Raw genomic sequence first — 55,761 nt, 5'->3', positions numbered from 1 at the left:
GCATATTTACCGTCCCAAACACAACCTCCGGGCCTTGTACAACCCGTTCCCGGCCAAATCGTCCGGGAAGGAACACAGCCCAAGCGATCGATGCCATCCTCAGACGAATCGCATCAGGGAGTACGATTTTTTGATGTTATCCGACACGATCCCGCTGCGATCCACAGTCGACCCTGATCCCTGCTCAGTGCCGAAGCAGGCGACCGGGGCCGCGGCACAGCTCGGGCTCCCCCGCCAGCTGCGCCATATGCCAGGCAAGCACCTGATTGCTGCTCAGCACCGGCCTGCCCAGCCGCGCCTCAAGATCGTCGATGATATCCAGCGTGCGCAGGTTGGTGCAGGACAGGAACACCGCATCGGCGTCCCCGGCCACGGAAAGGGCCGCCGCGTGGATCGAGGCCGGATCGATCCGCGCCACCCGCGCCTCCACTTCTTCCCCGAACGACACGGTGCCGCTGACATCATATCCCCGCGCCGCAAAAGCCTGTCGGACCGGGGCGCTGACGCTTTCCACATAAGGCGACACCAAGGCTAGCGACCGGACGTCCAACGCCGCAAGCGCTGCCAGAGCTGCAGTCAGAGGATCGGTGACATGGGTCGAGGCAGCGCCCTGCCGTACCAGATCCGCGACCCGGTCCGCGCCGATCAAGGTCGTCCCGGAGGTACAGCCATAGCCGATCACGTCGAATTCCGCCGCCGGGGGCAACAGCGCGGCAGCCGCTGGCAGCGTCTCTTTCATGGTCGCAATGGTGTCCGGGGTCAGCTCATCGCCGCTGGGAATACGGCTGACATGATGGGCGACCTCGCCTCCCGGCAGCAGGCGGCGCATGTCCTGCTCCAGCGTCTCATCCACCTGCAGTACGATATGGCCAAAGGTTGCGCGGCTGCCGATCGGGCCAGTCAGCTCATAGGGGAAAGTCTGCATGATCTACTCCAGAACCGGCAGCTCTGCCGGGGCACGGGTGGACAAAAGCTCCGGACCGCTGTCGCGCAGGACGATGTTTTCCTCGTGCACCAGAATGCGGCCCGGGGCGATCTCGGCGCCCGGTTCCAGAGTCAGCACCATCCCGGCGCGCAGCACCGTCTGATCCTTGGGCGTAAACGAGGGCCATTCGGTCAGCGTCACCCCCAGTCCATGGCCAAGCCGCCCGCCGCCGGGCGTGGCGCCATGGCCACGCAGCCCCTCGCAGAGAATCCGGTGCGCATCCGCGGCGGTCATGCCGGGGCGCAGCTTCTCCAGCGCCAGATCCGTGGCCGCATAAAGCGACGCATGCGCCTGCGCGGTCTCAGGCGCGACCGGACCGATAGCGTAATTGCGGTCGAAGTCGCAGAAATAGCCATCGCGCACCGCGCCGGTGTCCAGCATCAGCACATCGCCTACCGCCAACGGCTGCGGAGTCGCCGGAGAGATCACATCGCCGTAGCCGCCCGGCCCGGCGCCGCCCGCCGTGTAGCTGACCCAATCGGCGCCCTCTTCCAGGAGAACCCGCTGGAAATCGCGAAACACAGCATCAAGCGGCCTGCCGGAGCCTGCGAACTCCGGCACCCGGGCAAATGTACGATCCGCCACCGCGCAGGCGGCGCGGATCTTGGCCACCTCGGGATCTGACTTTATCTCGCGCACCCGCTGCACCACATCCGTGGCATCCACCATGCGGCGCGGCGCCAGGCGTGCGGTCAGCGCCATGTAATCGCCAAGCGCCATGCGCAATTGCGTCTCCAGTCCCATCGGTGTGCCGATTGCCCCTGTTTCCGGCACCAGATCGCCAAGGGTCGCCGCCAGCAGGCTGACGCCATCATCCTTCGGATCCGGCGCATCCCAGCAGCGAATGTCGGAAATCCAGCTTTGCCGCATCAGATCCGCGCCAATCGCGGGGATCACCGCAACCGGGTCACCTTTGGCCGGGACCACCACGAACCAGGGGCGCGCCGGGCTTTCCCAGAACCGCGTCAGGAACCCAGTGACATAGAAGATATCCGCCGCCGTAGTCAGCAGAAGCGCCTCCATGCCCGCTGCCGCAATGCCCGCCTGCAGGGCATCACGCCGCCGCAGGAACTCACCCCGGTCAAAGCCGCGGGCGGGATCAGCCATCTTCCGGCCCTTCGCTAAGGATCGCCAGCACCCGCGCATCGGGTCCCAGATCCTTCACACGCCCCGCCAGAAGCGCTGCCAGACCGGCGCCGCCCGATGGCGTCGTTGCATAGCCATATTCGGCAAGGGTCCGGACCCCTGCGGCAGCTTCTTCCTCGGATATGGTGGCAAAGACATCGGCATCGCGCGCCAGCCCGTTCAGCGCCACCATCGACGGGGTCTTGCAATCGAGCCGCCCCATGGAGGACACCGGCCCCTGCGTGTCCTGCAATTCGCCGCTGCGAATACTCTCGATCAGCGCGGGCGCCGCGTCCGGTTCGACCACGATGATCTGTGGCGCATTCCCCCAGACCTGCCGCGCATAGGCGGCCACCGCAGCCGCCAGCCCGCCGACACCTGCCTGCAGGAAGATATGCGTCGGCACCCCGTCGATCTGGGCGACAGACTCGGCGGCCAGTTGCAAATAGCCTTCCATCACCGCGATGGCCGGGGCGCTGTAGCCGGGCCATGAACTGTCGGAGAGCAGCGTCCAGCCGTTCTCGTCGGCATCCGCCGCAGCAGCGGCCATGCTGGCCTCGTAATCACCGCCCGCGCGTACCACCCGGGCGCCCTTGTCGCGCAGCCGCTGGGCGAAGGCCTCGGGCACCGCCCGCGACAGGTAGATGACCGCCTCGGCCCCGAAAAGCCGCGCCCCAGCCGCAACGGACAGCCCGTGATTGCCGGCGCTTGCCGTGGCATAGGTTTTTCCGTGCAGGGCCGTTTCCCAGACCTGAGAGGCGCCGATCTTGTCCTTCAATGCATCGGCCGCTGCGCTGGCAATGCAGTAGGCCGCGCCCAGCGCCTTGAAACTGCCCAGCCCCATGCGGGCGCGCTCGTCCTTGATCCAGATCCTGGCCATCCCGGCCTTTTTCGCCAGTTCATCCGCCTCGATCAGCGGTGTGATCGCATGACGCGGACATAGTGTCAGCAGCTTGGCCACCGCATCGGCGGCAACGCTGGGATAAAGCTGAGGCTCAGTTCCCGCGACCGGCAACGCGCCGCCCCGCCACATGTTATCGAGTGTCTTGCTCAACGCCCCATCCATGGATCGACCTCCTCTTCTTTTTGTTGTTCGATTTTTGCCCAACCTAATCTGCACCGCCATCGGTTTCTCGGAAATTTCGCCGCCCTGCAGGCCGATTTTCTGATGACTTTTCACATTTGATGCAGAATACCGGACAATGGCAGCACTCCAGCTGTGCAAGTCACGGAAAAACGGACAAACTTGCAGCCCCAAGGAGGCGTGACATGGACAGATTCGACCAGCTCATCCTTGCCGCGATCCAGGACAACAACCGGCTGACAGCCGAGGCCCTGTCGCATATCGCCGGGCTTTCCCCCGATGCCTGCCGCAAGCGGCTGACCCGGCTGCGCGCGCAGGGCTATGTCGATGCCGATATCGCGATGCTCAATCCTGAAAAACTGGGCCGTGGGCTGATGCTGATCGTCGAGGTCACCCTGCACAGCGAGCGCGCCGAGGATATCGATCGCTTCCGTCGCCGCATGGTCGAGGCGCCCGAGGTCATGCAGTGCTATTATGTGACCGGCAATGCCGATTTCATCGTCATCCTGACCGCCCGCGACATGCCCGATTTCGAAGCCTTCACCCGGCGGCATTTCTTTGACGAAGAAAATATCACCCGGTTCCGCACCTCCGTCGTGATGAACCGGGTGAAAACAGGCTTCTCGCTGCCGATCCTGCCGGACGCGGACACAGAGGGCGACGGCGCCTAGCCCTCTTGGCCGCCGATCTGCCGCTCCATCAGCCGCTGGTAAAGGCGCGGCGCCAGGCTGTTCACCCACCAGGCCAGCCGCGCCACCCGTCCCACCGGGATCATCGGCTGCCGTCGGCCAAGCCCGCGCAGGATCTCCTCGGCAGCAGCCTCGGGCGTCATGTAATCCATCCCGTCTGTGGCTGAGCCGGGCCGCGCGATGCCGTCGATCTGACGCTGGTCGTTGCCGATATTGGTGGCCACGAAAGACGGCGCCGCGATCAGCACATCGACACCATAGGGCCGCTCTTCCGAGCGCAGGGATTTGAAGAACCCCTCCAGCGCGTGTTTGGACGCCGCATAAGAGGTACGATGATAAAGCGGCGCAAACCCCGCCACAGAAGACACCGCGATATGCGTCCCCGATGCCCGCCGGACCGCCGCCAGAAAATGGCCCGCCATGGCGACGGCGGCAAAATAGTTGATGTCGAACACCCGCCGGTGACTGGCCTCGTCGATGGTATCAAAGCCCCCGATCTGGGTGATACCGGCGTTGTAGATGACCAAATCAATCACCGGATACTGCTGCTCGATTTGCTCGGCCTTGCTGCGCAACTGGGTCGCATCGGTCAGATCGCAGCGGATCGGGATCTGGGTCTCGCTACTGTCCAGCCCCGAGATATCCAGATCCAGCAGGATCACCCGCCAGCCCCGCGCCTGCAGCGCCGTGGACAAGGCCCGGCCAAGCCCACCGGCGCCGCCGGAAATGACTGCTGTTTTCTTCTTCGTCATAGGCCTGCCTGCTGCCTCCACAGATCGAACACCTCGGCGCTGGTCAGCTCGGGCGTATAGCCGAAGTCCCGTTTCAGGGCGCTGTTGTCCAGTACCGGCCGGTATTGCAGGAACCGCACCTGTTCCGGCCCGTATTGGCTGAGACCAAGGGGTTTCGCGAGCGCCAGCGCCGCCTTCAGCGCCCAGGCCGGCAGGCGCAGCACCGGTTTACCCAGCGCCTGCGCCAGATCGGTGACGCCCATGGCCCCATCCCCGGCGACGTTGAAGACTCCCTCTGGCCCATCGGTTGCCGCGCGGGCCAGAATGCGGGCCAGATCGCGGGTCCAGATAAAGACAAAGGGGCTTTCGCTGCCCGTCACCGCCAGCAGACGCGGACGGCGGAACAGGGCGGTGATCTGGTTTTCCGTGCCCGCCCCCAGCACCGTGCCGACGCGCAGGATCACCTGCTGCAGCTGCGGCGCCGAACGGCGGTATTCGGCCAGCATTTCCTCGACCTGACGCTTGTGGTCGGAATAGGCGAACTCCGGATTGCCGCGCAGGCTGTCGTTCTCGCGCAGCGGCTGCGGGTTGTCCGCGTGATAGCCATAGGCCGCACCAGAGGAGGTCACGACGATACGTTCCACCCCATGCGCCACGGCGGCCTCCAGCACCTTGCGCGTGCCCGCGACATCAACGGCATAAGCGAAATCGCGGCTGCTGCCCTTGGGCGGGGTCACGATAGAGGCCAGATGCACAATCACGTCGGGCTTATATTCGCCGATGACCCGGGCGGGATCATCGGTTGTGACATCCATGCGGCAGAACTCTCCGCCCTTGGGCAGATCCGCAGGCGGCGCCAGATCCGAGGCGATCACCCGGCAGGCGGGCAGCTCCCACAGCAGGGCACGGCCCACCATGCCAGCAGCGCCGGTGATCAGAACGGTTTTGGTCTTTGCATCCTCGGTCATCGCGCTGCCTCCGTCCGGGACATCAGAGCGGCCAGTGCCAACCCCGATATGGCATGCCAGATCCCCCAGAAGGCTGCCGCGACGGCCATGCCGCCCAAGCCCCCGAAGAAGGCAAAGATCAGCACCAGACCCAGGCCCGAGTTCTGGATGCCGGTCTCTATCGTCACCGCGCGCCGGTCATAAGGCGACAGCCGCGCCAGCGTCGCGGTGATCCAGCCCCCGCCAAGCGCCACAGTATTGTGCAGGATCACCAGCCCGGCGACGGCGCCTGCGAATTGCAGGAAGAAGCCCCAGTTGGCCGCCAGCGCCAGCACGATAAAAGCAACGAAGATCCCCATCGACAGCCATTGCAGGGGCCGCCGGATGCGTGCCGTCAGATCGGGCGCCCGCATATTGAGCTGCACCCCCAACACAAGGGGCAGGATCAGCATCAGACCGACGGTGATGGCGATCTGCACCGGGTCGATCTCTGTCTGCTGCAGGATCGCCCGCGTTGGAGGGTAAAGCCCACCCCAGAGTCCGATATTGACCGGTGTCAGCAGGATCGCCCCCACGGTGGCAAACCCCGTCATCGACACAGACAGGGCGGAATTGCCGCCCGCGCGATGGGTGATGAAGTTGGAGATATTACCGCCCGGGCAGGCCGCCACCAGAATGAGCCCGAGCGCAATCGAGGGACGCGGCGCGGTCAGCCAGACCAGCGCAAAGGTCAGCACCGGCAGCACGATGAACTGCGACAGCAGCCCAACGATCAGCGGTTTGGGGGCCCGTCGCAACTGGTGAAAATCAGAAGGTTTCAGATCGATGGCGATGGAGAACATCACAACCGCGAGGATCCCGTTCAGAAGCGTCAGTGAGGCGGGGCTGAAATTCAGCGTGATCTCGTCAATCCCGCTCATGCGCCCGCCCCGGAGAGCCGCTTGATCCAGCCCGTGACCGCCTTGCGATAGGTCGCCTTGTCCACGTAGTAGGCCATCCGCGCCAGTTTCAGATAGGCCATGCCGCCGGTTGCGCGTTCAAACCCCGCGGCCTTTTCCGCCTTCAGGGCTTTGGCCCCGGCATTGCCGGTCTCAAGCCCCTTGATATAGCGCGCGACCATCTCGGCCTGCTCGTGCCGTCCCTGCCAGCCAAGGCCGCTGGCCTCAACCATGCCGAGGACGAACAGATCGTCGCGACCAGGGTGCATCGCGTTGAGATACAGGTGCGGCGCATCGCCCTGCCAGTTCAGCAACTCCTTATCGATAAAGGGATAGTGCAGCTTGTAGCCCGTCGCAGCGAGGATCATGTCATAGTCGCTGCTGCTGCCATCGGTGAAATGCACCACCTTGCCGTCTATCCGGTCAATATCGGGGCGGATCTTCAGATCGCCATGGCCCGCATGGTAGAGTACCAGCGAATTCACCACAGGATGGCTTTCGTAAAGCTGGTAATCGGGTTTCGGAAACCCGTACTTCTGCGGATCACCCACAAACCATTTCAGGATCAGACCATCGATGCGCCGCTTCAGCCACATCGGCAGCTGGATCAGCCCGCCCATGGTGTCCGCCGGTTTGCCAAAGACGTATTTGGGTACGAAGTAGTAGCCGCGCCGCATCGACAGATCGCAGCTGTTGCCATGGTGGATCGCATCCACCGCGATGTCGCAGCCCGAATTGCCCGCGCCCACCACCAGCACGCGCTTGCCGCCGAACTGCTCGGCCTTGCGGTATTGGCTGGAATGGATCAGCTCGCCCGTGAAGTCGCCTGGGAATGTCGGCATGTTCGGCTCGGACAGGATGCCATTGGCGATTAGCACACCGGCAAATTCGGCGCTGTACTCGCCCTCCGGATCGCGCCAGGTGACGCGCCAACCCTCGCCCGGACCGCCCAATGGTTCGGTCTTCAGGACCTCGGCGTTGAAGTGATACCGCTCCCGCAGGCCGAAATGCTCTGCAAAGTCGTGAAAATAGTTTTTCAGCTCCCGATGCGAGGGGTATTCGGCCACCGCGTCCTTCATCGGAAAATCCGCAAATTCCGTCATCCGCTTGGATGAAATCAAATGGGCGCTTTCGTACATCGTGGAGTTCGGCCCCTCGATGTCCCACAAACCGCCCACGTCCGAATGCATTTCAAACCCCTGAAAGGGAATGCCTTGTTCGACCAATACCTTGGCCATGGCCAGCCCCATCGGCCCGGCGCCGATGAGGGCATAGCGCCCGCGCGTTTCCGTCATAATTCCTCCCTGTCCTCCGAGATTAGATTGAACAATCGTTCAAAATAAGGCAAGATATTTTCATCAACGGGAGTTTTTCGTGGAAAAACAACGCAAACGCGCCCCTTCGGCGCGGTCACTGCAGACCAAGGCGCGGATCCTGGACGCCGCCGAAGCGCTTTTTGCCGAGCGCGGATTCGAAGGCGCCTCGCTGCGCGATATCGCAGCGCTGGCCGGGGTACAGGTCGGGCTGGTGCACCATCACGGTGGCGGCAAGGAAGAGCTGTTTCATCAGACCGTCACCCGCCGTGCCGATGAACTGGCCGACGTGCGTATGGCGGGGCTGGAGCGCCTCAGGGCCGAGGATGCCCTGTCGCTGCGCGGCCTGTTGGATGTCTTCATGCGGGCCTATGTGACGCTGGCACGCACCGGCGGCCCCCATTGGCAGCACTATGGCCGCCTGGTCGCGCATGTGTCCGCTGATCCCCGTTGGCGGCCACTTGCTGCGCAATGTTTCGACCCCACGGCCAACCGGTTTATCGAGGAGATTCTGGCGCTTTATCCGCAGGCTGAACGTCAGGCCGCCGCCACCGGTCAGGTTTATTCCGTGGCTGCGATGCTCGCCTTTCTCAACACCGGCTGGCGGATCGAGGCGCTGAGCCCTGGCGCCGCCGAAGCGCAGGTCGACCAGCTGATCGCCTTTTGCACCGCAGGAATGGAGGCGATCCTGACAGCGGACCCCATCCAACCGTAAGACGGATAGGCAGAGCTAGAGCGACCGCCCCAGGCTGATGGTCGGGCTCAGTTGCACGCAAACGGGCGGCGTTGGCTGATCCGCCTCCCGCGTCTCAAGCACGATGCGCGCAGCGCGTTCGCCGATCTCGCGGCGGCAGGCATCAGTGGTGGCCAGTTCCTGCGGAAGTCCTTGCAGGATTTGCAGGTTGTTGAACCCCGCCAGCGCCACGTCGCCGGGCACCGAAAGCCCCTCGGCCTGGCAATGCATCAGACCGCCGACGCTCATCACGTCGCTGGAGTAATAGATACACTCCAGTTCCGGCGTGCGCTCCAGCATCTGCGCGGTCAGCTGACGCCCGGTCTGGATCGAGCTTTCTCCGGCATAATGTTCCCGGTCCATCAGCGTGACACCCTGCTCTGCCAATCCTTCGACAAAGCCGTCAAAACGTTTACGGGCGCGGAAATCCTGCGGCATCTTGGTGCCGATAAAGCCGATCTGCCGATAACCCTGCGACAGGATCTGCGCCGCCATGTCGCGTCCCGCCTGCAGATGGGAAATGCCGACGCAGTGGCGCACCGGGGTGCCATCCACATCCATCACCTCCACCACCGGGCAATCCGCCTGCTCGAGCATGCGTCGGGTGGCCTCAGTGTGCTCCAGCCCCGCCACGATCAGCCCCGAGGGACGCCAGCTCAGCATTTCGCGAATCACGGCCTCTTCTTCATCGAGTTCATAGCCCGATACGCCAACCACCGGTTTCAGCTGCGTTTCCTTCAGCACGTGGGAAATCCCCGACAGCACCTCGGGAAAGACAAAACTGTTCAGAGACGGCACCACCACCGCAACCAGATTGACCGATTGCGAGGACAGCGATCCGGCGATGCGATTGGGCACATAGCCATGGGCACGGGCGATTTCCTCGACCCGCGCGCGGGTTGCCTTGGACACATCCGTGGTCCCGCGCAACGCGCGAGAGGCGGTCATTTCACTGACCCCGGCCAGACGGGCGACGTCCTTGAGCAGCAGCTTCTTTGTCATGCGCGCATGGTCCAGCACTTCGCGCCCAGCCGCAAGAGGCAGCGGGCCGGGATTGGCCGATGATTTCAGGCAGGGTTGATTTACTTGATCGTTATCGATAACGAATACACAAATGTTAGCGCCACCGCTATCGTTACCGCAACCAAGGGGCGATTCTGAACACGCCCACTGCACGGAGACAGATGCCATGACCCTCAAGATCGCAATCAACGGATTTGGCCGCATCGGCCGTGGCGTTCTGCGCGCCCTGCTGGAACGCGGCGACACCGACATCGACGTGGTGGCGATCAACGATCTGGCCCCCGCCGAAACCCTGCTGCATCTGCTGAAATACGATTCCGTGCATGGTCGCCTGCGCGCACCTGTCTCTCTCGCGGACGGGACCCTGCGGGTGGGTCGCCACACCATCCGGCTCAGCGCCGAGCGCAACCCGGCAGATCTGCCTTGGGAAGGCGTCGACATCGCCTATGAATGCACCGGCCTGTTCACCAGCCGCGATGCGGCGGCGGCGCATTTGGGCAATGGTTCGAAACGCGTCCTGATCTCCGCCCCCGGCAAGGAGGTCGACCGCACCGTGGTCTATGGCGTCAACCACATGGATCTGACCGCGGACGATCTGGTGGTCTCCAACGCCTCCTGCACCACCAACTGCCTGGCGCCGGTGGCGCAGGTGCTGGATCAGGCTTTTGGCATCAAGACCGGCTACATGACCACCATTCACGCCTATACCGGCGACCAGCCGACCCACGACAGCCCGCACAAGGACCCCTACCGCGCCCGCGCCGCGGCCCTGTCGATGATCCCGACCTCCACCGGCGCCGCCCGCGCCATCGCCGAGGTGCTGCCGCATCTGAAAGGACGGCTGGAAGGCTCCGCCATCCGGGTGCCGACGCCGAACGTCTCGGTTGTCGATCTCAGCTTTGTGCCCGAGCGCGCTGCCACGGTCGAAGAGGTCAATGACGCCCTGCGCGCAGCCTCGGAGAACGGGCTGGCGGGCATTCTGGCCTATGAAGAAGATCCGATGGTCTCGGTCGATTTCAACCACGACCCGCATTCGTCCTGCTTTGCCGCCGCGCAGACCGCTGTCACCAGCGAAGGGCTGGTGCGGGTGGTCAGCTGGTATGACAACGAATGGGGCTTTTCCAACCGCATGCTGGACACCGGCCGCCACATGGGCCGCCTGATGAAGCCAGAAGAGATGGCGCTCGCCAGCTGAGCGAATGAGAGCAAGCAATCACTGGCCCACCCGGCAGATCATGGCGGGTGGGATTGCACGGGGGCCGCGCGCAGCGGCCCCTTTTTCGTGCCGTATAGACCGCAGATCACCCGGCCTTGCGGACCTCATCGTCCCTGCCAGTGATCCTGGCCAGCGCCGCCTCTACCGTTGCAGCATCATGGACCAGCGGGTGGCGCAGCCCATGGGTGGCAAAGACGCGCCGGATATCCAGCCCCGCCCCGGTCAGCCACAGGGCAACGCCCTGCTTTTGGGCCTTATGCGCCAGACCTTCGATCATATTGGCGCCGGTTGAATCCAGAAACGGCACCGCCGAGAAATCAACGATCAGCGCCTTGTGGCTATCCTGAATGCGGTCCAGCACCGACCCGATCGAGGCGGTGGCACCAAAGAACAGTGCCCCGGTGATGCGGTAGACCACGACATCCGGGTTCGCCGCCTGCTCTTCGTGGTATTCGCCGCGCCCATCCGCGCTATCGGCCTCGTCCCGCCCGACCAATGGCGTATGCCGCGACACCGCCGTTGCCCGGCTCATCCGCTGGATGAACAGCACCGACCCCAGGGCAAGACCGACAACGATGGCCTCGGTCAGATCGCGGAAAATGGTCAGGAAGAAGGTCGCGCCCAGAACCGTCGCCTCACCCCAGCCCGAGCGCAGCAGGATGGCGATCGCAGGCCGCTCGATCATGTTCCACGCCACCACGGCCAACACCCCGGCCAGCCCCGCCAGCGGAATGTAGGAGGCCAGCGGCGCCGCGATCAGCATGAACAGCAGCAGGAAGACCGCGTGCAACATCCCCGCGATGGGACCATGTGCCCCGGCGCGCACGTTGGTCGCAGTGCGGGCAATGGTGCCCGTCACGCAGAAGCCGCCGAACAGGGAGGAAGCTATATTTGCCGCCCCTTGCGCCACCAACTCGCAATTAGAGCGGTGACGGCGCCCGGTCATGCCATCGGCCACCACTGCCGACAGCAGCGATTCAATGGCCCCCAGCAGGGTAAAGGACACCGCAGAGGGCAGCACCGCCAGAATGTGATCCAGCGACAGATCCGGCAGGCGCGGCGCAGGCAACGAGGCGGGAATGCCGCCGAATTTGGTGCCGATGGTCTGCACCGGCAGTGCCAGAAATGCCGTGGCCGTCGCCGCCAGCGCCACTGCGATCAGCATGCCGGGCCAATGCGGGCGCCAGCGTTTGAGGCCAAGGATCACCGCAACGGTTACAATCGACAGGCCCAGCGCCGCCGGGGTGATGCTTTCCCTCACCTCCCAAAGCGCCGGGAATTTTTCCAGCAGCTCTCCCGGTTCATGAGGCAAGGTCAGCCCGAACAGCTCTTTGATCTGGCTGGCAAAGATGATCACCGCGATCCCCGCCGTGAAGCCCACGGTGACCGGAAAGGGAATGAACTTGATAAAGGTGCCCAGCCGCAGGAACCCCACCGCCAGCAGCATCAGCCCCGACAGGAAGGTCGCCAGCACCAACCCTTCGATCCCGTGCTGCGCCACCGTTGCGGCGACCAGAACGATAAAGGCACCCGCCGGGCCGCCGATCTGGAACCGCGATCCGCCCAGCAGCGAGACCAGAAATCCGCCGACAATCGCCGTATAAAGCCCCTGCGCCGGGGTCGCCCCCGAGGCGATGGCGATGGCCATCGACAGGGGCAGCGCCACGATGGCGACCGTCAGCCCGGCAATGGCATCTCCGCGCAGCCGCGCCAGACCGTAGCCTTCGCGCAGCACGGTAATCAGTTTCGGTGTATACAGCTCTGCAAAGCTTGGCGCTTCATGCGCACTGCTGGTCTGGTCTTTCATCTGGGCCGCACCTTTGGTTGGTGTGCGGCGGGATCGTCGGCATAACGTCGGCGGTCGCCGTCGCGGATTTGGATCTTAAGGGGTCTGGGGTGGAGATTTCAGGCGCACACCGCGCCCGCCAGCCGTGCTGGGCACGCCTTCGGCGATCAGCTCGATACCCGCCTGTTCCAGCGCAGTGACCACCTTGGTCAGGCTGTCGACCACGCCCCGGACGTTGCCCGCGCTGGCCTCCATGCGCTGGATCGTCGGCACCGAAAGCCCGGCGCGTTCCGCGAGGGTTTTCTGATCAATACCAAGAAGGGCACGCGCCGCGCGCATCTGGGGGCCGGTAATCATGAAGCATACCTGAAATTGCACTATGGGAATTCTTAATAAGTATACTGATATATGAAATATCAATGTCAAAGTCCAGAGGCGTACCTTCACAACCATATGCGTCGCCCGGATTGGTACACGCAAAAAGGGCCACGCGATGCGCGGCCCTTGCCTCAATCCGCCCAACCGGGCGGAGATATCTGATCTGCCCGTCTAGATCCGGAACACCGGTTGCAGCAGGCGCGGGATGAAGGAACGGAACCGCAGCGCCGCGTCAGTAGCGGCCAGGCAGATACAGGCCGCGCCCTCTTCGGCCACCGGAGTATGCTCCAGATCGCTGTCGGCAATCTCTACATCGCCGACGCCAAAACGTCCGGTTTCATCGTGGAACGCGCCCTGCAGCACCAGCGTCAGCTCCAGCCCGTTGTGACCATGGTCCGGCACCGCCTGCCCCGAGGGGATATATAGCAATCGCACGCTGCCGCCCTTGCCATGAGACAAGATCGACTGGCGCACGCCCATGCCGAGCGGTTTCCACTTCGGGGGCAGCCCGCCCAGCGCCTCCATCACCGGTCCGGGAAACACACCAGAGCGGTGATAGGCCGGGGGCGCGGGCTCAACAGGGTCATCGAGCGCATCCAGAAGCCGCGCCTTCAGATCCGCCGACACGGCCATTCCGGCCTCGGTGCCGCAGGCATTTTCAAGCATGGCGCCGCCAACCGCCTCATGCGCACCCAGACGGGCGCGGCACTCGTCGCACATAGAGATATGCGCCGCCAGCACCAGCGAGAAAGCCTGTTCCAGGCTCCCCGAGGCATAGGCGATCAGCAGCTCATCAGGGATATGATGGGTGATGCTGCTCATGAGGTTTCAGTTCCCTTCAATTCGTGCCGCAACCGTTCCAGTCCAAGCCGGATGCGGGATTTTATCGTGCCAAGCGGCAGACCCGTTTCAGCGCGGATGTCCGAATGGCTCAGCTCCCCGAGGTAAGCCTTTTCCACCATCTCGCGTTGTGCGGGCTTCAGCCGCTTCAAGGCCTCCCTCAGGCGCGACGTCTCTTGCTCCAGGGCAACGATCTGCGCCGCGTCTTCCTGCACCTCTTCGGGTTGCTTCAGCTCTTCGGGTACGGGGCGACGTTCCTTTCGGATCACATCGATCTGACGATTTCGCGCGATTTGGTAAATCCAGGACGACACCTGCGCCCGCTGCGGGTCGAACAGGTGTGCCTTGCGCCAGACCGTCAGCATCACGTCCTGCACGATATCCTCGGCCTGACTCTGTGAAATGCCCGAGCGGCAGATCACCCCTTTGAGCCGCGGCGCAAAGTGGTCGAACAGCAAGCCAAAGGCGGCCCGGTCCCGCTGGTCCCGCACCGCAAGCATCCAGAGGGTCTGCTCAGAAAAGCTGTTGGTATCCACTTGTTTCCTTTCCCGCGCATCGGCGGTCACCTCACCTACCGTAACCGGTAGCTCGGGCGCATCAAGAGCGGGATCTGCATCAAGTTCCAACATGCCAGTGTTACGTGGCGCCGCTGCGACTGGATCAAAAGCCACCAGAATTTTTTCTGCGCGAACGCATCGCTTCGATTTCATCCCAAGAAGGCGAAAACTTTTGATCCGGCCCGGGAATGGCGGCGTACTCCCTGAAAAGAAACGGAGAACACATGTCATTTGATGTCCCACCCCTACGTCGCCAGCGCATTGCTATTGTTGGCGGTGGCATTTCTGGTCTCGCCGCCGCCTATCGTCTGGCACCCGGCCATGACGTGACCCTGTTCGAAGCCGCGCCGCGCCTTGGCGGACACGCGCGCACCGTCCAGGCGGGGATGCATGGGACCCAGCCGGTCGATACCGGCTTTATCGTGTTCAACTTTGTCAATTATCCGCATCTGACCGCGATGTTCCGCGATCTGGATGTGCCCATCATCAAAAGCGATATGACATTTGGCGCCAGCATTGACGACGGCGCCGTCGAATACGGGCTGAAAAGCCTTACATCCCTGTTCGGCCAGCGCCGTAACGTGGCCCGCCCGGCCTTTCACGGCATGGTGCGCGACATCCTGCGCTTTAACGCCCGCGCGGTCGAAACCGCCCGCAGTGACGATGTCACCATCGGTCAGCTGATGGACGAGCTTCGCCTTGGCGACTGGTTCCAGCGCTATTACCTGATGCCGATCTGCGGCGCGATCTGGTCCACCCCGATGGAGGAGATCCGTGGCTTTCCGGCCCGGTCGCTGGTGCAGTTCTTCCGCAATCACGCCTTGCTCAGCGCCACGGGGCAGCACCAGTGGTGGACGGTAAAGGGTGGCAGCATCGAATACGTCCGCAGGCTGGAGGCGCATCTGAAGGCCAATGGCTGCACCCTGCGCCCCGGCACGCCGGTGCAGGCGGTGGATCGCACCGAGGCAGGCGTCACCATCCGCTTGCCTTATGGCGAAACGCAGGAGTTCGATCAGGTCATCATGGCCTGCCATTCCGACGATGCGCTGCGGCTGCTGTCCTCTCCCACCGCGCAGGAAGAGATGATCCTCGGCAATATGCGGTATCAGGATAACGAGGTGATCCTGCACCGCGACGCCGGGCAAATGCCGAAACGGCGCGCCTGCTGGTCCTCCTGGGTCTACAAGGCGGCGGCGCAGGACAGCCGCCCGGCGATCGGCGTGACCTACTGGATGAACCGGCTACAGAACATTCCAGAGAGTGATCCGCTGTTCATCTCGCTGAACCCAGTCAGGCCGGTGCGTGACGAGACGATCTATGACACCAACACCTTCCGCCATCCGGTGTTCGATCAGGCCGCCATCCGCGCCCAGAAACAGATCCACGACATCCAGGGCGACAACAACACCTGGTTCGCGGGCGCATATCTGCGCCACGGGTTCCACGAGGACGGATTTGCCAGCGCGGTGCGAGTCGCCCGCGGCATCGACGCCCGCAGCCTGGCGCAGGTGCTGGCATGAGCGACAGCCCCGCTCCCCTCTGGCCCGACCATATCGCGGGCCACACCAGCCACGCGCGCCGCGGCGGCATCCGCAATGCCTTCCGCTATGGTGTCGATTACGTGCTGATCGACCCGCTGTCAGAGGCGCGGCCAGGGCTGTTCTCGCGCAATGGTTTCAACCTGTCTTCGGTCAATGACCGCAACCATGGCGGCGCGCCGGGCGCCGGGCGCGGCCTGCCTTGGGCGCAAGAGGTCTTTGCCGGGGCCGGTCTGGAGCTGGACGGCCTTCAGATTCTGCTGCTGACGCAACCGGGATTCCTGTGGTACACTTTCAACCCAGTCAGCTTCTGGCTGGCGATGGAGGGTGACACGCTGCGGGCGGTGATTGCCGAGGTCTCCAACACCTTTGGCGACCGTCACAGCTACCTGTGCCATCTTGACGGGTTTGCGCCGATTACGGCCGGTGACGAAATCACCGCCAGCAAGATCTTTCACGTCTCGCCCTTCCAGCAGATCGCGGGGGACTACCGGTTCCACTACGATATCCGCCCGGACCGGATCGCCATCCGCATTGCGCTGGAACATGGCGCTGAAGGCGTGATTGCCACCCTGACCGGGCGGCGGCGACAGCTCAGCAACGGCTCGATCCTTCGGGCGGCCCTACGGCGGCCCTTTGGCGCGTTCCGCACCATCGCCCTGATCCATTGGCAGGCCCTGAAACTGAAACTCAAAGGGGCGCCATACAGATCCCGCCCCCTCCCCCCAAAGCAGGAGGTCAGCTGATGCTTTTCATTACCAACCGTGTAAAACGCGATTTTCTCGACAGCTGCGCCCAGATCCGCAAGGGCAGCCTGCGCCTGACCACCCCGGAAGGCGAAGTGCATGATTTCGGCAGCGGCGCCCCGGCGGCAGACATGGTGCTGTTCGACTGGGCCGCCGTCACCGCCATGGCCGCGCGCGGTGATATCGGGCTGGGCGAAACCTACATCGAAGGCATGTGGGAGACCTCCAGCATCGAAACCCTGATCCAGGTGGCGATCCTGAACCTCGATTATTTTGGCGATTTTGCCTACCCGAGCTTCTGGAGCGGGCTGAAGTTCCGCGCCGTCGACAAGATCCTGCGCGCCAATTCGATCCGTGGTTCGGCCCGCAACATCAAGGCGCATTACGACGTCGGGAACGAGTTCTACCAACTTTGGCTCGATAGCGGCATGACCTATTCCTCGGCGCTGTTTGCCCCCGGCGACAATGATCTGGAGCGCGCCCAGAACCGCAAATACGACCGGGTGCTGAACCGGCTGACACGGGGCGAGCGGGTGCTGGAAATCGGCTGCGGCTGGGGCGGTTTCGCCGAACGCGCCGCCGATGCCGGGCGCGATGTCACTGGGCTGACCATCTCGCCCAGTCAGCACGGCTATGCCGACGCGCGGCTGGACGGGCGCGCCTCGATCGAGCTGTGCGATTACCGCAAATCCACCGGCACCTACGACAATATCGTCTCGATCGAGATGATCGAGGCCGTGGGCGAGCGCTACTGGCCCAGCTATTTCCAGACCGTCAAGGCACGTCTGGCAGAGGGCGGCAAGGCAGTCATTCAGGCGATCACCGTGCAGGACAGCTATTTCGACATCTACCGCAACTCCTCGGATTATATCCGCCAGTACACTTTCCCCGGTGGCATGCTGCTGTCGGATGCGGTGATTGCCCATCAGGCGCGGCAGGCGGGTCTGCAGGTGACGAACTCCTTCGCCTTTGGGCAGGATTATGCCCGCACCTGCCGGACATGGGCCGAGCAGCTGGCGAAACGGGCGCCCCGGATCATGGAGCTGGGCTATGACGCGGCCTTCCTGCGCAACTGGCGCTATTATCTGGAGATCTGCGCCGGCTCCTTTGCCGTGGGCCAGACCGATGTAGTGCAGGTTGAGCTGACCCATGCCTGAGCACCGGTTCCCGCCTCTGGCCGCCGCGCTGTTGATCGCGGCGCTGCTGCTGCCCGGCGCGGCAGCGGCAAACCTGCGCGGCTTTGGCCTGTCGCAGCCGGTTGAGCTGGGCACCGTCATGGTCCGCTGGCTGGGTCTGCCGATCTACCGCGCCAGCCTGCACACAGAGGGGGAGTCCCGGTTTGGCTGGCGCCAGCCGCTGGCCTTGCAGATCGAATATTTCCGCAGCATCTCGCAGGACGATCTGACCAAATCCACCCGCGTCGAGATCCAGCGGATCGAAGGGCCGCGCGCGGATCAGGCCGCGATGATGCAAAAACTTGCCAGCTGTTTCCGCGATGTGGCGCGCGGTGATGTATTCACGGCTGTATCGACCCAGCCAGACAGTCTGGTTCTGCATCTCAACGGGCAGCAGACCTGCGCCATCCGTCACCCAGACCTGCGCAAACGCTTCCTTGGCATCTGGCTTTCGGACAACAGCCGCTCGGCGCGTCTGTCGGCGCGGCTGCGAGGCGATTGATGCACGCAGCCCGGATCAGTCTTTTTGCGCTCATGCTGGCGGCAGCGGGGTTGCCGCTCTATATCCACCTGCCGCGCTATGCCTCGGCAGAGCTGGGGATGAGCCTTGCCACCCTTGGCGCCATTCTGGCGGTGATCCGGGTGGTGGATTTCGTGCAGGACCCGGCGCTTGGTTGGCTGATTGACCGGTATGAGCATGCGCGCGGCGCCTTTGCCGCCCTCGCCTGCCTTGGCATGGCAGCGGGGTTCCTGATGCTCTACACCCTGATACCCGCCGCGGGAGGGCTGGTCTGGCTCATCGCCGCACTGGTGCTGCTGTTCAGCGCCTACAGCTTGGGGACCATCCTGTTTTATGGCCACAGCACCAGCCTGGCGGGATCGCCTGAGGCACTGATCCGGCTGGCAGGCTGGCGCGAAGGCGGCACGCTCGCCGGGATCATCCTCGCCGCGCTGGCGCCATCGCTGTTGCAGCAGGCCGGGGCCAATGGTGGCGGCTATGCCGCCTTTGGTATCCTGCTGGCCCTGATCTGCGTTGGCGTCTGGGCATTGACCCGCCCGCTGTGGCAGATTCCCAGCAGCCCCGAGGCGCCGGTCACTTGGGCCGCCCTGCGCCGCGCCGGGGGCTTGCGCCTTCTGGTGCTTGCCCTGGTCAACAGCCTGCCTGTGGCGATGACTTCGACCCTGTTTCTGTTCTTTGTCGATGAGAAACTTGCGCTGCCGGACCTCGCCGGACCGTTCCTGATCCTGTTCTTTCTGGCGGCGGGCCTATCGGTGCCAATCTGGACCCGGGCCAGCGCTGCCTATGGCGCCCGACAGGTACTGGTTCCGGCCATGGCCCTAGCCATCCTGTCGTTCAGCGGGGCAGCACTCCTGCCCGCAGGCGCGGCTTGGGCTTTTGCTGCGATCTGCATCGGATCGGGGGCCGCCCTTGGCGCGGATATGGTGATCCTGCCGGTGTTGTTCTCGGCGGCGCTGGCGCGGGCGGGGCTACGCGGCGGGCAGGCCTTTGGCCTTTGGACATTCGCCGCCAAACTGTCCCTAGCCGCCGCGGCAGTGATCCTGCTACCCGCGCTGCAACTGAGCGGATTTGAACCCGGCGGCCCCAATGATGCCAGCGCCCTGATGGCGCTGACGCTGGCCTATGCCGTTTTGCCCTGTCTTATCAAACTGCTGGCGATCGCCCTGGTGATGCGCCTGCCGCGAGAGGTCTCCTTGTCATGAAACTGGTTCTCCTGCTTCTTGTTGCCGTGCTTGTGCTCGCCCTCTGGCGGCCCGGATTTGGCTTTCGCGCCCAGCGGCTGGCGCATTACGCAGACACCGGCCCCGCCTTTGACATTCAGGAGCGCCTTTCCGGCACACTGATCTCCGAAGGCATGATCTACGGGCCGCGCGGACGCGTTGTGTCGCGCTTTGTTGCGCGGATGAACGGGGAATGGGACGGCGTCACCGGCACGCTGAGCGAGGATTTCGCCTATGCCAATGGCAGCACCCAGGCGCGCAAATGGTATCTGACCATGGGCGAGGACGGGCATTTCACCGCCACCGCCGACGATATCATCGGCGAGGGCAAGGGCCAGCAGATGGGCGCCACCGTGCGGCTCACCTATCGCATCCGTCTGCCCGAAGATGCCGGAGGCCACGTGCTGGACGTCACCGACTGGATGTACCTGATGGACAACGGCACCATTCTGAACCGCTCGGAAATGCGCAAGTTCGGCATCAAGGTCGCCGAGCTGATCGCCACCATGCGCCCGGCGGAAGGCTGAGATGTTCGAAGGGCAGACCTGGTGGATCGTCGGCGCCAGCGAAGGGCTGGGCCGGGCCTTGGCCAAGGAGATGGACGGCGCGGGCGCCCGGCTGATCCTGTCCGCCCGCAATGCCGGGCGGCTGCAGCACCTTTGCGACGGCCTGTCCAATGCCGGGGCGCTACCGATGGATGTGACGGACCCGGATGATGTGATCCGCGCCATGGCAGATCTGGGGCCTGTCGACGGTGTGGTCTACTGCGCCGGGGCCTATGATCCGCTCAGCGCGCAGGACTGGCAGCCGGAGGCAGTCGAGACCATGTGCGCGGTCAATTTCACCGGCGCGCTGCGGGTACTGGGGCAGATAGTGCCGCAGTTTTGCCGCCGGGACAGTGGCCATATCGTGCTGATCGGCTCGCTCGCCGGGTTTACCGGCCTGCCGGGTGCCATCGGATATGGCGCCTCCAAGGCGGCGCTGATGCATCTGGGGGAAAACCTGCAGGCTGATCTGCGCGGCAGCAATGTGCGGGTGCAGGTGATCAACCCCGGCTTTATCCGCACCCGGCTGACGCAGAAGAACCAATTCAAGATGCCGCAGATCCTTGAGCCGGAAGACGCCGCCCGGCGCTGCCTGCGCGCCATGCAGGGGCGGCGCTTCAGCACCAGCTTTCCAGCGCCGTTTTCCTGGGTCTTCACCCTTGGCCGCCTGCTGCCGCGCCGCCTGTTCCTGAAACTGATGTAGCGAGGGATTGATGCCTACACACACGCCCCCGAAACAGGTTGTGATCCTTGGCGCCAGTGGCGGCATCGGCGCGGCGCTGGTGCAGCATTACGCCGCCCAGCCCCATGTCGAAACCGTGCATGCTGTGTCCCGTCAGGGCGACACTCCCGAGGGTGGACCCGTGGTGGTGCCCCATGCCGCCGATATCACAGACGAGGCCAGCCTGATCGCGCTGGCCGACGCGCTGGAAGCACCCGATCTGATCATCCTGGCCACTGGAATCCTGTCGGACGGAACCGCGCTAAAGCCTGAGAAATCCCTGAAACAGCAAAGCCTGCCTGCCTTCGAACAGGTCTTCGCTGTCAATACCTTTGGCCCGGCCATGGCAGCGCGTCACCTGATCCCACGGATGCCAAGGGACCGGCGCACCATCTTTGCGGCGCTGTCGGCGCGGGTCGGCTCGATCTCGGACAACGGGCTGGGCGGTTGGCACGCCTATCGCGCCTCCAAGGCGGCGCTGAACATGCTGCTGCGCAACTACGCCATCGAAATGGCGCGGCTCAATCCCGATTTCGTCTGCGCAGGCCTGCATCCCGGCACCGTAGACACTGATCTGTCCCGCCCCTTCAGCCGCGCCGTGCCCGAAGGCAAGCTGTTCACCCCCGCCTACGCTGCGGATTGTCTGGCCGGGGTGATCGCGGGGCTGTCACCTGTGAACAGCGGCATGGTTTTTGACTGGGCCGGAAAACCTGTCCCGGCCTGAAGGCACGGCCCGATGCCTGAACGGATCACCGGGTTGTGAGGAACCTCCGCAACCTGCCAAGGCCCCCTTGCCCCGCTGACCCGTGAGGTGCCACAGTGATGCGAGCATGATCCGGGCAGCAATGGCACGGCATGGGAGGGGCATACTTTGAAATCCGTTCGGCTACGCCTGTTGCTGCTGGCGCTGTTACCGCTCAGCGTGCTGATGCCGCTGATGCTTATTCTGGCAATGACCCGCTGGAATGCCGATTATGACGCCGTGCTGATCGCCAAGGTCGACAGCGACCTGCGCATCGCCGAGCAATATCTGGGCCACCTGCAGACCGGCACCGCCAACAGCATGCTGAACCTGGCGCAATCCACCGCCTTTCAAGCCGCGCTGAACGATGGCTCCGAGGCGGTGAACCGTCTTCTTGAAAGTCGCAGACAACAACTGCAGCTCGATTTCCTCGAATATCTGCCGCTTGCCGAACTGGAAGGGCCACAGCAGAAATGGCCAGTGATCCGCACGGCCGCCACCGGACAACTGGCCTCGGAGATCGACATTTTCTCCTCTGATGATCTGTCCCTTCTCTCCCCTGCCCTGCAGGAACGCGCCAATATCACCCTGATCGAAACAGAAGCCGCCGCGCCGACCACCCGCAAGGTCGAGGATCGCGGCATGGTGGTGCACACCGCCGCCCCGGTGATCATGCCCGGCCATAACGGGGTGCTGCGCGGCGGGCTTCTGCTGAACCGCAACCTCGATTTCATCGATACGCTGAACGCGCTGGTCTATCTCAGCGACGAGGACGGCGGCAACCGGCAGGGCACCGCCACCCTGTTTCTTGAGGACACGCGGGTGTCGACCAATGTGCGCCTGTTCGAAGACGTGCGCGCCCTTGGCACAAGGGTCTCGGCGGTGGTGCGCCGCGTGGTTCTGGAGGAGGGCCGCACCTGGCTGAACCGCGCCTTTGTGGTCAACGACTGGTATATCTCGGGCTATCTGCCGTTGACCGACAGTTTCGGAGAACGGGTCGGGATGCTGTATGTCGGCTTCCTTGAAGCGCCCTATATGGCGGCCAAATCCGAGGCGTACTGGACCATTGTCGGCGCCTTCCTGATGGTTCTGGCCCTGTCGGCGCCGCTGTTCCTGTGGCTGGCCAAGGGCATCTTTTCACCGCTGGAGCGGATGACCGTGACCATGAAACGGGTGGAGCGTGGCGATCTGACCGCGCGCAACGGCGATGTGGGCAGCGGTGACGAGATCGGACAGGTGGCATCGCACCTTGATACCCTGCTGGACCAGTTGCAGGACCGCGATCAGAAGCTGCGCGAATGGGCCGGAGAGCTGAACGCCCGCGTCGATCAGCGCACCGCGGAACTGCGGGCCGCGAACCAGAAACTGGAAGACACCTACAAACAGCTGGTGATGAGCGAAAAGCTGGCCTCGATCGGGGAAATCACCGCCGGGGTCGCGCATGAAATCAACAACCCGGTTGCGGTGATCCAGGGCAATGTCGACGTGATGCGGATGACGCTGGGACCGGGCGCGGCAGAGGTGAAGACCGAGCTGGATCTCATCGACAATCAGGTCATGCGGATCGGCGCCATCGTCAGCAAGCTCTTGCAATTCGCCCGGCCTTCAGAATTCGGCACCTTCAAGGAAAGCGTCGATATCGCCAATGTGGTCACCGATTGCCTGGTGCTGGTGGATCACGTGCTCAGCAAGCATAACATCGTGGTCGATGGTCATTTCGATGTCGCCCCGGCGGTGCGTATTGATCCCGGTGAGTTGCAGCAGGTGATCATCAATCTGGTGATCAATGCGGCGCAGGCGATGAAGGAAACCGGCACGCTGACCCTGACACTCAAGGCAGAAGAGCGCGATGGCACGCCGGGGGCTTGCCTGACAGTGGCCGATAGCGGCCCGGGCATCAGCGAGGATCACATTTCAGAGGTGTTCAACCCGTTTTACACCACAAAACCGGGCGAAGGCACCGGGCTGGGCCTGTCGATCAGCCAGACCCTGATCCAGCATGCAGGCGGGATCATCACGGTGCGAAACCGCGCGGAAGGCGGCGCCGCCTTTGCGATCTGGCTGCCGGAGCGCCGCGACTGAAACGGCGCTTCCGGCCAGTCCTTAAACCTCTTTACACCCCCCAGGAGGCGCATTTTCGGTCGATGGTCTTGCGCGATACGCCCAGGCGGCGGGCGGCTTCGGCGCGGTTGCCATCGCAGGCGTCCAGCATGTGCATGATGTGGCGCTGGGTCACCAGATCCAGCGTTTCAATCGCTGCCGGGCCGGTGACCGATCCCTTGCCGGAAAACTCTTCCGGGAACTCACCCAGAATGACCGAGCGTTCGATCAGGTTGCGCAGCTCACGCACGTTGCCGGGCCAGTCATAGCGGGAAAACTTCAGCAAGGTTTCCTCGTTCAACTCGAGCGCGGGCATGCCAAGCGTCGCCGAGAATTGCTCCATGAACAGCGCTGCCAGTTCGATGATATCCTCGATCCGTTCGCGCAGCGGGGGCATCTCGATCTTCACCACATTGATACGATGATACAGATCGGCGCGGAACCGGCCCTCGGCCACGGCCTCTTCGAGATCCGCATTGGTGGCAAAAAGGAACCGCAGGTTCAGCGGGATGTCCCGTTCGGCACCGACGGGGCGCACCCGCTGGTCCTCAAGCACCCGCAACAGCGCCGCCTGCACCTGATCGGGCATCTGCGCCACCTCATCCAGGAACAGCGTGCCGCCATCCGCGTGCAGGAACAACCCGTCTCGGCGTCGGTCCTGTTCGTCCAGAACGCCGAACAGCTCATGCGCGATCCGGTCCGGGGCGATGGCGGCGCAATTGACAGCTACAAACGGCTTCTGCGCCCGGTCCGACAGCGAATGCATCGTGCGCGCGGCGATTTCCTTGCCGGTGCCACTGGCGCCAGTGAACAGCACCGGCGTTGGCAGTGGCGCCAGCCGGGTCAGCATCTCGCGCGCCTGGGTGATGGCTGCGGATTTGCCCAGCAGCCGCCCCCGCGCCGCGGACCCTTCGGCCGACAACTCGTGTTTCAGCAGGTAGTTTTCCCGGCGCAGATATTTGCGGTCCAGCGCCCGCGCCACCGAATTGAGGATCTGATTGGCCCGGAACGGTTTCAGCACGAAATCGGCCACCCCGACCCGGAGCGCCATGATCGCGGTTTCCAGATCCGCATAGGCGGTGACCAGAATGGTATCGGCAAACAGTCCCACCCGGCGCTGTTCCTGCACCCATTCCAGCCCGGTCTTGCCCGGCATGATATTGTCGAGGATCACCAGATCGAAATGCGACTGATCGAGGATTGCGGAGGCTTCCGCCGCCGATGCCGCCTGCTCGACCCGCTTGCAACGCGGGCTGAGGATCTTGGTCATGAAATTGCGCATACCCGGTTCGTCATCGATCACCAGGATCGAAGCACCGGCAAGGTTTTCGCCGTATTCATCGCGCGGGACGGCAGAGATGACGGGCTGGTTCAATCCAGGCGCACCGCTTGGCCTGCGAATTTCTCATCCGCGGCAAATCCTGCGCGATCCAGAGCCAGATCCGCTCCTACGGCGATCACGGCAATCGCCGCAAAGCCTGCAAACATCGCTTTCATCCTGTCACTTCTCCGGTTGCGTTGCGTGTTTCAGAAAACCCACCAGGTCCTTGCGGTCCTCGGCGGCGGTGATGCGCTGCATCGGCATTTTCGACCCCGGAATGTAGTGGTCCGGTCCCAGATCGAACAGCGCATCGATCGTGTCGTCGTTCCAGATGATATCAGATCCCTGCAGCACCAGCGAATACCGGTATCCCGCCAGCGTCCCGGCGCGGCGTCCGAACAGCCCGTGCAGGCTGGGTCCGGCCTTGCGGCTCTCCCCGCCGGTCAGCGCGTGGCAGATCGAGCATTTGCGCATGAATTGCCGCTCGCCGTTGGGCATGCTGTCGGCCGGACGCAGGAATGTACGCTCCTGCCCCATCGCGGGGTCAAATTCATTCATCAGCGCCACCGGCCAGCCATAGACCACATCATCAAGTCCTCCCGCCCAAATGGTGTTGCCATCCGGCGAAAAGGCAAGGGCCCAGACCGGCCCCTGCCGCGTGGCACGGAAATCGCGGGCGATGCGCCAGCCGTTCCCATCACTGCCAGTGTCGATCATCATGATGTAGCCATGACCATCCCCCACCGCCAATTGGCCGGTGGATGCGTGATAGGCCATCGCCAGGATCGGGCGACGGTCGAGGGTGAAATCGGCAATCGGGGCGCCGCTCTCCATGTCGATGATGCGGGTTGCCCCGTCCACCGCGCCATAAGCCAGCCAGCCCGCCCGAGTGTCGACAATCAGCCGGTTGACGCCAAATCCCTGCTGCACCAGCGGGCGCGGCGCAGAGCCCTGCTCTGCATCAAACCGCAAGACCCCACCATCCATGGTGGCGGCAAAGAGGCTGCCAGCGGGACCGAAGGCCACGTCATTCACGCCGCTGCCGACCTTGAGGTTGCGGCCTGCGCCACCCGAAAGCGACCAGAGACCGACGCTGCCGTCCCAGCTGGCCGAGGCAACCGATTGCCCGTCGGGCGAGATCGCCAGACCGCGTACCTTGCCCCTGTGCGTGCCCAACAGGCGCGCGCCGCCATCCGGCTCCCACAGGCGGACGGTGAAATCATCGCTGCCCGTCACCAGACGCCCTGCCCCGTCAAAGGCCACCGCCGTCACCGCCGCATCATGACCTTCGAGCCACAGCGGCTCCCGGTCCTGCCACAGGGCCGCGGAATTGTCGAAACTGACACTGGCCACCTGCCCCGAGGGCGCGGTCGCCAGCCCCATCACGGGGCCGCCGTGGCCTTTGAGCGTGGTGAAGCCCTGCGCCGAAACCGCTCCGGCGCAAAGACTTGCAACAAGGCTCAGGCTGGCAAGGAAACGCATGGTGCCGCAGCTCCCCAGAGGCTATTCCGCCGGTGTGGCGCCCTTGGCGCGTCCGGCATCCTTGGCCTTTTCTTCCTCCAGCACCTCGTCCAGCCAGATCGAATGGTGCTGATGGGCCCAGGCCTCATCCACCTCACCCGATCCCATGGCATCATAGGCGCCTTCCATCCCGACCGAGCCGATGTAGATATGCGCGATGATGATCGCCATCAGCACAAAGGCCATGATCGCGTGCCAGGCTTGAGCGAACTGCATTTCCTCTTGCGGAGACAACTGCTCCGGCAGGGTGCCAAGCCCGACCCACTGCGGCAGACCGATGTCGTTCAGCACCGCAAATGTCTTGGCAAAAAGCGGCAGCTCATAGGGGAACAGCAGCGACAGGCCCGAAACCGAAATCGAGGCGCCGAACAGGATCACCGACCAGAAGATCACCTTTTGGCCTGCGTTGAATTTCTTCGCGGGCGGGTGCTTGTTGCCGATGATGCCGCCGAACTGACGGATCCAGACCAGATCGGTGCGGTTTGGAATATTGTGCATCACCCACATCATGAAGACCAATACCAGCGCCACCATGAAGGCCCAGGCGACCGAGTTGTGCAGCCATTTACCATAGATCAGCAGGAAGGAGTTCAGATCCTTGCCCAGATAAGGCGCGATGAAGGCGCGGCCAAACAGGGTCAGAAGGCCGGTGATCCCCAGCAGGATGAAGGATCCGGCCAATGTCCAATGCGCCATCCGTTCGATGAATTTGAATCGCGTGACGGTGCGGCCGGTCAGCTCTCCGTCGACGGGGATACGTCCGCGCAGCAGGTAGAACACCACCAGCGCCCCAAGCGTGCCCAGCAGCAGCCAGCCGCCGTATTGGCGCAGCGGCCCCTCGCGGAAGGAGAGCCATGTCATGCCGCCATCCTGCATCAGGACGCTGGCGACCTCGCCCCCGGCAGAGACGGTAACCTCGGCCGAACCATAGCGCACCTGGCGCCAAACCTCGGGGTCGGAGACACCGCCAAGGGTGCCAAGTTGTTGGGAAATCCCTGCCGCCGCATCCGGGTCTCCGGTTGCGTCGCGGCGGAAGGAGTCATCCAGTTTCTCGCCGCGTTGCCGGGCGAGGATATCTTCAAGCGTCTGCGCACCACCTGTGGCGCTGCGGTCCGCAGGCGCTGGTACAGCCGCCTCCTGGGCCTGCACCGCGCCAACCAGCAGCGTAAGTTGCAGAACAAATGCGAAAGCCATGCGCAGCATGTGCCACACTCCTTCGGGTTTGTCGTATGTATAACAGATAGGTCAGGATGGCCCGCGCACGGCAGGCCATCCCCAGCTTTACGCTGAAAAGACGGGTTTAGCCGCCCTTTTGCTCGTAAGCCGTGCCCCAGCCCCAAGCACCCGAGCCGAACCCACGCGCCACGACGCGTTCGCGGTAGACGGCAGACACCACATCGCCATCACCGGCGAGCAGCGCCTTGGTCGAGCACATTTCGGCGCAGATGGGCAGCTTGCCCTCGGCGATCCGGTTGCGACCGTATTTGGAGAACTCCGCGTTGGAGTGGTTCTCCTCCGGGCCACCGGCGCAGAAGGTGCATTTGTCCATCTTGCCACGGCTGCCAAAGTTGCCTGCCTGCGGATACTGCGGTGCGCCAAAGGGGCACGCGTAGAAGCAGTAGCCACAGCCGATGCAGAGGTCCTTGGAGTGCAGAACCACCCCTTCCTCGTTCTGGTAGAAGCAGTCCACCGGGCAAACGGCCATACAGGGCGCGTCCGAACAATGCATACAGGCGACCGAGATCGACCGTTCGCCGGGCTTGCCATCATTGATGGTCACAACGCGGCGGCGGTTGATCCCCCAGGGCACCTCATGCTCGTTCTTACAGGCGGTGACACAGGCGTTACATTCGATGCAGCGTTCGGCATCGCAGAGAAACTTCGCTCTTGCCATTACTCTATCTCCTTACGCTGGCATGATTTTGCAGAGAGTACACTTGGTCTCCTGCATCTGGGTCACACTGTCATACCCGTAGGTCTGAGCCGTGTTGGTGCTTTCGCCCAGCACATATGGATCAGCGCCGTCGGGATATTTGTGCCGCTGGTCCTCGCCCTGGAAATGACCGCCAAAGTGGTACGGCATGAAGGCAACGCCCTCGCCGACCCGTTCGGTGACCATGGCCATGACCTTGACCTTGCCGCCCTCGGGACCTTCGACCCAGCACTGTTCGCCATCCCGCACGCCAAGGTTATTGGCGTCGCGCGGGTTGATTTCCACGAACATGTCCTGCTGAAGCTCGGCCAGCCAGGGGTTGGAGCGGGTCTCGTCGCCGCCACCCTCGTATTCGACCAGACGGCCGGATGTGAGAATGATCGGGAAGTCCTGCGAGACATCCTTCTTCTGGATCGAGGCATACATCGTCGGCAGACGATAGAATTTGCGATCCTCGTAGGTCGGATAATCCGCAACCAGATCCCGGCGGTTGGTATAGAGCGGTTCGCGATGAACCGGCACCGGATCCGGGAAGGTCCACACGACGGCACGGGCCTTGGCGTTGCCGAAGGGCGCGCATTCGTGCTTGATCGCGACCCGCTGGATGCCGCCGGAAAGGTCGGTTTTCCAGTTGGTCTTGGGACCCGCCACAGCATCAATCGCGGCGCGTTCCTCGTCGGTCAGGTCGCTGTCCCAGCCGAGATCCATCAGCATCTGCATGGTGAATTCAGGATAGCCGTCCTGGATTTCAGAGCCCACGGAATAGACGCCTTCGGCCAGCAGGTTGTCACCGTCCCGCTCCACGCCGAAACGGGCGCGGAAGGTGAGACCACCTTCGGAGACCGGTTTGGACATGTCATAAAGGTTCGGCGTGCCCGGGTGGTTCATCTCGGGCGTTCCCCAGCAGGGCCAGGGCAGACCGTAGTAGTCGCCATCGGCCGGGCCACCCACCGCGCGCAGCGTGGTGCGGTCAAAGGTGTGCTGGTTGGCCATGTGCTTCTTCAGCCGTTCCGGGCTTTGACCGGTATAGCCGATGGTCCACAGACCCTTGTTGAACTCGCGGGTGATGCTCTCGATGTTCGGCGTTTCCGCGTCTTCCATCTCGATATTGCGGAACAGCCGATCCGCCCAGCCGAACTTGTTGGCGAATTTCGCCATGATCACGTGATCGGGCAGGCTTTCGAACAGCGGATCCACCACCTTGTCGCGCCACTGGAACGACCGGTTCGACGCGGTCACGGAACCGCGGGTTTCGAACTGGGTACAGGCCGGCAGCAGGTAGACACCGTCTTCGCGGTCATGCAGCACGGCGGAAACGGTGGGATACGGGTCGACAACGACCAGCATGTCCAGCTTTTCCATCGCCGTCTTCATTTCCGTCATCCGGGTCTGCGAGTTGGGCGCGTGGCCCCACAGAACCATGGCCCGAACGTTGTTCGGCTGATCCATGTTTTCCTTGTCTTCAAGGATACCATCGATCCAGCGGCTGACCGGAATACCCGTCAGGTTCTGCAGGCTCTTGTCCTTGCCGTCCGCGCCTTTCAGCGTGTCGAACTGGCCTGCCAGCCATTCGGGATCTTCTTCCCAGACCCGCGCCCAATGCGCCCAAGCGCCTTTGGACAGGCCATAGTAGCCCGGCAGCGTGTGCGACAGAACGCCAAGGTCGGTTGCACCCTGCACGTTGTCATGGCCGCGGAAGATATTGGTGCCGCCACCCGATGCACCCATGTTGCCCAGCGCCAGCTGAAGCACGCAGTATGCGCGGGTGTTGTTGTTACCGGTGGTGTGCTGGGTGCCGCCCATACACCAGATCACGGTGCCGGGACGGTTGTTGGCCATAGTGCGCGCAACCCGGCGCAGCTGACTGCCGGGCGTGCCGGTGACGCGCTCGACCTCTTCGGGGGTCCACTTGGCCACTTCTTCGCGGATCTGGTCCATGCCCCAGACACGGGTACGGATGAACTCTTTGTCTTCCCAGCCGTTTTCGAAGATGTGCCAAAGGATGCCCCAGACCAGCGCCACATCGGTGCCAGGACGGAAGCGCACATATTCATCGGCATGGGCCGCGGTGCGGGTGAAACGCGGATCGCAGACGATCAGCGGCGCGTTGTTCTGCTCCTTGGCCTTCAGCACGTGCAACAGCGAGACGGGGTGCGCCTCGGCCGGGTTGCCGCCGATGATGAAGATCGCCTTTGAGTTATGGATATCGTTGTAGCTGTTGGTCATGGCGCCGTAGCCCCATGTGTTCGCAACACCCGCAACGGTGGTGGAGTGACAGATCCGTGCCTGGTGATCCACGTTGTTCGTGCCCCAATAGGCGGCGAACTTGCGGAACAGGTAGGCCTGTTCATTGTTATGCTTGGCCGAGCCGAGCCAGTAGACGCTGTCAGGTCCGCTTTCTTCGCGGATCTGCATCATGCCGTCGCCGATCTCGTTGATGGCCTGATCCCAGCTGATGCGCTTCCACTCGCCGTTCTCTTTCTTCATCGGGTACTTGAGACGGCGTTCGCCATGGGCGTGCTCGCGCACCGATGCACCCTTGGCGCAATGGGCGCCGAGGTTGAACGGGCTGTCCCAGCCGGGTTCCTGCCCGACCCAGACACCGTTCTGAACTTCTGCCACGACGGTACAGCCGACCGAGCAGTGGGTGCAGACGGATTTTACGGTTTCAACAGCGCCCGCCGCAGCGGTGGCCGCATTGGCCTGGGTCACCGACCCGCCGGTGGCGCTGATGGCAGCCAGGCCGCCGATGGCCAAGCCGGAGCCGCGCAGAAAGGCGCGGCGGTCGACGGATGTTTCCGCGACGTTGGACAGGATACTGGTCCGCTGGGGGCGTCTCGCAACCCCGTTGGTCTTTTTCCTAAGCATTTAGAACCTCCCTTGCTTGCTTCCTCCTCAGAAAGCGCGCTGGGTTAACGAAAAACCTCTGGCGGTCGGGCGTCACGCAACCAGTTGCCGTCGGTCATGGGATGCATTCGGCGCGTTAGAACCGGACGCTTTCGTAATAGGCGCGGGTATGCGCGGTATCCTGCATCGTCTCCTTTGCAAGATCGGGTGCAGCGGCCTCGGCCTCGCCCCCGGTCGTCGCAACCGCCACCGCTGCCAGCGGCGCCGTGGTTGCGGCGATCTTCAGAAAGTCGCGGCGGCTCGATGCTGCCTCTGCTTTCTTGGTCATGTGAGTCTCTCCTCCTTGGTGATCGCTCACGGTTGTGGAGCGGACATTGCCGCCCCGGCTCATGCGGATTTCTCCGCGCTCATCCGGAACCCTTCGGCCTCGATCTCCATGAACACCCGGCCGACAGCGCCGACCGAGGCATAGAGAACCGAGTTCTTTGCCTTCTCGAGATCCGAAAAGAAGTGACCGGCCCAGGGGCCGATATGGGTGTTGAAGAAGGTCTTCTGATCCGCCAGCGAGGCAGGTTCGCCAAAGCGGCCCGCGATCAGCGCCCCCATCATTTCCATCAGCGAGGCGATATTGTCCTCGGGTTCATAAACGTTCTGTGCCCGGGTCATGCCCCGCGCCGCCATGTCCCGGCGCAGCTGCGCCAGCGGTTTTTCATTCAGGAACCCGGTCAGGTAGTAGCTGGCATAGGGCAGCAGTTCACCCCGGCCGAGGCCGATGAACAGCTTGTTGAACTCTCGCTCCACCGCGGGCGGCTTCGACAGTTTGGCGATCTTGGCCAGCGCGTTGATCGCCACGCCCAGATCGGTGTCATCCCCCTGCAGACCAGCGGTCTGCCCCAGCAGGAACTCATCCGGCGGCGACGCCAGGATGAGACCCAGGAAATTATACAGATCCGCGCGCAGGCGGTCCTCTTCGCTTACCAACGGCGCTGCGGCATCAGCGGTGGCTGTCATGTCTTGCTCCTTGTTCATGCCGTGCCACGGATTTGGCTCTGGCTTCCATCAAAGGAAAAGCGCATCCGGCGCGGCATCATGTTCCCGGGGGCAGTATCACCGGAATCCCCGCTCGGGTCAGCCTCGGTCTGCGGCTCTTGCCGGGTGGCGTTCCAGTCGTCGGCGGTCTGTGCAGGCCCGGCAGCGACGACCTCAGAGGTCTCCGCAACGATGTCTATGCCCTGCTCTTCGCTTTCTGCGCCCTCTTCGGGTGCGCCTTCGGCGGGTGCAGCGGCGACTGCCGCTTCGGCCTCGGCCTTTTCTGCTGCCTGACGGGCCAGTTCCTCGACGTGTTTGGTCATGCCCTTGCCCACCTGATAGGCGGTCTGCATGCCCTCTACGACCATGGCGCTGTCGGTGAAATCCTCACCGTAATCGACCAGCCCGTCGATATTTGCCAGCACCGGGTTCAGACGCCATAGGCGGCGCAGGGCGCGGGTGCGGATGCGGGCCGGAACCACGTCGCGCAGGAAGACCTTGAAATCGTCGCCTTCCTCCAGCGTGTCGGGATCGGGCAATTCCAGCTCGGCCAGGATCTCTGCGTCGCTCTTTTCCTCCAGCGCCGCGTCGCGTTCTGCTGCCTCAACAGCAGCTTCGGCGCGGGCTTCGGCCTCTACGGCGGCCTTGCGGCGGGACCAGAAATCGCGGCTCATTGCAGGCGCCCCTTCTTGACCAGGGCGGGCGAGCGGTACACGTCGGTCAGCTGCGCGATGCGCGGATCGCCGATGCCATCCTCGGCCTCTCCCACGGTGCGCTTGTCACGGCGGCGTTTCTTGAATTCCTCTTCCTTGAAGTGGGCCAGAGTGAACTCCCGCACCCAGGCCACCAGACCAGAGGGCATCGGCACCTTCTCCACCAGTTCCTCGCCGCTGTCGGCATAGTCCTGCGCCTCGTAAGGAGAGGCGGTGACCAGCGTCATTTCCAGCGGGCGGTCGGCATCATCGCTTTCGCGCATCACAACATAGACACAGGGCGGTTCTGCGGTCAGCCCGTGCATATAGGCTTCGGCATCGGCGCGGTGCAGTTCCAGCGGCAGTGTCGCGGCGTGGAATTCGCTGGCGCCGTCTTCCTCGCGCAGCAATTGCCAATCTGCGGACCGGGCTGCGGGCAAGACGCCTGCCACCTTCCAAGACCATCGTGCCCAGCGGGTCACCCCCGGGGTCCGGCGAAGTACGATGCCAAGCGGCATCACGTCGGTCTTGTCCAAACTACGGCTCACTGGTTGCGCACCCTACATCTCCCTGCGTCGTACAAGTGTGCCGCAAGGTCACGCCTTCGTGAAAGCCTGCTCTGCACCCGATCTGCAAATTTCCCGCAACCCGGACAAATTGGGGCAGACGCAGGGGGGTAGAGTTCCGCCTTGGTCGAATTGTCTATGTCGACAAAAATAATCGGAATACCGCTGTACACAAAACCGCGCGAATCACCCCGGTATTTTGCGCCCCATCCGGGGCCTGCTGCGGGGTGCAAACCGGTTTACGTGGCTTCAGAATCATGCCTAATCTGTGGCCCGGATGGCGGTTATCCGCCCGTCACGCCAGCCCTGATGCAAGCGAGGAAAGAATGGCCAAGCAGTTGATTCTATGCGATTGTTCTGGATCTCAGGAGATCGATTCGGAACGACTTTCCGACGTCACGGGATTGTCATGTTCAAAGATGCATTCGGCCCTTTGCACCAGCCAGACCGACAGCGCTGCCGCTGCAATCGGTGCCGGAGACGCGGTCATTTGCTGCACTCAGGAACAGCGCCTTTTCGAGGAGATCGCGGGCGAGATCGGTGCCCCCTCTCCGGCCTTCCTCGACCTCAGGGACAGGGCCGGATGGACCGCCGATGAGGGCGATTTGCTACCCAAAATGTCCGCCCTCGTGGCCGAGGCGGCGCTAGATACCTCGGCGGCCAAGACCGTCGATGTGGTGTCCGAGGGCCTGTGCCTGATCGTCGGCCCGGGCGATGTGGCGCTGGCCGCCGCCAAGCGGTTGCAGGACAGTCTGGCCGTGACGGTGCTGCTGACCGGTGATGACGAACCGCCGATGAGCCGCGACTTCGACGTGGTGCGGGGACAGCTGCGGCAGGCCTCTGGCGCGCTTGGCCAGTTTCAGGTCACCATCGACGCCTTGCAGCAGCTCGACACCACCGGCCGCAGCTGGAGCTGGACAGCCCCCCGCGATGGTGGTCGCTCGGAATGCGATATCATTCTGGACCTGACCGGCGGCACGCCGCTGTTCCCGGCCCATGAAAAACGCGAAGGATATCTGCGTGCCGATCCCAAGGGCGTGCAGGCGGTGGCCGATGCAGTGCTGGAGGCCAGCCAACTGGTCGGCACCTTCGAAAAACCGCTCTACGTGCGCAGCGAACCGCTGCTCTGCGCCCATTCACGTGCCAGCCAGACCGGCTGCACCAATTGTCTTGATGTCTGCCCTACCGGCGCCATCAGCCCCAATGGCGATCACGTCAGCATCGACCCGATGATCTGCGCCGGCTGCGGCGCCTGTGCCTCGCTTTGTCCCTCTGGCTCGATCACCTATGACGCGCCGCCCACCGATACGCTGATGCGCCGCATTCAGGTGCTGGCAAAGGCCTATCTCGATGCCGGGGGCAGCGCCCCGCGCCTCTTGGTGGTGAACGAACACGGCGCCGAGATGATCCGCCTTGCGGCCCGGTTCGGTCGCGGGCTGCCTGCCGATGTGCTGCCGCTGGAGCTGGAGGCGATGAATACCTTTGGTCATGCCGAAATCCTCGCGGCACTGGCCGCCGGATTTGCCCATGTGTCGCTGCTGATGTCGCCCAAGGTGGACCGCGCAGTGCAGGAGCGTGAGCTGACCCTGGCCCAGGCCATCGCGGGCGACAAGGCCACGCTGCTGGACCTGAACGACCCTGACGCGCTGAGCGATGCGCTGTTCGGCGCCGAAGTGCCCGCGCCGATAAATGAGCCGTTGCGCCCCATGGGCACCCGCCGCCAGATCACCCGTCAGGCCGCCCGCGCGCTGGCGCCTGAGGCCGACATGCTGCCCCTGCCGGATGATGCGCCCTATGGCGCGCTGCTGGTCGATACCGACAGCTGCACCCTGTGCCTGTCCTGCGTCTCCCTTTGCCCCTCCGGCGCGCTGGGGGACAATCCCGACCTGCCACAGCTGCGGTTCCAAGAGGACGCCTGCCTGCAATGCGGCCTCTGCGCCAATGTCTGCCCCGAACAGGCGATCAGCTATGAACCGCGCCTGAACCTCCAGCCCGAAGCGCTAAGCCAGGTGGTGGTGCACGAAGAGGAACCTTTTGCCTGCGTCGAGTGCGGCACGCTGTTCGGGGTGAAATCCACCATCGAACGGATCACCGAAAAACTAGCCGGAAAACACGCGATGTTCGCCACCTCGGATGCGGCACGGATGATCCAGATGTGCGACGATTGCCGGGTCAACGCGCAGTTCCATCAGGAAAACAATCCCTTCGAAGGCAAGGAACGCCCGCGCGTGCGCACCACGGCCGATTACCTCAGCAAGCGCCGCGATCACTGATGTTGCAAGGGGGCTCCCAGATCTGCCGGGGTGAGGCTGGACACATAGGCCAGGATCGCCTCCAGCTCGTCCAGCGTCATGGCCACGGGCACGATAGGCGACGGGCGGTCCGCGGGGAAGGGCTCGGTCACATCGGCGACCTGGGTAAAGGAGGGGTGCGGGTTCAGCGCATAAAAGGCCTGGAACCTGTAGTCCCAATCCGGCAGCGCCCGCAGCACGAAAAAGGACGGCGTCGATCCGATATCGGTCATGCGCATGTCCTCGGCCACCGCGTGGCAACGCCCGCATTTGCTGCGCGACAGGTTCTGTCCTTTCATCGCGTCGCCTTCGAAGACGATTTCTTCCTCCACCTCGGCGGTGATCTGCGGCAGGGTGAACATCTGCACCCCATCCGGCGCATAGGCGGTGATCGTGCGCGCGCCCACGTCCGAGCCGAGCCAGTCGACAAACCGCGCCGTGCCCGGATGGGCGCCATCCAGCACCTGCATGTGCCAGAGCGCGGCCGCATCCTGAAACACCGGCGTGCCCTCGGCCCTGTCCGAAAACGCGGCCTCGGCAGCTGCGCCGGGCGTGACGAGTTCGATACGCACCTGCGTTTTCAGGGAAAACCGCGGCAGCAGATGTTTCAGAAATCCGGTTTCGACCAGCGCCTGCGGCACCGCCAGCCGGACCAACCGATCCTCGGCCTGAACGGCACTGCCGACCGTCAGCAGCCAGAGCACAAGCACCGGGATCAACGCAGCCCGGCCCGCCGCCACAGTCCTGATCCGGTGCAGCAATGCAGGCACTCCTGCAAAACTGAGCGCTGCACGCACCCCGGTAAAATTGAGCGCTGCACGCTCTGGCCGGATCGGATAGAGAAAAGACAAACGGACCATTCGAAATGCTAGGGATCAACCTACATTTCAGTCAAGTGTTCCGTACACAGACGCAAACGAACCCACCAAAGGAGTAGACCGGCGTGTCCCTCACCCGTGAAACTGTCCTCGAGGCACTGAAGACCATCACCGACCCCGTCAGCGGCAGCGACATCGTCGCCGCCGGCATCGTGCGGGCTCTGAATATCGAAGACGGCGCCGTGCGTTTCGTGCTGGAAGTCGATCCGGCCCGCGCCGAGGCCTACGCCCCCGTGCGCGACGCGGCAGAGGCCAAGGTCACCGCCCTTGCCGGGGTCGAGAAGGTCTCGGCCCTGCTGACCGCCCATTCCACCAAGGCGCCGCCGCCGGATCTGAAACCGAAGAAAGCCGCCCAGCCCCAGGGACCACAGAAGATCCCCGGCGTGGATCGCATCATCGCGGTCGCTTCGGGCAAGGGCGGCGTTGGCAAATCCACCGTCTCGGCGAACCTAGCCTGCGCGCTGGCTGCCGAAGGCCGCCGTGTCGGTCTGCTGGATGCGGATGTCTATGGCCCCTCGCAGCCGCGCATGCTGGGCGTGTCCGGCCGTCCCGCCAGCCCCGATGGCAAGACCATCCTGCCGATGCGCAACCACGGCGTCACCATGATGTCCATCGGCCTGATGACAAACGAGGATCAGGCAGTGGTCTGGCGCGGTCCGATGCTGATGGGCGCGCTGCAGCAGATGATGATGCAGGTGCAATGGGGCGCGCTTGATGTGCTGATCGTGGACCTGCCGCCGGGCACCGGCGATGTGCAGATGACTCTGGCGCAGAAGGCCCATGTGGATGGCGCCATCGTGGTCTCGACCCCGCAGGACGTTGCGCTGATCGACGCGCGCAAGGGCATCGACATGTTCAAACAGCTGCACGTGCCGATCGTCGGGCTGATCGAGAACATGTCCACCCATATCTGCTCCAACTGCGGCCATGAGGAACATATCTTTGGCCACGGGGGCGTCGCCGCCGAAGCCAAGAAGCTGAACGTGCCGCTCCTGGCTGAGATCCCGCTGCATCTGGACGTGCGCCTTGCCGCTGATGGCGGCGCGCCGGTGGTGGTCAGCAAACCTGACAGCCCGCAGGCCAAGGCATTCCAGGAGGTGGCACTCGGTCTTATCCAACGGGGCGCCGCATGAGCGAGGCCACCCCTACCCTGTCCTTTCCACCGCTGATGTCCGGCGAGGCGGTGACCGGCCCTGAGGACCCGTTCGAGACCGCCTGTAAACGGGCGGTCCTGGGCTGTGATGCCGGTCTGGTGGTCTATAATCTGGCGCATGACACCCTGCGCGCAGCACTGGTCTTTGCCCCCGAGGTACCTCTGTCGCACGCGATGGCGATGCTGCCCACCTGCGGCGTCGGTTTTCAGAACGCCTTGGGCGCCCTTGCCCCGCCTGAGGTCGCGGTGCATCTGGACTGGGGCGGCGCGATCCGCATCAACGGCGCCCGCTGCGGCCGCCTGCGCGCCGCCGCCAGCACCAGCGATCCGGCGGAAGAGCCCGACTGGCTGGTGATCGGGCTGGAGCTGCCGCTCTGGCCCAAGGACGAGGACGGCGGCGCCGCGCCCGAGGACACCGCGCTTTATGCCGAAGGCTGCGCCGATGTGGAGGCGCCTGCCTTGGTCGAAAGCTGGGCCCGTCACTGCCTGCACTGGATCACCCGCTGGGAAGAGGACGGCTCCAAACCGCTGCACGAAGAATGGCGTGGCCTCGCCCATGGTATCGGCGAAGAGACCCGGCAGAATGACCTCAGCGGCACCTTCCTTGGCATTGACGAGGATTTCGGCATGCTGCTGCGCGACGGCGACACCACCCATCTGATCCCCCTGACAACGCTTCTGGAGACCCCGTGATGCAACTGGCCCGCGCCATCCATTTCGACGAGAGCGATCAAAACGTCTTTGCCAGCCCGGCCCGCACCGGCGAATGGTGCATCTCGGGCGGTTTTGAATTTTCCAACTGGGGCGAGGCGGATCTGACCGGCAAGCAGCGTCAGGCCTTTTCCAATGGCTGGATGGGGCTGGAAACCGGCGGGCGGGTGACATTTGTCGCGGTGACGAAGATCGAAGAGGCTGAGCTGGAAACCCTGACCGACCTTCTGGCGCATCATTTTGTCAGCTACTACGGCGCGCCGGATGTGGCCGCCGCCCGCCCCGTGGCTGCCGAGGAGATCGCCCACATGGCCGACCTCTGCGCCGATCACGCGCCCAACACCCTGCTGACCGTGATGCGAGAGCTGACCGATGCGGGCGTGCGCGAAAGCTACCGGATGATCGAGGCGCAATCGGCGGGCCTGGAGCAATTCGCCATCCACGGTGATATCGAAGGCTGAGACGGGGCACTCCCGCCCGTCGCCGGATCATGTGCATGATCCGCTCCCGTTAGGCCGGGCGCCGCTGACGCGGCGCGGGTGAACGCGTGTGCCTACGTGATCGCGACCCAGAGCACATGGCACGCCATGTAAATGACGATTAGGGACCCGACGGTGTAGAATGTCGCCCGGATTTCATGGGATTGCTTCGTCGTATAGGCCCAGAAGTGCGCCAGCCGCGCCGCAACAAAACCATACATCAGGACATGCGCCAGCCAGACAGAAGGACCGATTGCCACAAACAGAAGGCCTGCCGCCCAGAAGGCCGGTATGTTTTCTAGGTCATTCCGGTGCATCCGACGGGATCGGTCAACGTATTCATTGACGTCCAGTTGCGACGGATCGGGAGCTGTATTGATGAGCCCTTTTTGAAGGTCTTCGGGACTCGCCCAGCCCGCCCTGACTTTCATCATTCGGTGAACTGTCATCCAACCCTGGGCCATAACCTTGAGCACCAGAAGCGCAGCGGCAATCACATAGGTGACGAAGACCGGATTTTCCAAAGTGAGTGCGGTCATCTTTCGGCTCCCCGTATGGCGCCTTTGGTTGGCAAAGGTTCTCACCCTTCCTTACCATTGGCAAACAAAGTATCTTACCATTGGTAAGCAGTCAAGGATCGTGTCGATGCCGCACAAGAATACAAGTGATCAGATTTTGGAAACCGCTCGCGACCTGTTGGCATCCGAAGGTCTGGCGGCGGTATCGTTCGATGCGATAGCCCGTCGTCTGGGGTGCACGAAACAAGCGGTACTCTACTGGTATCCAAGCAAGCATGACCTGCTCGCCGCGATGTTTCTTCCGTGGCTTGAGGCTGAAGCGGAGACCGCAATACAGTCGGTGTCCGGGACCACGAAGCGCGATGAGGCCGTCGATGCATTCGTCAGAGCCATCGCCGGATTTCATTTTGAGGACCTCGACCGATTTCGGATGATGTACCTGTTGCCGCAGACCATCAAGCAAAGCGTCAAAGCCTCTCACGATGCTGCGCTGCTAGACAGGATTCACCCTGTGACCGACAGGATGTATGGCGCCCTTGCGGATAGGCTGGACAGCGATGCAAAAGGCGTGCGTCAGGAAGCCCTGGCGATACACTCGGCGGTACTGGGATTGCTGCTCATGTTCGGACTTGCCGACAGTGTGAGAGATCCTTTGAAACACAACGCATCCGAGATGGTCAGCGCGTTGATCGCGTCTCTTCGGTCCACATGAAAAGCGGTGCTGTATGCATCGTGATCTACGCCGTGCTCAAACCCGCCCAACACACTTTGCAAACGTCTACAACGCCACCCTAATAGCCCCGGCGCCGCGCAAGCGGCGCCCGGCCCAACCAGGCCGGCCCTTCTCACAGAAGGGCCAGACACGGGCGGGAGCACCCCACCCATCTAAACTCAAGCGTATTTTTCCAGGAACTCTTCCGCCTTCAGCGCGCGGAAGTCCGGCAGCGCGGCCCTCAGGGTGGAATTGTCCCAGTCCCACCAGGCAAGCTCAATCATCGCCTCGGCCACCGCTTCGGGGTAGCGGCGGCGGATCAGACGGGCGGTGTTGCCGCCGACGATGGCATAGGGGGCGACGTCCTTGGTCACGACGCTGCCCGAGGCCACAACCGCACCGTGGCCGATGGTGACCTCGGGCTTGATCATCGCGCCGTGGCCGATCCAGGTGTCGTGGCCGATACGGGCCATGCGGCTGGCGCGATGGGCGAACCAGTCCTCATCGACCCCGGCATCATCCCAATAATCGGCAGACCGATACAGGAAGTGATGCAATGACGCCTTCTCCATCGGGTGATCCGTCGCCCCGATGCGGGTGAAGCTGGCGATATTGGCGAACTTCCCCACCTCCGCATTGGCGATATCGCAGGTGCGGTCGCAATAGCTGTAGTCGCCAAAGCGGCTGTTCGCGATGCGGCTGCCTGCGCCGATCTCCACATAGGCACCGAAATGGCTACCGGTGATCTGGCAATCGGGATGGATGAACGGCTGATCTGCCTGAAGGCGGGCCATGGTCTGTTTTCCTGTTCCGGTCTCTTGCATACTCAGGGCAGCACGAAGGGCATGTTCTTCTTCTCGCCCTTCTTCGCCTTGTCCCGGCGCGGCTTGCCGGGATCGCCCTGGATCAGGCGGCGGCGCAACATGCCCGAGAACCAGTCCATCAGCATCACCATCACGATGATCAGCACGATGTAATAGGCCACCTCTTCCCAGTCCTTCTGGGTGATGATCGCCTGGGTCAGCAAAAGGCCGATACCGCCGCCAGTGATGGCGCCGATGATCGTGGCGCTGCGAGTGTTGGATTCAAGAAAGTAGAGCAGCTGCGACAGCAGAACCGGGGTTACCTGCGGGATTACCCCGAACCGATAGCGCTGCACCGGCTTGGCACCGGTCGAGGCCACGCCTTCGATCTGCTTTTCATCGACATTCTCCAGCGCCTCCGAGAAGATCTTGCCGAAGGTGCCGGTATCGGTCACCAGGATCGCCAGGGCACCTGTCAGGGGGCCGGGTCCGAATGCGCGCGCCAGCACAACCGTCCAGATCAGGCTGTCCACCCCGCGCACGAAATCGAACAGGCGGCGGGTGGCAAAGCGCAGGGTGCGGATCGGCATAAAGTTGCGGGTTGCAAGGAAGGCCAGTGGCAGCGCCACGATGCCCGCACCGATGGTGCCGAGGAAGGCCATAAGCAGCGTTTCCCCAATGGCCCAGGCCACATCCTGATGGCGCCACATCTTGTTGGTCCAGAAATCGTTGAAGATCGCGCCTGCCTCACCCGAGGCCGCCCGCCCCAACAGCGCAGAGGCGCTCATCCCGTGATAGGGGCTGTCGAGGGTGAAGAAGAACAGCTCCCAGCCGGTGAAATAGCGGAACACTTCGGAGCGGTTGCGGGTCACTGTCAGACGGCCTGCGTCGGTCTTGATCGCCAGACGGTTCTTCGAGGAGCTGATCCAGTCCGGTACATCGCCCGCGGGAAACTCGGCCTGCACACCGGCGCTTCGGCTGGGGGTGGCGCGCACGGTGCCGTAGCCGGGAATGTCATATTCCACAGTTTCAGGTCCAAAGCGCACGGTATGGCCGTTTTCCAGATCGATTACCGTGGTTTCGCCAAGGCTCACCCAATCCGGCGCCTCGCCTGCTGGGTAGCTGCCCTTACGCTCACCTTCGATAGCGACCGAGACAGAGGCATCGCGGTTGTCGCGGGTCACATGTGTCTTGTAGCTGTAGCTGTCGCTGACAAGAGTGCGGGCGTTTTCAAGACTGGCACGCTCCCACAGGCCCGGCACGTCGAAGGCGAAAAAGACGTAGGCCATATAGACCAGCACCACCAGCGGCACCGCAAAGGCCGTCAGCTTCTTGGTGCGGAACAGCCCCGCCATCTCCTGCTTCAGCGCGGCGGCGTCACGGCGCGCGCCTGCACCCGGGTTCACATCCAGAGTCGTCATTGTTTGGCTCCATTGATCAGCCGGTCACGCAGCTTGCCAGAGATCTGATCGACCACGACGATGGTGACGAACAGGAGGATAAAGATGGCCGCGGCCTCGTCGTAGCGGCCCTTGCCCCAAGACATGGCGTTCTTCAGCTCGTAGCCGATGCCGCCCGCGCCGACGAAGCCAAGGATCGCCGAGGCGCGAATGTTGATTTCAAACCGCAGCAGCGCATAGCTGACGTAATTCGGCCCCACCTGCGGGATCACCCCCAGCCACATGCGCTGTGCCCAGGTGGCCCCGACCGAGGACAGGCCTTCGACCGGCTTCAAAGAGGCGTTCTCGTTCACCTCGGAAAACAGCTTGCCCAATGCACCCGCCGTGTGGATGGCAATGGCGATCATGGCAGGCACCGGGCCACCACCCAAAAGGAAGATCAGCACCAGCGCGATGACGATTTCCGGGATCGCCCGGCAGATATCCATCACCCGGCGAAAAACCGGGATCAGCGACGGCCAAAGCGCCATGCCGCGTGTCGCCAAAAGCGACAGAAGCGTGCCGAAGATGGCACCGATCAGGGTTGAGGCCGCCGCGATATTCAGCGTCTCGACCAGCGCCGGGAAAAAATGCACCACCTGGCCGGGCAGCTCTGTCACCTTCTCGGCAGCTTCGCTCAGCACCTCGGCCGGGTAGTCGAAAATTCGGGTAAACCCATCAGCAAAGGACCCGGCATTGCGGTCATCTGCGGTGCGGAACCCGGCCACCATCATGGCAACAAAGACGATCAGGAGGATCGTCCCGTAAAGACGCTTGCGCCGGGTGAGGTCGACATATTCGGCGCGGATGGCCTCGGTCGAGGAGGCACCGGAAGGCGGGGCCGCTGTCAGATCTGCCATGGGGTTTCCTGGGGGTATATTGGTGTTCAGATGGGCCTCTGATCGCAGGGACGCCCCTGCAAGGGCGCGCGTCAGAGGAATACGGGGCCCGGCACAAAGACCGGACCCCGCCGCATTGGTCCTAAAATCAGTTGGACTTCAATTTGCGTGCTTCGATGATCACCTCGTAGGCGTCGTGGGTGATCGGCATGAAGCCTTTGGCTTCACCTGCAGCCACACCGTAGAAGCAATCTGCATCCATGGATTTGAGGCTTGCCATCAGGCCGGTCATCTTGACCTTGACGTTTTCGGGCAGGTCCTTGCGCAGAACAACGGGGCCTTCCGGGATCGGCTTGGACTGCCAGATTTTGACCAAGTCGTTCATGTCGACGAGACCGGCATCAACCGCCTTGCGCAGGGCGCCGGAGTTGTAGCCGTCTTCCCAGTTGCCCAGGCCGTCGGCCCAGGTCACACCGGCGTCGATATCGCCGTTGTTGACCGCAACGATGGTCTGCTCATGACCGCCGGTGAACTTCACTTCACCAAAGTAGTCGCCCGAAGTCATGCTGGCGCCGGTTGCCTGCGGGATCTCGATCGAGGGGATCAGGAAGCCGGAGGTGGAGTTCGGGTCACCAAAACCGAAGACCTTGCCTTTGACGTCTTCCAGCGCAGTGATGCCGCTGTCCTTGCGGGCAAAACCAACCGAGTAGTAGCCGTAGCCACCGTCGTTGTTCACTTTCACCAGGATCGGCTCAACCGCTTCGGGGTCGGACAGGAAGGTCTTGGCATAGCCAGAGGCGCCCAGCCAGGCCATGTCGATGGTGCCGCCCAGCAGACCCTGGATCACGCCGTTATAATCAGCGGGGGCGAACAGCTTGGTTTCGACGCCCAGCAGATCTTCGGTCTTGGCGCGCAGGCACTCGTTGTTGTTCATGCGATCCTGGGCGTTTTCACCGCCAAGGATGCCGATGCGGAATTCCTGAATGTCCTCGGCCATGACCGGTGTGGTCAGGGCAGTTGTCATCAGGGCGGCAGCAATCAGTTTTTTCATCTCTAGGTCACTCCGGTTTGGTTTGGGCCCAAAGCCTTGTGACTTTGGGATGATGAAAGAGGGTGAAGATCAGAGCGCGGCGGCCTCGGCCTCGCGGATGGGGCCTTCGGTACGCGTCAGCGTTTCGATCTCGGTGGATGTGGCGGCTTCAGAAAAATCGGCGCCGGCGCCGTAGATCTCGCGGGCAACGCCGGTGGTCAGCTGCTCGGGTAGCCCGTCAAAGACGATGCGCCCGTCCCGCATCCCCACCACCCGGTCGCAATAGCGGCGCGCGGTATCGAGCGTATGCAGATTGGCGATGACGGTGCGCCCGTCTTCTTCGTGGATGCGGCGCAGCGCCTCCATCACGGTCTGGGCATTCATCGGATCGAGTGAGGCAATGGGTTCATCCGCCAGGATGATCTTCGGGTCCTGCATCAGGGCGCGGGCGATGGCGACGCGCTGTTGCTGCCCGCCCGACAAGGCCTCGGCCCGCTTGGCCGCGTGTTCGGCAATGCCCAGACGGTCCAGAATGTCGATCGCCCGGTGGATGTCTTCCATCGGATAAAGGTTGAACATGGTCGCCAGCGCCGAGCGGCGGTTGAGCGTGCCATGCAGCACGTTCGACACCACATCCATGCGCGGCACCAGGTTGAACTGCTGAAAGATCATCGCGCAGTCCGACTGCCAGGCGCGCTTCTCACGCCCTTTCAGCCGGGTCACATCGCGCCCTTCGAACAGGATCTGCCCTTCACTGGCATCGCCCAGACGGTTGATCATGCGCAGCAGGGTCGATTTTCCCGCACCGGAGCGGCCGATAATGCCGATCATGCAGGGCTTGTCGATGTCGAGAGTCGCGGTATCCACCGCGGTCTTGTCGCCAAAGCGTTTGGTGAGTTTTTCTATGCGCAGCACAATCGGCCCCCGTTCGTTTCCAGGACTGCCTAACGGTGCTCCTCAAATCATTTGTGTAATCGCGGTGAATTATTTGTAACGCGGACTGCCCCGCGGTGCCAAAACCGTCATGCCCGCGTCACAGAGCGCACCAAGGGCCACGGGCCACAGGGCAACGGGTGTAAATAGCGGGCAAGGACAAACTGCCCCCTGTAAACCGCGCCCGCGCCAGTCTATATGCGCAGAAGACCCTCCACCAGCGCCCCAGTATGCAGGAACCCCTCCCATGTCCTTTGACCGCAGTGTTAAGATCGCCCCCTCCATCCTCTCCGCCGATTTCGCCAACTTCGGCCAGGAAATCCAGGCCATCGAGGCCGAAGGCGCCGACTGGGTCCATGTGGACGTGATGGACGGGCATTTCGTGCCGAACCTCACCTTTGGTCCGGCAGCGGTCAAAGCCTTCCGCCCGCATGTAAAAACGGTGATGGATGTGCACCTGATGATCGCGCCGGTGGATCCCTATATCGACGCCTATGCCGATGCGGGCGCCGATGTTCTGACCGCCCATGTCGAGGCAGGCCCGCATATTCACCGCACCCTGCAAGCCATTCGCGCGGCAGGCATGAAGGCCGGCGTTGCACTCAATCCCGGCACCCCGGCCGAGGCTGTGGCGCATCTTCTCGACCTCACCGACCTCATCTGCGTGATGACGGTGAACCCCGGCTTTGGGGGGCAGAAATTCATCGACATGACCGGCAAGATCGCAACCCTGCGCCAGATGATTGGCGATCGGCCTGTGCACATTGAAATCGACGGCGGCGTCGATCCCAGCACCGCGCCGCTGGTGACCAAGGCCGGCGCCGATGTGCTGGTGGCAGGTTCCGCGGTCTTCCGCGGCGGCTCGGTCGATAACCCGGGCGTCTATGGCGAAAACATCCGCGCCATCCGCGCCGCCGCCGAAGGCACCTGGACCTGAGGGAAGCTCCCCTCCCGCCGCCGTCTCCATCGGAGACGGCATCTGAGGGAGAGCGGCGGGTCAAGGGCTGCGACTGCAGCCGCGCCACGGGCGCGGTTTCCCCTTGAGGCGGCGCTCTCCCGGCCCAACACTGGACGTCGCGCTTTCAGGGCAGACCTGCCCCTGAAACGCCTCTCAGCAGATCTTTCCCTGCGCCGCGCAGCGGCGCCACGCCCAACCCCGCACAAGGCGTGCCCCGCAGGCCGCCCGTCCGGGGACGGGAGCGCCCCGCTCACGCCTCTTGCAGTTCACGCCTCTTGCAGCCGGTCCGCAAAAGTCTCCAGCAATTTGTGCTTCAGGATCTTGCCCGTCGGCGCCGCAGGCAAGGCTTCGACCGGGACGATCAGCGCGGGACATTTGTACCCGGCCAGCTGCCCCCGCACGAAAGCCATCAGCTCTGCCGGATCCGGCGCATCCCCCGGCACCACCTGCACAAAGGCCAGAACCTCTTCATCGCTGCTGACCCTGCGCCCGACCACAGCGGATTGCACCACCTGCGGATGGGCATTCAGCGCCGCCTCCACCTCGGGCGGGAAGACGTTGAAACCACCGTGGATGATCAACTCCTTCGAGCGCCCCTCGATATGCAGGAACCCGCGGGCGTCCAGACGGCCCATGTCACCAGTGTGCATCCAGCCTTCTGCGTCCAGCACCTTGGCGGTTTCCTCGGGGTTGCGATAATAGCCCAGCATGATGTTCGGCCCACGCGCCAGAACCTCCCCCAGCCCATCACCGCCGCCCGGAACGCTCTCATCGATGCGCACCTCGACCCCGGGCATCGGCGGACCGGTGGAAATGTCAGGATCCCCCAGCTGGCTGTTCTTGGTGGCGCAGACCCCGGCAGTGGTCTCGGTCATTCCATAGCCATTCTGCAGGGCCACCCCGTAAAACCCTTCGGCCTTGCGCTTCCATTCGGGATCCAGCGGCGCCGCCCCGGACGAAACGTACTGCAAAACCTCGCTGCTGAGGTGCTCCAGCCCCTGTTCCTTGGCGTATTGCATCACCAGCGCGTGCATCTGCGGCACCGCCGCCAGACGCGTTACGCCCCGGCGCAGCGCCTCATAGAGTTTCGCCGCCGAGAAACGCGCCTCCAGCCAGACCTCGGCCCCGGACAGGATCGCCGCCGTCATCACCGAAGCAAGGCCAAAGACATGGGTCATCGGCAACACGCCATAGATCACATCACCCGGCCCCATATCGCGCAGCTCGGCCGAGGATTTGCCGCCAAACAGAAGGTTCGCATGGGTCAGCATCACCCCCTTTGGCGCGCCGGTGGTGCCAGTGGTGTAAAGCAGAACCGCCACCTCCTCCGGGGCATCGGGATTTGAGGCATAGGGGCAGGCCAGATGCAGAGCGCCAAAGGCGCCACGGATCTCGCGTGCCTCAATCCGCGCGGCATGGGCTTCGGCCTCGAGGGAAATCGCGGAGGTGCACAGCACCGCCGCCGGGCGCGCGTGGGACAGGATCCGGTCCACTTCCCCCGCGCTCATCCTTGCATTGACCGGCACCGCGATGGCCCCGATCCGCGAGGCGCCAAGCATCGCCGCCACCGCCGCGCAGCAGTTTTCCGACAAGACCATGACCCGGTCACGCGGCTGCACGCCAACCTTCCGCAGATGCTCGGCCACCGCCTCTACGGCTGTCGAAAGCTCGGCATAGCTCCAGGCGGTGCCGCCACTGTCGGAAAAGGCCGCAGCCTCCGGCCGCTCGGCCACCTGCGCGGCCAGTAAATCATGCCATCGTTCCATTGCCCTCTCCTCCCAAATCCGGCGCCGGTTATGTCGTGGGTGCAGGCCCTGTGCGGGCCGGACCCTAGCCGCTGAACTGCGGAGCGCGTTTTTCCAGGAAGGCCGCGATGCCCTCGCCTGCCTCCTCGCCGCCAGCCGCACGGGCCATGGCGGCGCATTCCGCATCAAGCTGTGCAGTTTCTGCCGCCTCATAGGCGCTGGAGACCAGATGCCGGATGGTGCCCTGCGCCGCGCGCGGGCCCTGGGCCAGCGCATCGGCAAGGCTGTGCGCCGCGCCAAGAACGCGCTGCGGCGCCACCACCTGATTGACCGCGCCGAGCGCAGCCATCTGTCCGGCTGTCACCGGCCGACCCAAAAGGCACATTTCCATCGCCAGCGGACGCGGCAGCATCCGCGCCAGCGAGGCCGTCAGCCCGCCATCGGGCACCAGTCCCGCCTTGACGTAGGCGGCGGTGAATTTCGCCCCATAAGAGGCCACGATCAGATCCGCTGCCAGCGCCAGCGACAGACCGGCCCCGGCCGCGCCGCCCTCGACTGCGGCGATCACCGGCACCGGGCAGTCCCGGATCCCCCGCATCAGATCATGCAGGTTGTTGACCTTGGCGCGGCGCTCGTCCTCGCTGAGGCCGCGACGTTCAATCAGCACGTTGAGATCGCCGCCCGCGCAGAAAAACCCACCTTCCGAGGTCAGCAGCACAGCGCGGATGCGCGGCTCCTGCGCCAGATCCAGCGCCGCCTGAATGGCGTCGTAAAGATCCTGCGACAGGGCGCCCCGGCGGTCCGGGTTCATATTCACGACAACCGCGCGGTCGCCAAGATCGTCCATCCGTGCACGTCGGGTCATTTCCGTATCCTCTTGAAAATTCCGTTTGCCGTGGCCAGCAGGCGGCCGGTGTCATCAAACAGCTCGCCATAGACATAGGCGATGCTTTTGCCGCCCCCCGTAGGCCGGGCGCGGGCCGTAATGGCCCCGGTCCGCGTCGACCCCACATAGGAGAGGTTCAGCGAAACGGTGACCAGGTCCGCGTTTCCGTCCGGATCGAAGAACTGCATTGCAGTATTGCCGCAGACCACATCCAGAACCGTGGCCACCATGCCGCCATGGACGATGCCATGGCGGTTCATATGCCGGGGCTCCAGCTCCAGCGTCACGGTGCAGGAGCCATCCCGGGTATCGACCTCGGTCCGGTAGCCAACCATCTGCTGGCAACCGGGTTCCTCGATCAGGCGGACCTCGCCGGTATCACGCGGCGCTGAGGTCAAGAAAACGCTCCAGCTGCGTGTCCGCATCACCAAAGCGGTGCTCCGCCATGACGATCCGTTTGGCGATATGGGCCAGTTCGTATTCCTGCGTCATGGCGATACCGCCGTGCAGCTGGATCGAATCCTCGGCCACCAGACGACCTGCACGGCCAATCAGGTTGCGCGCCGCCGCCACGTTGAGATCGCGCATCCGCGCGTCGCCTTCCAGATGGCCGGCCGCGTTGATCACCGCCGAGCGCGCCTGCTCGATCTCGATCAGCAGGTCCGCCACCCGGTGCTGCAGCGCCTGGAAGGTGCCGATCGGGCGGCCAAATTGGCTGCGGGTCAGCAGGTACTGACGGGTAAGCTCGGTCGCGGTTTCCATCGCGCCCAGGGTTTCGGCAGCCAGCGCCACCTCGGCGCGGGCAAAGACCCCGGCCATGGCAGACCATGCGGCGCCAGCATCGCCCAGACGAGCAGAGGCAGGCAGGCGCAGGTTATCCAGCTCGACCTCGGCAGCGCGACCACCAGCCAGCAGCGCATAGCCGCGCAGCGACAGGCCCTCGGCATCGCGGGGCACCAGGAACAGCGAGATCCCATCGGTCGCATCCGCCGCGCCGCTTTCGCGGGCAGAGATCACCAGGTGATCGGCGGCCTCGGCGTTGACGACGACGGCCTTGCGCCCGTTCAGAACGATCTGATCGCCCTCGGTCTTGGCCGTGGTTTCCACCCGAGACAACTCGTAGCGGCTGTTCGGCTCGCCGTGCGCAAAGGCCAGCTGCACGCCGCCGCCGATCACCTCTTCGACGAGGGCCTTCTGATCGTCATTGCCCAGTGCCGCGATCAGACCACCGCCCAGCAGCGCGGTGTCCAGCAGCGGCTCAACCACGCCAGCACGGCCCAGTTCCTCGAACACGGTGGAGATATCGAAACCGGCGCCGCCAAACCCGCCGTCTTCCTCGGAAAACAGCGCACCGATGACACCCAGTTCGGCCAGCTGTCCCCAGATGTCAGCGGAGAAACCCGTCTCGCTTTCCAGGATGTCGTTGCGCACGGATGTCGTGTAGCGGTCCGACAGGAAGCGACGCAGGCTGTCCTGCAGCATCTGCCGCTCTTCGGTCAGGTCGAAGTTCATGCCCGGCCTCCCATTTTCACTTTTGCGATGATGTTCTTCTGGATTTCGTTGGAACCGCCAAAGATCGACAGTTTGCGGTTGTTGAAATACTGCGCGGCAACGGCAGCCGTGCCTTCGGGGCCGACCGGCGGTTCGTTGCCGCCTTCCACCGCTTCGGAGGCAAAGGGCATCGCGTAAACGCCTGCGGCCCGGCGCGCCATATCGTTGATTTCCTGACGGATTTCGGTGCCCTTCACCTTCAGCATCGAGCTTTCGACACCCGGCGCCTGACCGGAGGCAGCCGCCGAGATGATGCGCAGGTTGGTGGTAGACATGGCCATCAGATCGATCTCCGCCTGCGCCATGCGGGCCGCGAAATAGGGGTTTTCGATCAGCGGGCGGCCCTTGTGCATCTGCACCCGCGCCAGACGTTTCACCGCATCCAGACCGGCCTGGCTGAATCCGACACCCGCGATATTGGTACGTTCATGGGTCAGGAGGTACTTGGCGTAGGTCCAGCCCTTGTTTTCCTCGCCCACCAGGTTTTCCACCGGCACTTTCACATCGGTGAACCAGACTTCATTCACCTCGTGGGTGCCGTCCAGCAGGATGATCGGGCGCACTTCGATGCCCGGCGTGTCCATATCGATCAGAAGGAAGGAAATGCCTTCCTGCTGCTTGGCATCGGGGTCGGTGCGCACCAGGCAGAAGATCCAGTTGGCGTGCTGGCCCAGCGTGGTCCAGGTCTTCTGGCCGTTGACGATATAGTGGTCGCCATCGCGCACCGCCTTGGTTTTCAGGCTGGCAAGGTCAGAGCCCGCGCCCGGCTCGGAATAGCCCTGGCACCACCAGTGTTCGCCACTCAGGATCTTGGGCAGGTAATAGTCCTGCTGTTCCTTGGATCCGAATTTCTGCAACACCGGCGCCAGCATGGTCAGGCCAAAGGGCACGATGCGCGGTGCATGGGCGCGGCAGCATTCCTCTTCGAAGATATGGCGCTGCACGGCATTCCATTCGCAGCCGCCAAATTCGCGCGGCCAATTCGGCGCCAGCCAGCCCTGTTCGTTCAGGATGGCATGCCAGCGTTCGTGGCCTTCCTTGCCGAGGCTGCGTCCCTCGCGGACCGCATCCGACATTTCCTTGGGCAGTTTCTCGTCCAGAAAATGCTGCACCTCCTCGCGGAAGGCCTGTTCTTCGGGGGTGTAACTCAGATCCATTTCATTCTCCTCATGGCCCTTTGGCACGATCCAATCGGGCCGGGCGACATCCGGCGGGCGATGACTGCCCACCGGGTGCCGCGTGGTCTTTGATTGCGGTTCAGTAGATTTCGAACAGGCCCGCTGCGCCCATGCCGCCGCCGACACACATGGTGACGACGCCCAGCTTGGCGCCCCGGCGCTTGCCTTCGCGCAGGATGTGGCCGGTCATACGGGCGCCGGTCATGCCAAAGGGGTGACCGATGGCGATTGAGCCGCCGTTGACGTTGCATTTCTCGTCATCGATACCCAAACGGTCGCGGCAGTAGAGCGCCTGGCTCGCGAAGGCTTCGTTCAGCTCCCAGATATCGATGTCATCCACCGTCAGCCCGTGGCGTTCCAGCAGCCGCGGCACGGCAAAGACCGGGCCGATGCCCATCTCGTCCGGCTCGCAGCCTGCAACGCAGAAGCCTTTGAAGGCGCCCATAGCCTCAAGCCCACGCTTCTCGGCCTCCTTGGCTTCCATCAGCACCACGGCAGCGGCGCCATCGGACAATTGGCTGGCGTTGCCTGCGGTGATGAAGTTGCCGTCGCCGCGCACCGGCGCCAGACCAGCGAGACCGTCGAGCGTGGTCGAGGGACGGTTGCATTCGTCGCGGTCCACGACAACGTCTTTCATCGAGATCTCACCGGTTTCCTTGTCCTTCACCGCCATGGTGGTGGAGACGGGAATGATCTCATCCTTGAACAGGCCGGCTTCCTGCGCCGCAGCGATACGCTGCTGGCTGCGCAGACCATAGGCGTCCTGATCTTCGCGGCTGATGCCATAGCGATCGGCCACGATATCAGCGGTTTCGATCATGGTCATATAGACGGCAGGCTTGTGCTCTTTCAGCCAGGCTTCCTGCACGGGGCGCAGTTTCGGCTGCACCATCGAGATGCTTTCCACCCCGCCTGCCACCATCGGGCCTGCGCCTTCGCAGATGATCTGCTGCGCCGCCAAGGCGATGGTCTGCAGACCTGAGGAGCAGAAGCGGTTCACGGTCATGCCCGATGCGGTGACCGGCAGACCGGCGCGCAGAGCAATCTGGCGGGCGATATTGGCGCCGGTTTCCCCTTCGGGAGCGCCGCAGCCCATGATGCAATCCTCGATCTCGGCGCCTTCGATCCCGGCGCGGGCCATCGCGGCCTCGACCGCGGCACCGCCCATGGTGGCGCCGTGGGTCATGTTGAAGGATCCCCTAAAGGATTTGGCCAGCCCGGTACGGGCGGCAGAGACGATAACGACTTCTTTCATATCAGCTGTTTTCCTTGTTCAGATCGTCGAATGTGCGCCCCTCGGCAACCAACTGCTCCAGCAGCGGCGCGGGCTGCCAGAAATAATCGTCTTCTTCGGCGTAGGATTTGATGTTCGCCAGAAGCGTATCCAGCCCCTGCATGTCGGCCCATTTCAGCGGCCCGCCACGATAGCGCGGGAAGCCGTAGCCGAAGAGCAGCGTCATATCGACGTCCAGCGGACGGCGCGCGATACCTTCGCCCACCACCTTGGCGGCCTCATTGACCATGGCCGCCATGTAGCGGGTCACGATCTCTTCGTCGGTGAACTCTTTCGGGGTGATGCCCTTCTCGGCGCGCTCTGCCTCGATCAACTCGGTCACCTCGGGGTTCGGGGTGCCGCCGCGCTTGCCTGCCTCGTAGACGTAATAGCCCTTGCCGGTCTTCTGGCCAAAGTTGCCCGCCTCACAGATTTTGTCCATGTAGCTGCTGTCACGCTCGCGCGGGTCCATGCCCTCGGCGCGCTTGCGCTTGCGCACGGCCCAGCCGATGTCGAGCCCCGCCAGATCCGCCACCGCGAAAGGCCCCATGGCGAAACCGAAATCGGTCAGCGCCTTGTCAATCTGGTACGGAGAGGCACCGTCCAGAACCATGTGATCGGCCGCCTTGCGATAGGTGGCAAGGATCCGGTTGCCGATGAAACCATCGCAGACGCCGGCGCGGACCGAGATTTTCTTGAGCCGCTTGCCCAGCTCGAACCCGGTGGCAACCACGTCGAGCGCGGTCTTGTCGGCAACAACAATCTCCAAGAGCTTCATCACATGCGCCGGAGAGAAGAAGTGCAGACCGATCACATCCTCGGGACGCGAGGTGCTGGCGGCGATCTCGTTCACATCGAGATACGAAGTGTTAGAGGCCAGGATCGCGCCTTTCTTGCAGACGGCATCCAGCTTACCAAAGACCTCTTTCTTGACGCCCATTTCTTCGAAGACAGCCTCGATCACCAGATCGACATCGCTCAGTGCATCGTAATCGGTGGCGAGAGTCAGCGCCTCACCGGTCAGATGGTCGAACTTCTCCTGGCTGATCTTGCCGCGCTTCAGCGCGCCCTGAAGGTTGCCCGCGATGCGGCCCTTGGCGGCTTCGGCGGCCTCGGCGGTCATCTCCAGCATTACGACAGGCAGACCGGCCAGCAGCGCTGCCGTGGCGATGCCTGCCCCCATGGTGCCGCCACCGATAACGCCGAGGCTGTTCAGCGCGCGCGGCTCAACGCCCTTCAGTTCCGGCAGCTTGCTGACTGCGCGTTCCGAGAAGAAGGCATGGATCATGCCCTGCCGCTGATCGGTGCTCATCAGCTCCATGAAGAGTTCCCGCTCACGCTTCATGCCCTCGTCAAAGGGCAACTCGCAGCAGGCCTGAATGCCGCGGATCGCAACCGCAGGCGCCAGAAGGCCGCGGCCTTTTTTCAGCACAGAGTCATAAAGCGCATCGAAATCGACGGCTTCGGGCGCGGGCATTTCGCTGATGGCGCGGCGCGGGGCGCCCTGATCCAGCAGTTCCTGCGCATAGGCAAGGCCGATCTCGCGTGGCTCGCCCTCTTCGACGCGGTCCAGAATGCCGAGGCTCAAAGCTTCCTTGGCGCCGACCTGACGGCCCGAGGTGATCACGTCAACCGAGGCGTCAATACCAATCAGACGCGGCAGACGCTGGGTGCCACCGGCGCCCGGCATCACGCCGATCAGCACTTCCGGCAGACCGATACGCGCGGAAGGCACGGCGATGCGATAGTGCGAGCCAAGCGCGATTTCCAGACCGCCGCCCAGTGCGGTGCCATGAAGCGCCGAAATCACCAAGAGCGGCGACGATTCGATGCGGGTGCAAACATCGGGCAGAAACGGCCCCTGCGGCGGCTTGCCGAATTCGCGGATATCGGCGCCGGCGAAATAGGTGCGGCCGTCACCGTAGATCAGCACCGCCTTGGCGCCTTCCGATTCGGCCCGCTCGATCCCGTCCACCAGGCCCTGGCGCACGTCCAGGCCCAGCGCATTTACCGGCGGGTTCTGCGCCTTGAGGACCGCAATATCCCCAACGCGTTCGTATCCAATGGCATCCGTCATCCGTATTTTCCTCTCCTTGGCGGGGCTGCGGGCCTCTGGCCTTTTGCACACGCCCCCTGTTCCTGTCGGGATCTAGCCACGCCCTCCTCCGCGCGCCAAGGCCGGTGTTTGCCGCCCTTGCCAGAACCCGGCGTCATCTGCGGAGCCGCAGAATTCAGGCCAGCGGTCTGACTGTCAATCCCTATTCCACTATGTAGAACATTGTTCCACTAATTTGACAGCACCCTAGGCCGCGTCCCTTCGCCTGGCAAGTAATATCATTGCGCGCAGGAAGTATTTTCGGCAGCAAAACACCGAACACCTATTCTATTAACCCTAACGCGCAACAAGGGCGCCCACTGTCGCGGGCGCCCTTGTTGCGCTTTCAAGATTTGGTGATCCGGCAGGCGCGCAGACGTCTATCCCTGCGGAATCAGTCCCTCAGCCACCCAGCCGTCGAAGATCTCAAGCGCCTTCTCAGCGAAGGCTGCGTCGTTGATATGGCAGTCCAGCGCGTGCAATGTCGCATTGCCCGGGCAGGCCGCGCGCATTTCATCGCAAAAGGCCGACAATCCCTCGGCATCGTGCAGATCGCCGCCGGGGCGGTCCCATTCGTTGCAGCCCTGCTCGGGCAGCAGCACCGCGACCGGGGCGGTGGCGCCTTGCAGCTTGTCACTGATGGTGCGGGCGACAAGGCGGCGCTCATCCGCGTCCAGAACCGCCGAGGTCAGCAGCCGGTTATGGGCATGGCTGGGCCGCCCCTGTAG

55 protein-coding genes are annotated in these 55,761 nt (G+C 63.5%); 18 read left to right on the top strand and 37 right to left on the bottom strand.

What is annotated here, in order from left to right; genetic code table 11:
• Positions 1-184: 184 nt before the first annotated feature.
• Genes C6W91_RS07955 through C6W91_RS07945 form a run of 3 tightly spaced genes read right to left on the bottom strand, consistent with a single transcriptional unit; the run spans position 185 to position 3,143 of the window.
• Positions 185-925, bottom strand: coding sequence for an aspartate/glutamate racemase family protein (locus C6W91_RS07955; RefSeq protein ID WP_274831356.1), 741 nt, complete (start codon positions 923-925; stop codon positions 185-187).
• 3 nt (positions 926-928) lie between these two features.
• Positions 929-2,092, bottom strand: a complete 1,164-nt coding sequence (locus C6W91_RS07950) for a M24 family metallopeptidase (RefSeq protein ID WP_370570690.1) — start codon at positions 2,090-2,092, stop codon at positions 929-931.
• Complete coding sequence (locus C6W91_RS07945) at positions 2,085-3,143, bottom strand: pyridoxal-phosphate dependent enzyme (protein ID WP_370570713.1); 1,059 nt, start codon at positions 3,141-3,143, stop codon at positions 2,085-2,087. The genes C6W91_RS07950 and C6W91_RS07945 overlap by 8 nt, the downstream gene beginning before the upstream one ends.
• 236 nt (positions 3,144-3,379) lie before the next feature.
• Between C6W91_RS07945 and C6W91_RS07940 the strand changes: the two genes are divergently transcribed.
• Positions 3,380-3,865 carry an Lrp/AsnC family transcriptional regulator gene (locus C6W91_RS07940; RefSeq protein WP_274827682.1) on the top strand — a complete coding sequence of 162 codons (486 nt, stop codon included), beginning with the start codon at positions 3,380-3,382 and terminating at the stop codon, positions 3,863-3,865.
• On the opposite strand, the gene C6W91_RS07935 is transcribed toward C6W91_RS07940, so the two are convergent.
• Genes C6W91_RS07935 through C6W91_RS07920 form a run of 4 tightly spaced genes read right to left on the bottom strand, consistent with a single transcriptional unit; the run spans position 3,862 to position 7,794 of the window.
• The gene (locus C6W91_RS07935; protein WP_274831359.1) at positions 3,862-4,635 is read right to left on the bottom strand and encodes an SDR family oxidoreductase; all 774 of its coding nucleotides are present in this window, start codon (positions 4,633-4,635) and stop codon (positions 3,862-3,864) included. The genes C6W91_RS07940 and C6W91_RS07935 overlap by 4 nt on opposite strands.
• Positions 4,632-5,582, bottom strand: coding sequence for an SDR family oxidoreductase (locus tag C6W91_RS07930; RefSeq protein ID WP_370570689.1), 951 nt, complete (start codon positions 5,580-5,582; stop codon positions 4,632-4,634). Before C6W91_RS07930 ends, C6W91_RS07935 begins: the two co-directional genes overlap by 4 nt.
• Positions 5,579-6,481: a bile acid:sodium symporter family protein gene (locus C6W91_RS07925; protein ID WP_065272613.1), complete on the bottom strand. Its 903-nt coding sequence runs from the start codon at positions 6,479-6,481 to the stop codon at positions 5,579-5,581. The genes C6W91_RS07930 and C6W91_RS07925 overlap by 4 nt, the downstream gene beginning before the upstream one ends.
• Positions 6,478-7,794: a flavin-containing monooxygenase gene (locus C6W91_RS07920; RefSeq protein ID WP_370570688.1), complete on the bottom strand. Its 1,317-nt coding sequence runs from the start codon at positions 7,792-7,794 to the stop codon at positions 6,478-6,480. Before C6W91_RS07920 ends, C6W91_RS07925 begins: the two co-directional genes overlap by 4 nt.
• A 79-nt stretch (positions 7,795-7,873) precedes the next feature.
• Here C6W91_RS07920 and C6W91_RS07915 point away from each other — a divergent pair, with 79 nt between their 5' ends.
• Positions 7,874-8,527 (top strand): TetR/AcrR family transcriptional regulator, encoded by a 654-nt coding sequence (locus tag C6W91_RS07915; RefSeq protein ID WP_274831362.1) that lies wholly within the window; start codon positions 7,874-7,876, stop codon positions 8,525-8,527.
• A gap of 15 nt (positions 8,528-8,542) precedes the next feature.
• Here the strand turns inward: C6W91_RS07915 and C6W91_RS07910 are convergent, their stop codons facing one another.
• Positions 8,543-9,547, bottom strand: coding sequence for a LacI family DNA-binding transcriptional regulator (locus tag C6W91_RS07910; RefSeq protein WP_065272610.1), 1,005 nt, complete (start codon positions 9,545-9,547; stop codon positions 8,543-8,545).
• A 187-nt stretch (positions 9,548-9,734) separates the two neighbouring features.
• On the opposite strand from C6W91_RS07910, the gene gap reads away from it, so the two are divergent.
• Complete coding sequence (gene gap / locus C6W91_RS07905; protein WP_274866985.1) at positions 9,735-10,763, top strand: type I glyceraldehyde-3-phosphate dehydrogenase; 1,029 nt, start codon at positions 9,735-9,737, stop codon at positions 10,761-10,763.
• 106 nt (positions 10,764-10,869) lie between these two features.
• Here the strand turns inward: gap and C6W91_RS07900 are convergent, their stop codons facing one another.
• The 4 genes from C6W91_RS07900 to C6W91_RS07885 form a co-directional block, all read right to left on the bottom strand.
• On the bottom strand, positions 10,870-12,591 hold the full coding sequence (locus C6W91_RS07900) for a SulP family inorganic anion transporter (RefSeq protein ID WP_370570687.1): 1,722 nt from the start codon (positions 12,589-12,591) through the stop codon (positions 10,870-10,872).
• Positions 12,592-12,666: 75 nt separating this feature from the next.
• Complete coding sequence (locus tag C6W91_RS07895) at positions 12,667-12,927, bottom strand: helix-turn-helix domain-containing protein (protein WP_274831365.1); 261 nt, start codon at positions 12,925-12,927, stop codon at positions 12,667-12,669.
• Between the two features lie 192 nt (positions 12,928-13,119).
• On the bottom strand, positions 13,120-13,770 hold the full coding sequence (locus tag C6W91_RS07890; protein WP_274831366.1) for a ChrR family anti-sigma-E factor: 651 nt from the start codon (positions 13,768-13,770) through the stop codon (positions 13,120-13,122).
• On the bottom strand, positions 13,767-14,417 hold the full coding sequence (locus C6W91_RS07885; protein WP_370570712.1) for a sigma-70 family RNA polymerase sigma factor: 651 nt from the start codon (positions 14,415-14,417) through the stop codon (positions 13,767-13,769). Before C6W91_RS07885 ends, C6W91_RS07890 begins: the two co-directional genes overlap by 4 nt.
• A 152-nt stretch (positions 14,418-14,569) precedes the next feature.
• Between C6W91_RS07885 and C6W91_RS07880 the strand changes: the two genes are divergently transcribed.
• The 9 genes from C6W91_RS07880 to C6W91_RS07840 all read left to right on the top strand — a co-directional run bounded on the left by C6W91_RS07880 (position 14,570) and on the right by C6W91_RS07840 (position 23,634).
• Entirely contained in the window at positions 14,570-15,865 is a 1,296-nt protein-coding gene (locus C6W91_RS07880) for an NAD(P)/FAD-dependent oxidoreductase (protein ID WP_065273716.1), read from the top strand.
• A complete protein-coding gene (locus C6W91_RS07875) occupies positions 15,862-16,629 on the top strand; it encodes a DUF1365 domain-containing protein (protein WP_065272604.1) in 768 nt (255 codons plus the stop codon). Before C6W91_RS07880 ends, C6W91_RS07875 begins: the two co-directional genes overlap by 4 nt.
• Positions 16,629-17,786, top strand: coding sequence for a cyclopropane-fatty-acyl-phospholipid synthase family protein (locus C6W91_RS07870; protein ID WP_065272603.1), 1,158 nt, complete (start codon positions 16,629-16,631; stop codon positions 17,784-17,786). The genes C6W91_RS07875 and C6W91_RS07870 overlap by 1 nt, the downstream gene beginning before the upstream one ends.
• Complete coding sequence (locus tag C6W91_RS07865; protein ID WP_065272602.1) at positions 17,779-18,306, top strand: chalcone isomerase family protein; 528 nt, start codon at positions 17,779-17,781, stop codon at positions 18,304-18,306. Before C6W91_RS07870 ends, C6W91_RS07865 begins: the two co-directional genes overlap by 8 nt.
• Positions 18,306-19,526, top strand: a complete 1,221-nt coding sequence (locus C6W91_RS07860) for an MFS transporter (protein ID WP_370570686.1) — start codon at positions 18,306-18,308, stop codon at positions 19,524-19,526. Before C6W91_RS07865 ends, C6W91_RS07860 begins: the two co-directional genes overlap by 1 nt.
• Positions 19,523-20,071 (top strand): DUF3833 domain-containing protein, encoded by a 549-nt coding sequence (locus C6W91_RS07855; RefSeq protein ID WP_274866978.1) that lies wholly within the window; start codon positions 19,523-19,525, stop codon positions 20,069-20,071. The genes C6W91_RS07860 and C6W91_RS07855 overlap by 4 nt, the downstream gene beginning before the upstream one ends.
• Before the next feature lies 1 nt (position 20,072).
• Positions 20,073-20,792, top strand: a complete 720-nt coding sequence (locus C6W91_RS07850; RefSeq protein WP_370570685.1) for an SDR family NAD(P)-dependent oxidoreductase — start codon at positions 20,073-20,075, stop codon at positions 20,790-20,792.
• Between the two features lie 10 nt (positions 20,793-20,802).
• The gene (locus C6W91_RS07845; protein WP_370570684.1) at positions 20,803-21,534 is read left to right on the top strand and encodes an SDR family NAD(P)-dependent oxidoreductase; all 732 of its coding nucleotides are present in this window, start codon (positions 20,803-20,805) and stop codon (positions 21,532-21,534) included.
• 147 nt (positions 21,535-21,681) lie between these two features.
• Positions 21,682-23,634, top strand: a complete 1,953-nt coding sequence (locus tag C6W91_RS07840; RefSeq protein ID WP_370570683.1) for a cache domain-containing protein — start codon at positions 21,682-21,684, stop codon at positions 23,632-23,634.
• A 31-nt stretch (positions 23,635-23,665) separates the two neighbouring features.
• On the opposite strand, the gene C6W91_RS07835 is transcribed toward C6W91_RS07840, so the two are convergent.
• The 10 genes from C6W91_RS07835 to C6W91_RS07790 form a co-directional block, all read right to left on the bottom strand.
• Positions 23,666-25,027, bottom strand: a complete 1,362-nt coding sequence (locus C6W91_RS07835) for a sigma-54-dependent transcriptional regulator (protein ID WP_370570682.1) — start codon at positions 25,025-25,027, stop codon at positions 23,666-23,668.
• Entirely contained in the window at positions 25,024-25,149 is a 126-nt protein-coding gene (locus C6W91_RS07830; protein WP_257784210.1) for a hypothetical protein, read from the bottom strand. Before C6W91_RS07830 ends, C6W91_RS07835 begins: the two co-directional genes overlap by 4 nt.
• 4 nt (positions 25,150-25,153) lie before the next feature.
• Positions 25,154-26,455 (bottom strand): c-type cytochrome, encoded by a 1,302-nt coding sequence (locus tag C6W91_RS07825; RefSeq protein WP_274831373.1) that lies wholly within the window; start codon positions 26,453-26,455, stop codon positions 25,154-25,156.
• Positions 26,456-26,476: 21 nt separating this feature from the next.
• A complete protein-coding gene (locus C6W91_RS07820) occupies positions 26,477-27,697 on the bottom strand; it encodes a formate dehydrogenase subunit gamma (protein ID WP_370570681.1) in 1,221 nt (406 codons plus the stop codon).
• A 97-nt stretch (positions 27,698-27,794) separates the two neighbouring features.
• The gene (gene fdh3B, locus C6W91_RS07815; protein WP_065272593.1) at positions 27,795-28,388 is read right to left on the bottom strand and encodes a formate dehydrogenase FDH3 subunit beta; all 594 of its coding nucleotides are present in this window, start codon (positions 28,386-28,388) and stop codon (positions 27,795-27,797) included.
• Between the two features lie 12 nt (positions 28,389-28,400).
• Positions 28,401-31,295 (bottom strand): formate dehydrogenase subunit alpha, encoded by a 2,895-nt coding sequence (locus tag C6W91_RS07810; RefSeq protein ID WP_370570680.1) that lies wholly within the window; start codon positions 31,293-31,295, stop codon positions 28,401-28,403.
• Positions 31,296-31,410: 115 nt separating this feature from the next.
• Positions 31,411-31,602 (bottom strand): twin-arginine translocation pathway signal protein, encoded by a 192-nt coding sequence (locus C6W91_RS07805; protein WP_065273715.1) that lies wholly within the window; start codon positions 31,600-31,602, stop codon positions 31,411-31,413.
• Positions 31,603-31,661: 59 nt separating this feature from the next.
• Positions 31,662-32,303 carry a molecular chaperone gene (locus tag C6W91_RS07800; RefSeq protein WP_065272591.1) on the bottom strand — a complete coding sequence of 214 codons (642 nt, stop codon included), beginning with the start codon at positions 32,301-32,303 and terminating at the stop codon, positions 31,662-31,664.
• A complete protein-coding gene (locus C6W91_RS07795; protein WP_370570679.1) occupies positions 32,300-32,977 on the bottom strand; it encodes a DUF3306 domain-containing protein in 678 nt (225 codons plus the stop codon). Before C6W91_RS07795 ends, C6W91_RS07800 begins: the two co-directional genes overlap by 4 nt.
• Positions 32,974-33,513, bottom strand: coding sequence for a DUF3305 domain-containing protein (locus C6W91_RS07790; RefSeq protein WP_274831745.1), 540 nt, complete (start codon positions 33,511-33,513; stop codon positions 32,974-32,976). Before C6W91_RS07790 ends, C6W91_RS07795 begins: the two co-directional genes overlap by 4 nt.
• Positions 33,514-33,887: 374 nt before the next feature.
• On the opposite strand from C6W91_RS07790, the gene C6W91_RS07785 reads away from it, so the two are divergent.
• Positions 33,888-35,834, top strand: a complete 1,947-nt coding sequence (locus C6W91_RS07785; protein ID WP_370570678.1) for a 4Fe-4S binding protein — start codon at positions 33,888-33,890, stop codon at positions 35,832-35,834.
• On the opposite strand, the gene C6W91_RS07780 is transcribed toward C6W91_RS07785, so the two are convergent.
• Positions 35,828-36,712, bottom strand: coding sequence for a hypothetical protein (locus C6W91_RS07780; RefSeq protein WP_370570677.1), 885 nt, complete (start codon positions 36,710-36,712; stop codon positions 35,828-35,830). The two genes, C6W91_RS07785 and C6W91_RS07780, sit on opposite strands and share 7 nt — an antisense overlap.
• Before the next feature lie 83 nt (positions 36,713-36,795).
• Here C6W91_RS07780 and apbC point away from each other — a divergent pair, with 83 nt between their 5' ends.
• From apbC to C6W91_RS07765, 3 genes are read left to right on the top strand one after another with little or no spacing between them, the layout of a single operon-like run.
• The gene (apbC, locus tag C6W91_RS07775; protein ID WP_065272588.1) at positions 36,796-37,863 is read left to right on the top strand and encodes an iron-sulfur cluster carrier protein ApbC; all 1,068 of its coding nucleotides are present in this window, start codon (positions 36,796-36,798) and stop codon (positions 37,861-37,863) included.
• Positions 37,860-38,576, top strand: coding sequence for a DUF4444 domain-containing protein (locus C6W91_RS07770; RefSeq protein WP_370570676.1), 717 nt, complete (start codon positions 37,860-37,862; stop codon positions 38,574-38,576). Before apbC ends, C6W91_RS07770 begins: the two co-directional genes overlap by 4 nt.
• The gene (locus C6W91_RS07765; RefSeq protein WP_065272586.1) at positions 38,576-39,055 is read left to right on the top strand and encodes a DUF6505 family protein; all 480 of its coding nucleotides are present in this window, start codon (positions 38,576-38,578) and stop codon (positions 39,053-39,055) included. The genes C6W91_RS07770 and C6W91_RS07765 overlap by 1 nt, the downstream gene beginning before the upstream one ends.
• Positions 39,056-39,147: 92 nt before the next feature.
• Here C6W91_RS07765 and C6W91_RS07760 read toward each other — a convergent pair whose 3' ends face one another.
• Positions 39,148-39,612 carry an MAPEG family protein gene (locus C6W91_RS07760; RefSeq protein WP_347508664.1) on the bottom strand — a complete coding sequence of 155 codons (465 nt, stop codon included), beginning with the start codon at positions 39,610-39,612 and terminating at the stop codon, positions 39,148-39,150.
• A 106-nt stretch (positions 39,613-39,718) separates the two neighbouring features.
• Between C6W91_RS07760 and C6W91_RS07755 the strand changes: the two genes are divergently transcribed.
• Positions 39,719-40,303 (top strand): TetR/AcrR family transcriptional regulator, encoded by a 585-nt coding sequence (locus C6W91_RS07755; protein WP_274827651.1) that lies wholly within the window; start codon positions 39,719-39,721, stop codon positions 40,301-40,303.
• A gap of 179 nt (positions 40,304-40,482) precedes the next feature.
• On the opposite strand, the gene C6W91_RS07750 is transcribed toward C6W91_RS07755, so the two are convergent.
• The 5 genes from C6W91_RS07750 to phnC all read right to left on the bottom strand — a co-directional run bounded on the left by C6W91_RS07750 (position 40,483) and on the right by phnC (position 45,329).
• Positions 40,483-41,097: a chloramphenicol acetyltransferase gene (locus tag C6W91_RS07750; protein ID WP_370570675.1), complete on the bottom strand. Its 615-nt coding sequence runs from the start codon at positions 41,095-41,097 to the stop codon at positions 40,483-40,485.
• Positions 41,098-41,129: 32 nt separating this feature from the next.
• Positions 41,130-42,527, bottom strand: a complete 1,398-nt coding sequence (gene phnE, locus C6W91_RS07745; protein ID WP_274831380.1) for a phosphonate ABC transporter, permease protein PhnE — start codon at positions 42,525-42,527, stop codon at positions 41,130-41,132.
• On the bottom strand, positions 42,524-43,405 hold the full coding sequence (gene phnE, locus C6W91_RS07740; RefSeq protein ID WP_274827648.1) for a phosphonate ABC transporter, permease protein PhnE: 882 nt from the start codon (positions 43,403-43,405) through the stop codon (positions 42,524-42,526). The genes phnE (C6W91_RS07745) and phnE (C6W91_RS07740) overlap by 4 nt, the downstream gene beginning before the upstream one ends.
• 127 nt (positions 43,406-43,532) lie before the next feature.
• Positions 43,533-44,435 (bottom strand): phosphonate ABC transporter substrate-binding protein, encoded by a 903-nt coding sequence (phnD, locus tag C6W91_RS07735; RefSeq protein ID WP_065272583.1) that lies wholly within the window; start codon positions 44,433-44,435, stop codon positions 43,533-43,535.
• 69 nt (positions 44,436-44,504) lie between these two features.
• Complete coding sequence (phnC, locus tag C6W91_RS07730) at positions 44,505-45,329, bottom strand: phosphonate ABC transporter ATP-binding protein (protein ID WP_274827646.1); 825 nt, start codon at positions 45,327-45,329, stop codon at positions 44,505-44,507.
• A gap of 265 nt (positions 45,330-45,594) precedes the next feature.
• Here phnC and rpe point away from each other — a divergent pair, with 265 nt between their 5' ends.
• Positions 45,595-46,284: a ribulose-phosphate 3-epimerase gene (gene rpe / locus C6W91_RS07725; RefSeq protein ID WP_274827645.1), complete on the top strand. Its 690-nt coding sequence runs from the start codon at positions 45,595-45,597 to the stop codon at positions 46,282-46,284.
• Between the two features lie 287 nt (positions 46,285-46,571).
• Here the strand turns inward: rpe and C6W91_RS07720 are convergent, their stop codons facing one another.
• The 8 genes from C6W91_RS07720 to C6W91_RS07685 all read right to left on the bottom strand — a co-directional run.
• Positions 46,572-48,071: a class I adenylate-forming enzyme family protein gene (locus C6W91_RS07720; RefSeq protein WP_370570674.1), complete on the bottom strand. Its 1,500-nt coding sequence runs from the start codon at positions 48,069-48,071 to the stop codon at positions 46,572-46,574.
• A 64-nt stretch (positions 48,072-48,135) separates the two neighbouring features.
• On the bottom strand, positions 48,136-48,915 hold the full coding sequence (locus tag C6W91_RS07715) for an oxepin-CoA hydrolase, alternative type (protein WP_274831383.1): 780 nt from the start codon (positions 48,913-48,915) through the stop codon (positions 48,136-48,138).
• Entirely contained in the window at positions 48,912-49,334 is a 423-nt protein-coding gene (locus tag C6W91_RS07710) for a PaaI family thioesterase (protein WP_335645278.1), read from the bottom strand. The genes C6W91_RS07715 and C6W91_RS07710 overlap by 4 nt, the downstream gene beginning before the upstream one ends.
• A complete protein-coding gene (locus C6W91_RS07705) occupies positions 49,315-50,448 on the bottom strand; it encodes an acyl-CoA dehydrogenase family protein (protein ID WP_370570673.1) in 1,134 nt (377 codons plus the stop codon). Before C6W91_RS07705 ends, C6W91_RS07710 begins: the two co-directional genes overlap by 20 nt.
• On the bottom strand, positions 50,445-51,644 hold the full coding sequence (locus tag C6W91_RS07700) for an acyl-CoA dehydrogenase family protein (protein WP_370570672.1): 1,200 nt from the start codon (positions 51,642-51,644) through the stop codon (positions 50,445-50,447). The genes C6W91_RS07705 and C6W91_RS07700 overlap by 4 nt, the downstream gene beginning before the upstream one ends.
• Before the next feature lie 100 nt (positions 51,645-51,744).
• Positions 51,745-52,920 carry an acetyl-CoA C-acyltransferase gene (locus tag C6W91_RS07695; RefSeq protein ID WP_274834584.1) on the bottom strand — a complete coding sequence of 392 codons (1,176 nt, stop codon included), beginning with the start codon at positions 52,918-52,920 and terminating at the stop codon, positions 51,745-51,747.
• Position 52,921: 1 nt separating this feature from the next.
• Entirely contained in the window at positions 52,922-55,015 is a 2,094-nt protein-coding gene (locus C6W91_RS07690; protein WP_370570671.1) for a 3-hydroxyacyl-CoA dehydrogenase NAD-binding domain-containing protein, read from the bottom strand.
• Positions 55,016-55,413: 398 nt separating this feature from the next.
• Positions 55,414-55,761, bottom strand: a 348-nt coding sequence (locus C6W91_RS07685) for a Tm-1-like ATP-binding domain-containing protein (RefSeq protein ID WP_370570670.1), incomplete at its 5' end; no start/stop codon positions are given.

This window comes from Phaeobacter sp. SYSU ZJ3003, from assembly GCF_041300735.1.
GTDB lineage: Bacteria > Pseudomonadota > Alphaproteobacteria > Rhodobacterales > Rhodobacteraceae > Phycobacter > Phycobacter gallaeciensis_A.
This window is presented reverse-complemented; position numbering and strand designations above follow the sequence as displayed.

What these genes read in the sequence shown, in the direction of transcription:
- C6W91_RS07795 (WP_370570679.1), bottom strand. Translation starts at nt 32,977, where the DNA reads ATGAGCCGCGATTTCTGGTCCCGCCGCAAGGCCGCCGTAGAGGCCGAA.
- C6W91_RS07925 (WP_065272613.1), bottom strand. Translation starts at nt 6,481, where the DNA reads ATGAGCGGGATTGACGAGATCACGCTGAATTTCAGCCCCGCCTCACTG.
- C6W91_RS07780 (WP_370570677.1), bottom strand. Translation starts at nt 36,712, where the DNA reads ATGGTCCGTTTGTCTTTTCTCTATCCGATCCGGCCAGAGCGTGCAGCG.
- C6W91_RS07820 (WP_370570681.1), bottom strand. Translation starts at nt 27,697, where the DNA reads ATGCTGCGCATGGCTTTCGCATTTGTTCTGCAACTTACGCTGCTGGTT.
- C6W91_RS07765 (WP_065272586.1), top strand. Translation starts at nt 38,576, where the DNA reads ATGCAACTGGCCCGCGCCATCCATTTCGACGAGAGCGATCAAAACGTC.
- C6W91_RS07700 (WP_370570672.1), bottom strand. Translation starts at nt 51,644, where the DNA reads ATGGATCTGAGTTACACCCCCGAAGAACAGGCCTTCCGCGAGGAGGTG.
- C6W91_RS07900 (WP_370570687.1), bottom strand. Translation starts at nt 12,591, where the DNA reads ATGAAAGACCAGACCAGCAGTGCGCATGAAGCGCCAAGCTTTGCAGAG.
- C6W91_RS07930 (WP_370570689.1), bottom strand. Translation starts at nt 5,582, where the DNA reads ATGACCGAGGATGCAAAGACCAAAACCGTTCTGATCACCGGCGCTGCT.
- phnE (WP_274831380.1), bottom strand. Translation starts at nt 42,527, where the DNA reads ATGACGACTCTGGATGTGAACCCGGGTGCAGGCGCGCGCCGTGACGCC.
- C6W91_RS07860 (WP_370570686.1), top strand. Translation starts at nt 18,306, where the DNA reads ATGCACGCAGCCCGGATCAGTCTTTTTGCGCTCATGCTGGCGGCAGCG.
- rpe (WP_274827645.1), top strand. Translation starts at nt 45,595, where the DNA reads ATGTCCTTTGACCGCAGTGTTAAGATCGCCCCCTCCATCCTCTCCGCC.
- C6W91_RS07890 (WP_274831366.1), bottom strand. Translation starts at nt 13,770, where the DNA reads ATGAGCAGCATCACCCATCATATCCCTGATGAGCTGCTGATCGCCTAT.
- C6W91_RS07720 (WP_370570674.1), bottom strand. Translation starts at nt 48,071, where the DNA reads ATGGAACGATGGCATGATTTACTGGCCGCGCAGGTGGCCGAGCGGCCG.
- C6W91_RS07790 (WP_274831745.1), bottom strand. Translation starts at nt 33,513, where the DNA reads ATGCCGCTTGGCATCGTACTTCGCCGGACCCCGGGGGTGACCCGCTGG.
- C6W91_RS07880 (WP_065273716.1), top strand. Translation starts at nt 14,570, where the DNA reads ATGTCATTTGATGTCCCACCCCTACGTCGCCAGCGCATTGCTATTGTT.
- C6W91_RS07750 (WP_370570675.1), bottom strand. Translation starts at nt 41,097, where the DNA reads ATGGCCCGCCTTCAGGCAGATCAGCCGTTCATCCATCCCGATTGCCAG.
- C6W91_RS07830 (WP_257784210.1), bottom strand. Translation starts at nt 25,149, where the DNA reads ATGAAAGCGATGTTTGCAGGCTTTGCGGCGATTGCCGTGATCGCCGTA.
- C6W91_RS07760 (WP_347508664.1), bottom strand. Translation starts at nt 39,612, where the DNA reads ATGACCGCACTCACTTTGGAAAATCCGGTCTTCGTCACCTATGTGATT.
- C6W91_RS07935 (WP_274831359.1), bottom strand. Translation starts at nt 4,635, where the DNA reads ATGACGAAGAAGAAAACAGCAGTCATTTCCGGCGGCGCCGGTGGGCTT.
- C6W91_RS07810 (WP_370570680.1), bottom strand. Translation starts at nt 31,295, where the DNA reads ATGCTTAGGAAAAAGACCAACGGGGTTGCGAGACGCCCCCAGCGGACC.
- C6W91_RS07690 (WP_370570671.1), bottom strand. Translation starts at nt 55,015, where the DNA reads ATGACGGATGCCATTGGATACGAACGCGTTGGGGATATTGCGGTCCTC.
- C6W91_RS07895 (WP_274831365.1), bottom strand. Translation starts at nt 12,927, where the DNA reads ATGATTACCGGCCCCCAGATGCGCGCGGCGCGTGCCCTTCTTGGTATT.
- phnD (WP_065272583.1), bottom strand. Translation starts at nt 44,435, where the DNA reads ATGAAAAAACTGATTGCTGCCGCCCTGATGACAACTGCCCTGACCACA.
- C6W91_RS07920 (WP_370570688.1), bottom strand. Translation starts at nt 7,794, where the DNA reads ATGACGGAAACGCGCGGGCGCTATGCCCTCATCGGCGCCGGGCCGATG.
- C6W91_RS07940 (WP_274827682.1), top strand. Translation starts at nt 3,380, where the DNA reads ATGGACAGATTCGACCAGCTCATCCTTGCCGCGATCCAGGACAACAAC.
- C6W91_RS07845 (WP_370570684.1), top strand. Translation starts at nt 20,803, where the DNA reads ATGCCTACACACACGCCCCCGAAACAGGTTGTGATCCTTGGCGCCAGT.
- C6W91_RS07870 (WP_065272603.1), top strand. Translation starts at nt 16,629, where the DNA reads ATGCTTTTCATTACCAACCGTGTAAAACGCGATTTTCTCGACAGCTGC.
- phnE (WP_274827648.1), bottom strand. Translation starts at nt 43,405, where the DNA reads ATGGCAGATCTGACAGCGGCCCCGCCTTCCGGTGCCTCCTCGACCGAG.
- C6W91_RS07955 (WP_274831356.1), bottom strand. Translation starts at nt 925, where the DNA reads ATGCAGACTTTCCCCTATGAGCTGACTGGCCCGATCGGCAGCCGCGCA.
- C6W91_RS07785 (WP_370570678.1), top strand. Translation starts at nt 33,888, where the DNA reads ATGGCCAAGCAGTTGATTCTATGCGATTGTTCTGGATCTCAGGAGATC.
- C6W91_RS07695 (WP_274834584.1), bottom strand. Translation starts at nt 52,920, where the DNA reads ATGAAAGAAGTCGTTATCGTCTCTGCCGCCCGTACCGGGCTGGCCAAA.
- C6W91_RS07715 (WP_274831383.1), bottom strand. Translation starts at nt 48,915, where the DNA reads ATGACCCGACGTGCACGGATGGACGATCTTGGCGACCGCGCGGTTGTC.
- C6W91_RS07850 (WP_370570685.1), top strand. Translation starts at nt 20,073, where the DNA reads ATGTTCGAAGGGCAGACCTGGTGGATCGTCGGCGCCAGCGAAGGGCTG.
- C6W91_RS07855 (WP_274866978.1), top strand. Translation starts at nt 19,523, where the DNA reads ATGAAACTGGTTCTCCTGCTTCTTGTTGCCGTGCTTGTGCTCGCCCTC.
- gap (WP_274866985.1), top strand. Translation starts at nt 9,735, where the DNA reads ATGACCCTCAAGATCGCAATCAACGGATTTGGCCGCATCGGCCGTGGC.
- C6W91_RS07910 (WP_065272610.1), bottom strand. Translation starts at nt 9,547, where the DNA reads ATGACAAAGAAGCTGCTGCTCAAGGACGTCGCCCGTCTGGCCGGGGTC.
- C6W91_RS07875 (WP_065272604.1), top strand. Translation starts at nt 15,862, where the DNA reads ATGAGCGACAGCCCCGCTCCCCTCTGGCCCGACCATATCGCGGGCCAC.
- C6W91_RS07885 (WP_370570712.1), bottom strand. Translation starts at nt 14,417, where the DNA reads ATGTTGGAACTTGATGCAGATCCCGCTCTTGATGCGCCCGAGCTACCG.
- C6W91_RS07755 (WP_274827651.1), top strand. Translation starts at nt 39,719, where the DNA reads ATGCCGCACAAGAATACAAGTGATCAGATTTTGGAAACCGCTCGCGAC.
- C6W91_RS07945 (WP_370570713.1), bottom strand. Translation starts at nt 3,143, where the DNA reads ATGTGGCGGGGCGGCGCGTTGCCGGTCGCGGGAACTGAGCCTCAGCTT.
- fdh3B (WP_065272593.1), bottom strand. Translation starts at nt 28,388, where the DNA reads ATGGCAAGAGCGAAGTTTCTCTGCGATGCCGAACGCTGCATCGAATGT.
- C6W91_RS07950 (WP_370570690.1), bottom strand. Translation starts at nt 2,092, where the DNA reads ATGGCTGATCCCGCCCGCGGCTTTGACCGGGGTGAGTTCCTGCGGCGG.
- C6W91_RS07705 (WP_370570673.1), bottom strand. Translation starts at nt 50,448, where the DNA reads ATGAACTTCGACCTGACCGAAGAGCGGCAGATGCTGCAGGACAGCCTG.
- C6W91_RS07805 (WP_065273715.1), bottom strand. Translation starts at nt 31,602, where the DNA reads ATGACCAAGAAAGCAGAGGCAGCATCGAGCCGCCGCGACTTTCTGAAG.
- C6W91_RS07825 (WP_274831373.1), bottom strand. Translation starts at nt 26,455, where the DNA reads ATGCGTTTCCTTGCCAGCCTGAGCCTTGTTGCAAGTCTTTGCGCCGGA.
- C6W91_RS07770 (WP_370570676.1), top strand. Translation starts at nt 37,860, where the DNA reads ATGAGCGAGGCCACCCCTACCCTGTCCTTTCCACCGCTGATGTCCGGC.
- C6W91_RS07865 (WP_065272602.1), top strand. Translation starts at nt 17,779, where the DNA reads ATGCCTGAGCACCGGTTCCCGCCTCTGGCCGCCGCGCTGTTGATCGCG.
- C6W91_RS07800 (WP_065272591.1), bottom strand. Translation starts at nt 32,303, where the DNA reads ATGAACAAGGAGCAAGACATGACAGCCACCGCTGATGCCGCAGCGCCG.